Origin of the sequence: Runella limosa DSM 17973, from assembly GCF_000482465.1 — a bacterium.
In the GTDB taxonomy this organism is placed as follows: Bacteria; Bacteroidota; Bacteroidia; order Cytophagales; family Spirosomataceae; genus Runella; species Runella limosa.
This window is the reverse complement of record NZ_KI519430.1, coordinates 21,448-79,118: the sequence shown is the minus strand read 5'-3', so window position 1 is coordinate 79,118 and position 57,671 is coordinate 21,448. Positions and strand designations below refer to the sequence as shown.

Sequence of the window (57,671 nt, the reverse complement as noted above, 5' to 3'; positions counted from 1 at the left end):
TGCGTCTCTGACGCCCATTTTAGAACACCTCCTCAATGAGTTCTCGATTCAAAACCGCCGCTGCCATCGAACCCTTAGCGACAGCATTGGCCACCGACCGAAAAGGGGAAGTGTTGTCGCCAGCGGCCAATATACCAGGCTGACTGGTTTGCTGCATTTCATTGACTTGAATATACCCTTGTGGGGTTATTTCGCAGCCAAGTTGGGCAGGGAGGGCAGTGTGTTGAACAAACGAGGGACGATAATAGACGGCCTGTACGGGTAGTTTTTCTTGGTTTTTGAGTAAAATATGCTCAATCTGTCCATTTTGGTGCACAAACTCGCCGATTTCACTTTCAATCATTTGAATGCCATTTTTTGCCAATTTCAAACCTTGTTCTTTACTCAATGTTGACGGGCCGTTTGTACAGAGTGTCAAATTTTTAGTCCAATTAGAAATCATTTTTACGTATTCAAAACCCTCGTCACCGTTCCCAATGACGGCCGTTGGGGTATTTTTTACCTCAAATCCGTGACAATAGGGGCAATGAATGACCGAAATACCCCAGCAGGCAGAAAGTCCATTGAATGCCAATAAGTTATCCTTGATGCCTGTGGCGAATAAGAGTTTTTTAGCCGCGTAGCTTTCTCCACTTTGAAGAACGATTTCGAACCCATTTTCAATTTTATGGGCTTGAACGGCAGTGCCTATTTTCCAGTCGATGGTAGAATAGGCAAGTACCTGTTCACGTGCCTTCTCTAAAATACGGAGGGGAGGTTCTCCATCTTGCGTCAGAAAGTTATGAGAATGAGGTGTTTGGCGATTGCAGGGTAATTGATTGTCAATGATAAGCACGTTTCGTAGCGCACGGCCAAGGCCCATCGCAGCCGAGAGACCCGCAAAACTACCACCGATGATGATGACGTCGTGTGTTTGGGATGACATAATATGTGGGATAAGCAGGGAAAGTTATATTTGCAACAATGATGCAAATATAGTGTTTTTTTATTGCCTTCCGACTACTGCGGTGGTTCCAACGCTAATTAAGAAAAAGAGATTGTTTGTTTAATGATTTTACCGCATCATACAGGCGATGCTGGCAATGGGCACAAGCTGCTTAAAAGAAAAGTTTGTACCATAAACGGTACGTACTCCATAACTCAGCATGACATTTTTGCTAAATCGCCAATCTCCGCCATAGGCAATTGTAACGGCCTTAAAACGAAAGAGATTAGCGTCGTCTCGGTTGAGGGCTTCGACAAAAAAATTAAACTTAGGACTTCCGTAGCGGAGGCTAATGCCTCCAAAAAATTCCCGTGTACTGGGGCGAAGCGGGGTGCTGACGGTGGTATAACGGAAGACCCCCGTGAGGAGCCATTTGCGACCTAATCCGACACAGCCATTGACCCAAACCGATAGGCCATCGCGTTGTAAGTTGAGGCTATCTAGCTGGTCTTTGAAGTAATTGTAAGAGCGCCCGACCGCAATGTCCAAAAAACTGGCATTCCAGTGCTCTTTCAAATAAGTGTTGGCTAATGCTGTAATCACTTCTTTTTGTCCCTTTTCTAGCGCTATTAGTTGAGCTTCGATTCCTTGTAATTGTTGTAAAAATAAAGTTCTATTTTCGAGATACAGGCTTAGATTGGGCGTTTTGCGCAGACTATCTTCCAAATCTCGGCGCATGTCCAGCAGTGATTTTTGTTGTTGCTCAAATCGCTGTGTAGCGTTTTTAAACAAATCAGGCTCATCTAAAGCATCGTGGCTGCGAAAGAGCGTGATTTTAGTAGCTACAGCCAGACGGCGTGTGAGGTTTTCGTCCTCGATTGTTCCTGCCGAAATATCAAGGGTTGACAGGGTTTTCATCAATTTTGAAGCAGCTTGGTATTTCTGGAGCTTGGGGCGGTTGTAGAGCAATTCCCAAACGGGCTGCGCCTGAATGGCGATGTTGGGTTTGAGCCGCCACGATGCAAAAGACCAGTCCACCTTAAAATCGCGGATGTTGCCAGGCTTGGTTACCTGAGCAGGCGTAACGCCCAGCAAATCAAAAGCCGCCGACGCAGGAATCGTAAATTCCAGAGGTTTGTCGGCGTTGAGTGTCGGAATATCGGTTTGGGCAGGGGCATTGAGACTGACCATAACCCAAATGAGATAAAACAAAGAGCGATTCTTCATTTATGCTGACAAACTTTAAGCGATGAGATAGAAAATATATCAGCATTTGAATATGTGCCAGAAAGTACGGCTGCCATGGCATACGTTTTGGCATATAGTTGAATTTTGTAGTCCCCACCATTAGGGCTTGGCGTAAAACTGCCCTGTAGTCGGTCATTTTCCCCACTAGCTCTAAATGGATTGTACCAAATAACGGGGGCAAGAGCCCAGCCGATATCATGTTCTATTCGTAAGTCAACAGTTGGGCCGCTCACTACTATCCCGACGCTGGCGTCGCAATAGCCTCCTCCCAAAAATGCAAAGGCGATTCCTGATATTTGATAGCTACATTCTGCGTTGATGTCTATATTACTGCCATTGGGAGAGATGCTGGCAAACTCGCCGATAGCACTAAACTCTTCTCTACCCGAAGCCACAAGAGCTACTGTTTGAGCAAATGTTACGCATTCTTTGGAGATATTATCGAGCAAATCGCCTAATCGTTCAGAACCCAACTCAATGGCTTGTTGGTTCATGGTTGTATTCCTGACTTTCAAAGGACATTTAAACTCCTTACAAGGGTTGCTTGGAGGAGGGAAAAGTGTCCGAGAAGCTGTAGCATTGGCGACGCCCAAAAATTCGGTGAAGCGTAGTTGGTTAGAAGCCAGACGAAGAATACCCAGCATTTTACTTTGGTAGTATTTTTCATCAATTTTGGCAGCTATGTACCCTTGCTTTACGAAGGCGTAGTATTTACTGTCGAGTACAGTCAGTTCTTTGGCTCGCTGTTGGTAGTTTTTTAGTGCTGCAATTCTCTTTAAATCAGCCTGATAATCAGCAAAAAGTTTGGCATCAGTTTTTTGCAGTATATCTTCTACTTGCTTGCGTACTGGGGCTAATAAACTCTGTATAGCCTCAATTTGTGCTTTGGTAGGGCTACTTATTTTAGAAGCTTTAGGGCTGTTTTGTGCGATTGTCGCAACCGCCAAAGCAGTAAAAATAATCACAAATAGTAGTTTCATGGGTTTGAAATGATTTAGGTACTTATCCTGTGACGATGGGAGGAATGAGCTCGGCGGGAGCATACGTGAAAGTCATTAATTTCACCAAGGCTAGGGCAAAAGTTGGATGCTCAATACACACTGTGCCGTCGTTAAAACTACCCAGAGCTTTATGAACAAGTAATTGGGCTTGAATAGCAGTAGCATAAATGAGTATCAGGATTACAACCGCCAAGATGAGGGCTGCTGCACCTGCCACAACTGGCCCTGCTGCCGCTACTAGTGCTGCTATGGCGGGGGATGCTGGCGCCAAAGCGCCCAATGCTGTCGCTGCTGCGGGGCTTAGGGCAGCCAATACGGAGAGGGCGGTTGCCCAATCGGAGCCAGTTTGTCCCCAGGCGTTCAGACTTATTAACTTATCGGCACAATCAGCACCAATACACACTTTAATACCGTATGGTATCCCTACATTTTTTCCATCTAAAATGAGGGGGGTATTGAGTTGTGCCAAGCTCCATTGTCCGTCTAGCATACATTTGAAAGGCCCTAGAAAACCACTAATATCTTTGAGTAGCTTGAGGGCATCGCTTACTACTTTTTTATCACTAACGGGAGGTGTAGGGTCGGCAACAGCTCCTTGAATTGTTCCAGATACCAGTGGTTTAAATGGATTTGGCCAGTTGATGTCAGCAAATGGAGCTTGGACACACGAGACATAAGGCATCACAATTTTTTCGACAATTGTTTCAATAACAATCGTTGTAAAACCAATCACCATGTCTGTAAATACCTGCATTGCACAGGCAGCGATGGCACAGGGGATGGCGCCAAAACCCCAAGCCACATCTTTGCAAGGGCCATTGAGCTGTTGGTCATAACATTCGAGGTACTGTTGTTCCGCCGATTTGATGATCGGTATTGTTTCTGTTACCACTCGAGTGGCTGTTTGAACACCTGCATTTATCAAATTTTGAAAGCCCAAACCGCAATTCATGGCATTCGCTCCCATAGCATTGTTGGTTTTGGCCATTAATTGGGACATTTGACTACCCATAGATTTTTTTACTCTTTGGGTCGCCACTGGATATGTAGTAACAAAGGCAGCCCGTAACTCCAAAACTCCGATAAGTTTTTTGCGATCATTTGCTATTTCTTGGGCCATTCTTTCAATGGATTTTTTGCTCCATGGTTCGTTGGATTTCCCAAATTCGATTCTTGTCGGAGTGAGCTTAATGGCGTTACTATCATTGCCAAATTTGGCATAAATACCCCGTCCTGAGGCATCTATTACGCACGAGCCGTTGTTGCTTGCCATATAAATTGGCAAAGTATTTCCTTTGATTTCGGCAATTCTTACTTCCCCAAATGCGCTTACCAACCCTTCGCCTACTGTACTGCGTTTAAACAATAAAATGGGGGGTGTTTTTGTGTCAAGATTGTTGCCCCATCCAGTTTTTGCAAAGGGCAAAGTAGAAAGTAAACCAAACAAGGCCCCATTTCGGAGCATTGTCCGACGGTCCATCGGTTTGGTGAAATAGTCAGGGCTTTGATTTGTGTTAGTTGTCATGATTTTCAAGTAGTTTGCGAAAAGGTTTTTCATTGTTTTGTGTACTGCAAAGCTCTGAAAATCAGAATTATAAGTAAATACCTGTTTTCCCTGATTTTTCATTCAGGGATTTCCCCGAATGTCGATTAAGGGTTTCTGGGTATTTTATTGAACGGTATTGGAAATGTCAAAAATCACCTCCTACTTGTATTTTCAAACCTCCCACTAATGATGAAACAGCTGCTATCAATCAGCCTTCTATTTTTTTTCTTTCTTACAAAAACATTGGCCCAAACTCACGCCGATTCAGTACGTTTTGCAACGTTTGTAACACAAGTGAAAAAATACGCGGTGGACTCACCGAAATTCCATGCCGATTCGAGTTATTATTTTGCGACGCAAGCGTTGAAGTTTGCCCAAACGACGGGTAACAAGTTTTTGATTGCACAGGGCTATTACTACCAAGGAGCAAGTTTGGTTAATGCCCCCTTGAGTATGGCCAACAAAGCAGCTGGGCGCGAAGAATTGCACAAAGCAGCCCGACTGTTCAAAGAATTGAATAAAAAAGAGTGGTATTTGTTGACAGTCAAGGATTTGTATATTTTAGAAGGCCATTTTTTTGATGGAAAATCAGAAAAGTCAGGCCTGTATCAAGCACTTGCCATTGAAGGACGGAGCGACCCTGATTTCCAATATCCTGATAATTTGCGGGAAAATGAACCTGACCAACCCATGACCCGCGCTACTATTTTGCGCGTTATTCGGTCAGGTGAGCGTTATATTCAACAACTTAAAGCCCAAAATAAGCCCGAATTGCTCATGTACGCTCACGAGATTTTGGGAAAATATAATGATTACTATGGCGACTACCCCAAAGCTATACAGCATTTTGAATCTGCTTTTCACTTGAGTGAAACCACCCATAATGAATGGTTTAGCCCTATTATTTTGAATGGCCTGTTGCCCACATTGCTCAATGCAAAAAAATACAGTGATTCTGAAAAATGGTCAAAAAAAGGGTTGGAGTTACTCCAAAATCTCAAAATTCCTGAATTGCGTCGTCGATTTTTGGATTTTATGTATCAAGCACTCAAAGGCCAAGGGCGATGGAATGAGGCCGTGAACTACAAAGAAAAAAGCTACGTACTCTACGATAGTCTCCAAGACGAGGCCATCCTGAAAAATGGCGTGTATATGCAAGAAAAACTGGGTGCTGAACGCAAGCAGTTCATCGCCGAGCAGCAAGCGCATTTGCAGCAGCAGCGCCTCAATTATGCCCTTTTTGGGGCGGGGGTGTTGCTATTGGTCATTGTGGGGTTGCTTTGGTACAATAACACACTGCGCCAAACCAAACGCCAGCTTGAAGCTAAAAACGCGGAGATTTCGGCGGCTTTGTTGCGCGGACAAACCCAAGAACGTAAGCGAGTTGCGTCTGATTTGCACGACAATCTAGTCGCCAAAATTGCGGGACTTCGTTGGCGGTTTCAGATGATAGAGAAACAGGAACTTGGCAGTCGAAATCTAAAACTGTATGAGGATGTGGGGCGCGGTTTGGAGGAAACTTTAGCTGATGTACGGATGATTTCGCATAACCTACAGCCTGCCCAATTGGAAGAAAAAGGGCTTGTGGCTGCGTTACAAAAAATGATCAATGACACCAACGAGTTGGGGAAAACGCTATTTCATTTGGAAATACCCAATGACTTGCCGCGTTTTACTCCCAACATTGAATTTGAACTTTATACCATTGCGCTTGAACTTACGACCAACGTCCTTCGGCATTCTAAGGCCAAAAAGGCAGGTGTGACCCTGACTCTGCAAAGCGATATGTTGAGCCTAATTGTGCTTGACGATGGAATAGGGATGACGAGTACTTCTACGAACGGAATGGGGATGCAGAACGTACGCAGCCGCGTAGAAAGGCTCAGGGGTACCATGTACATAGTGAGTACAAATGGGATGCAGGTTGAGATAATTATACCAAACCACGCTTTACGGCGTACATAGCCACTCCGACTGAGTTTTTAACACCAAGTTTGTTGATGATATTCCGACGGTGGGTTTCAACCGTTTTTTCACTGATGAACAATTTCTCCGCAATTTCGAGGGAAGTGGCCTCGGAGGCAATAAGACGAATAATGTCTAACTCACGGGAGGTCAGCAAGGGCTCGACCGAAGTGGGTGTTTGGAGCAACTTGAGCAGATTATCTTGGTCAAAATACTTTCCTCCACTCACTACAATCTCAATGGCTTCCTTGATTTCACTGATTCCTGCATTTTTGAGCACATATCCTACCACTCCCGCTTGCACTGCCTGTCGAATAGAATCGGTTTCGTCAGACATCGTTAGCATCAATACTTTCACATTCGGATAATGTTGTTGAATGTGTCGGGCCATTTGAAGCCCATCTAAATCGGGCATTCGCAAATCTGTAATGACCAAATCGGCATGGTTTTTTTCTAAAACTTGAAGCACTTCTTGCCCATTTCGACAACACCCAATAACGTCAAAATGAGGGATGTCATTCGCTAGTAGTTGGAGCGTTTCAAGGATGAACTGATGGTCATCGGCCAAAATAACTTTGATGCTAGAAGGGGCTTTGCTAAGGGTCATAGAGTTCTCCAAAGGAATCTATCCAAATGTACTAAAATTTGATAAATACCCAGCAAAGATTCTTTACTTCCAAAAACCATAATATCGCCCCATCCAGTACGCAAAAAGGTAGTAAGAACCACTGTCTTCGGTTTTGCCACCATCGCCCGAGTCAAATTCTTTTGGGTTGGTGTTCCAGCGTGAGATACTGCTTTCGGGGGTGGGGATAGGCTTGGTGGATTGAAGACGGCGGAAACGGCTCAACAATGGGTCTCTGGGCAAATCCCAACGATGACTGTTTTCCATTCGCCAATTAATCAAGTCGAGTGGAAACTGTTGAATTTCTTCCAAAGCGACGGCTACATCACAATCTTTACGCAGCATCACACTGGCCATCACGTTCCAGATAGGCATGTGGTCAGAGCTAACGGCTTTCCAGCTTCGTTCGAGGCTTTTGAGGTAAATGTCACGGTTAGGGTCGGCTTTGGTATAATTGAGCAAACCATAATAAGGAAAAAAGTTGAGGATGTCGTCCGAATGACTGGTTTCAAACGGCCCAAAAACCTTGGCTTGAAGGGCATTCTTGGCATAACCGTGTTGGTTTACCAAATACTGGTAGTGTTTTTCGTACTTTTCATCACCCGTAAAGTGGTAAGCGGTTTTGAGAAAAGACAAAATTTGTAATGAATTTAGTCCCCGTTCGTACATCCAATTGGGCGAATGATTTAGCGAATCGGGATGCCAAATGCCCCAACGGGTTGGCTTCCCGTCGAAGTCAATTAAGTGATAATTATGGTCAACTATATGGTCAACGGTGCGTTTGATGAGCTGTTTCACTCGCTCTTTTTGTTCATCGTTGGCTACCAAATCATAAAATAGGGGAAGCGCAAAAATATGCCCCGTAATTTCGTCCGAACTGGTGTCGTCCAACCATTGCCATTGACCGTCGGGCGAAGGATGCCAGAGTTTTGGGTGTGGCGACCGTGACTGCGTGATGGGGTCGGTAGCTAAGGCATACGAACGAGCAGGATAACCCGAAATGCCCGAGACTTTTTCGAGCCTTTCTAAGGCTTCAAATGTCCGAATAGCCTTGTTTTTGGCAGCTGTGTCGCCCGTAGAAGCATAATGAAAACACTCGGCGACCAAATAACAGGCCGTCCACAAGCCGTCGTTGTCTTCGTTATTTAAATAACTTGTTGCTATATCGCCCGCTTCCTTTAACCTAGCGTGATTGACCAAACCGCGCCGATTGTGCCGAAGTTCAATGACTTTTTCTATGTAAGCCGCTTTTGCTTCCAATGTCATCGCTTGTTGCTGAATCTGGGCAATTCCTTGCGGCGTTGCTACCCAAATCGTCAGAGAATCAACGACTAAAATGTCATTCACTTGGTTGTCGGGAAGCCAGCGTTTGCCGAGGTAGTATTGCCAGCGACTATCTTTTTTTATCAACCCTTTTTGTGTGCCCATCCAAAGCCCGTTTGCGAAAGGCGTGAGTACCATAACAGGCCCATAAGGAAGCCCGTCGGTGGCTCTTAGCACCCAATGATTCCCGTCGTTGGCAATACACCCCACCGACCAAGGACTACTGTAAACCATGTCTTGATCGCTGTTATAATGGGTCAGGGCAAAATACATTTCTTTGTTACCCACCGCCATGAGGCTTTCGTCGAGGTTAAACCATCGCCCATTGGTACGTCGCCAAAGCCCACGGTTGGTCGCGACGTAAAGTTGTCCTTGGGCGTCTTTGGCGATGCTATTCACGCGTCTTTCTTTGAGGTTGGGCGAAGGCGTCCACTGTCCATTCCAGCCCATTAGACCGTTGTTGGTGCCCACCCAAAGTTGCTTAGGTGTTTCCCAAAATAGGGTCAAGATGGTATCTGTTGCCGAAAGCGGCGGTTGGATGATTTGTTTCTCTTTTTTTTCGGAATAAATGCCCCGAGCAGTCGCTAACCACACATTTCCATCGCCATCTAATGAAGCATTGGTCAATTCGATGGGTTGCTTTTGGCCTGTCCATTTTCCTGATTTGAACCGAAAAATACCCGTCGAAGTAACGCAGATTCGTTGGTCTTTCGACTGAAAAAGCTTCAGCGTATTTTTCCCAGCCTCAGCAGGAAGCGCAATGTCGGTTTTTATGTCTTGGTAGTAGGAAGCTGAGGGTTGGGCATAAGCTGTGTAAAAGTTAAAACAAACAAATAGCAGTGCAGGAGTATTTTTGAATGGCATAGGAGCAAAAGTTTAATAATAGTAGGGGCGGTGGTTATTTAGCATACGGTTTCTACACAGGGATGGACTATTGAAAAGTGTGATTCACTGGTTGGTTTCAAATAAAAAGCGCCGACGCAACTGCATCGGCGCTTTGTTGGCTATTCCCATCTTTCCTCAAATTGAAACTTTCAACTTTTGTTATCAAAAAACACCGACCCAAACTGAGTTGGCATTTATAACGATAATCTGCAAGAAGTCATAAGATTGTATTAGTTCGCAGGTGTCTTAGCCATTTTATCTGTTTCAGGTGTTAGGCGTAATTGCCCTTTTTTACCTTCGTATTTTTTGTATCTCTTTTTTTGTCCTTGCTTACGGCGTCCCCACCAGATATAAAATCCTGTAATGGGTAAACTGGCCGTAATCAAGCTGGCAAAGAAGACCAACAGTTGCCCTGTCAAGCCTAAAATCTTACCTACATGAATGTCGTAATACATACTACGTACTTTTTCACCGTTATTCATTTGGGGGAAATGTTCTTCCAAAATAGGTTTTCCAGTGCGTTGGTCGTAGTAATACGATGAGCCATTGTGATAGACGTTTTTGGAAGGATAAATATAGGCTGTAATGGTCCCTGCCTTGGTATCGGGGATATAAATACTAATAGCCCCATAGGGTTTGGCATAGGAAGCAACTGTCTGATGAAATACTTGGTCTTCAACAGTTGCCAAGGCTGTTTTTGTGGAGTCAGAAGGAGATTTGGGTTCTGGCCAATCTTTATAAGGAGCACCCAATGTGGCTGTGTAATAAATGCCTTTGTTGATCCACTCAAACCCCCAGGCCAAGCCTGTAATGGCTACAAAAATGATGACAAAAGAAGAATAAAAACCCAAAACGTTGTGTAAATCATAGTTTTTTCGCTTCCATTGCAGTCCTTCTTTCCACTTAAACCAAAAGCGTTGTTTGGCAGCGGCTTTGTTTTTAGGCCACCACAGTACCATTCCTGTAATGAGCAAAATAACAAAAAACAGCGTCGTGAAATCCACGATATGGCCACCGATTTCGCCCATCATCAAGTTGACGTGCAGTTCAATAATAATGTCAAAAAACGAATGCCCCGACTCCACGTGTAGCATCTCGCCCGTGTAGGGATTCATGTAGGCATGGAGATGATACTCTTCGCCATTTTTTGTTCCCCACGAACTCAAAATAGCCGCTCGGTCTTTCCCTGAATAATCAACTCCTTTAATAGGAAAACCGTTGAAATGTGGTGTTACCAGTGATTTTAGTTGCGAAGGCGGTAAATAAGGTTTTGATTGCGGTTGTACTTGCCGATAGTCGTACAATACATCAGAAATTTCTGATTCAAAGGTCCAAATAGCCCCTGTGATGGCCACAATAAACACCACTAAGCCCGAAGCCAAACCGAGCCAGAGGTGAATGATGCCGAATGTTTTTTTGAGTGTCATCTTGTGAGCGTTTTAAAATTCTATTTCGTCAATTTGCCCCATGCGAGGGTTTACGATACTGCTGAAAATACTGCCGAAAGTGTAAGTAAAACCAAACTCTGCCCAGAAGTAACTTTTGGTAGGCAACTGTTGCCCTCCCAAAATATAAACGTTGCCGTTGAGGGGTTCTTTGAGCAATGAAATTTGATCATTTACCAACTCAAATTGCCCTTCTACATTGAATGACAAGCCTTTGGCGATTCGGATAGCGATAAGGGACGTGAAGGTTAGTCGGTTTTGTTTGAGATAATCCAAAAATGAACTACTCTGAATAGACCCTCGAAGGCTTCCCCAATTGCGAGTTATATCGGTAATAACCGTCAGGCGTTGGTAAGGCTTACGTTCTTGATTTTTATTAAAAATGGTTGTGCCGTAATACGTAAAATTATGCAAACCAGCCTGATAGACTATTCTTAACTGTTTTTGGGCATTGGCGGTGTAAGGAAAAATATTGTATTCCAACACAGGAGCTATGCGATAGCTACTCAACAGGTTTTTGTATTCATCTTGTTGGTATTGGCCTGTTACGCCCACCGACCAATGATTATTGAGACTACGCACATAGAGCGGTATGAAATTCAGGCTATTGATGTGCATCGCCAATTTCTCGTCGTCGAGCGTAATCGAATTGCGTTTGGAAGAATACCGACCGTTGAGAATAAATTTACTTTTGTCGGTAACTCGTCGAATGGCAATTTCTGCATTGAGCCTTAAAAACAAAGAGTTAGATTGCCCCTCGGTGTAGCCGTTGATGCCGGGCGTAAAATTCCAGTAGTTCCATTTATCAGTCAACGATTTTTGGGTTTCCTGCGCAGTTCCTTCCACTCGTTGTGCCTTAAAAACCCCTTGCCAAAGCGTATGGTGAAAAATGTGCAGCAAACCTAGTTGGATTGTTTCTACTAAATTTGTCCGAGTAAAATCGTCGGTTTGCCCTTGGGGAATATCACAAAAAAGGGTGTCTTTCTTGCCCACCAGCGTTTTCATGCCCGTAAACTCCAAGTTGAGCCTTACGCCCCCTGTTGAGTTGGGTTTTTCGGTAATCAAGATTTGGACATCGGCATTGGCAGCATCCCACACAAACGAACAGTTGGTAATGGTCTGAACCAGATAGTCGCGGTAACAACGGGTATTTTGCGTGGCACAGTTGGCAAACACAGCAGGTTTTGTCTGGGAAAATGTATTCCCAGACAAAAGCATCAGCCAAAAAACAAAGAAATTACGCATAGTTTGATTCAATCATAAGAGCACTAATACACAAATAATCAATCGTCTATGAGTTTTTGTGCATTAGCATTTAAAAATAAATCAAAATCTAATGTTGGTTTGAATCCTGAAATTCAGCGGTGCACCCGGTGAATACAACCACTCTTTGGCATCGGGGCTGTAATAGCCGTTGCTGGCGTATTTTTTGTTGGTAAGATTATACACATTTACGCCTACCGAAAACTTCTGGAGGGTGTACGAAACCGTGGCATCGTAAATGGTGTAGCCAGGTAAGTTCATGTTGCCAAACTCACTTCCCCAACCCACATATACCCCGCTACGGCTGCCCATGTGCTGCATACCGCCGCCAAAAGACAACCCTTTCAGCGGCCCCTCGGCGATTCGGTATTTTAGCCAAGCGTTCGCCGTGTGGTCGGGAGTCCCAAAGTTTCTGATACCCACTACGGACGAGTCACGATCTTTGGTTACTTTGGCATCAGTAAAGGCGTAATTGGCATTAACAAACAAGTTTTTGCCGATGTTTCCCATTACATCAATCTCGATGCCTTTGCTCGTAATTTGCCCCGTTTTCAGATAAAAACCTTCGTGAATGGGGTCGCTGGTGCCCACATTATTTTTTTGGATGGAATACGTTGAGGCATTCACCGACAGTTTTTTATCAAAAAACAAAGCTTTTACCCCAAATTCTTTGTTGCTTCCCGTCAAGGGTGGAAGACGACTTTCTCCAAAAACCGCCCCTCGTTGCGGCAGGAAACTCTTGTCATAGATGGCATAAAGCGAAAAGTTATCAGAAAACAAATATGTAAGTCCCAAGCGAGGGGTAAAGGCATTATCGGCGATTTCGTAATCAGGGTCATCGGCACTGTTGTAGTCTTGTCCCGTCACCAAATAGGTGTATCTTCCTGCCAACGTCAGCACTACTTTTTTGGCAATTTTTATGTGGTCTTGCACGTACAGTGCTTGCCATTTATTGGAAGAAACCCACGAGCCTTTGTTGGCAGAAGGGATAAACTGCAAACTGTCTTTTGGTAAATAATAGGTCGGATTGACAATGGCAAGCTTGAATTTATTTTCTCCCCAAGTCCCTCCGTACGTGCTGCCTTCTCCCCCGTTTCCATAGTCAAGCCCTACCAATACTTTATGTTCAATTTGATTTCCTGTATTAAATGAGCCATCCACAAATAGCTGCATATTATACAGTTTTCCCCACCAATCGCTCATCGAATTGTCACGGTAAATGGTGTCTTTTGTAGCCGATATGCCGTTTACATACAGTGCATTACCGTCCCAATCGGTGGTCATATAAGCCGCTTGGGCGTTGAGTTTCCAATGGTCGTTGATTTTATGTTGAAAAAACGCTCGGGTATAAACATCTTTACCCAGAAAGTTACCGATATTGGGGTCATTCATGGCCATGTCAATGGGCAACTTAAAGAACTCTCCGTTGATGGTAATTTGGTTGAAACTGTTGTGTGCCGTAATGGCTTTCACATGATTATGCTCAATGGTTAGACTCGAATTGGGCGTAAATTCGTATTTCAAGGCTGCCGCTGCAAAAAAGCGGTTAAAATTACTGAGTTTGTAAAATTGGGCGTTTTGCTGCATTCCCGTATTAAGACGATAGGTGAGTTTGCCGTTTCGTTGCACTTCACCGCCTAAATCAATTGCTGCCCTCATCATGTTGAAACTGCCCATTCCCAAGCTAATCTCGTTGATGCGCTCGTGCGTGGGTTGCTTGGTAACGGTATTGACCAAACCACCCGGTTCGGCATTTGCCAGCATAAAGCCCGCAGGGCCTTTCACAAACTCAACTCGCTCAATCATCGCCGCATCCTCTTGGGCATTCCACCAGATGGGGCCGCCAACTCCGTTACGATAAGTACTATATGTCGCATTGGTTCCTCTAATCAAAAGACTGGCATCCAAGTCGTCGCCGTAGGTTTTGGTAATGCCACTGACAGTCCGAATCACGTCGTTTTTATTGAGCATCCCCATGTCCACGATGGTTTGGCGGGTGGTCACGGATATGTTTTGAGGGACTTCAATTAATTTGGCATTGAGTCTAAGCGATTCCGAAGTCTTTTCAGCTACGTATTTTTCGGCTTTTTGCCCCGTTACCATTACTTCTTGCAGTTGTTGGCTATCTTCGGTCAAAACAAAATTGATCTCTAAGTCTTTTCCTGATAGTACCGTGATTGTCTGCGATTTAGTGGCAAGTCCCACAAAACTTGCCTGCAACGTGTAGTTGCCTGCCTTTACTTTTTCTATAACATACGCCCCATTTTGGTCAGAAATAGCTCCTTTTAGGGTTCCTTTCAACGTGATGGTTACGTATTCGGCAGGTTTGCCGTCGGCAGTAGTCAAATGTCCTTTTATTTGGGCTTGTTGGGCAAATAGCCAATAGCTTATGCTGACTAAAAAAATGGTAAAAGTTGATTTCATTGTGAGTTGTTTAAGTGGGTAAATAAATTGGTGGGGAAGCTGTTACGGCTTCTCCACCTCTACAATATATGTAGCACAGCGCCAGACCGATTTGTAGGGCTTGCCATCTTGCTCTCCGCTTTCTTTTTCAGTCTTACTAGCTTCGATGTAGTAAGTGCCAGGCCAAAGAGGGGTAAATTCTGCCTGCCCATCGGCCTTTGTCTGAACTGTACGGTTCCAGCCACTCGGTGAATGAACCGCAATCTGGAGCTTGTCCGACGGCTTGGTTTTAAACACGCCTGCCAGGGCAATGGGTTGACCTACTTTATACTTGTTATTGGCTTGACTGACAGTTACATTCAGTTCGTTTGGACTGGCTATGGTTGTTGATTTGGCTTGGCCAACGGTTACAGCAGCGGTTGCGTTGAATTGGTATTTGGTGGTACCGCCCAACTCCTTCGCTGCATGACCCACCGCCAGGGTATAAACACCCTCTTGCTGAGGAGTAAAGTCGGCAGTGTAGTGATTTTCAGCGGGTGTTACAGCCAGTTTTGTTTTTTGTCCATCGGGGCTAATGAGCCAGAGTTCAAACGCTTTCACATCCGAATACCAATCATTTATTTTTTCGGGTGCCTCATCTGGTTCGGCGTAGGTAATGCGGACGGCTTGTTTTTTGCCTTTTTTGCCAACTGGGCTGGTTTGAATCCATAAAGCATGGCCCCAAGCATTGAGCATAAGGCAAGTAAGTAACAAAGAAGTTAGGAGTCGTTTCATTGATAATATTGGATAAAAAGTGAAAAATCAGACAAAAAGCATCAAGCATTGTTGGGTTGGGTTACCTTTTCTGAGGCTTTTTCAGGGGAAGAAAGCGCGCGTTTTCGCTGCTCAGTTTTCCATAAGATGAGCCCGCTTATGAGCGATAGGCAAAGAAAAAGGACATCAATAAATAAAATATCGAAAGCGTTGCGTTGGTAGGTATTCCAAAACCAATTGCCACGTACGACGCCGTCCAGTAGAGGAAGCAGGAAGCAGCTAATTGTCGATAGGAGTAGTGACTGGCGATTGACGAGGGCAAGGTTTCGCAACACAAGGAAATAAACACTTAGCACCAACCAAGGATAAAAGTACCAATGGTAAATATCTGATTGACTGGGTTTTTGCAAAAACAACAGCGTAATCATGCTGAAAGCCGTCACGGGCAACATGCTTAAACTCGACGAAATATAAACGTTCGCAGTCCAAAAATTGAAGTTTCGCTTGCGTGCAGGAATGCTTTTGTTGTCGCGGGCTACTAACCAAATCATTACCCCTGAGTTGATAACAATACAACCAAGAATGCCCAGCACAAAATAAATGACTCGTAATGGGCGGCCACCAAAGTCGCCAAAATGCAAATGGTAAATAAGCCCTCTGACCGTATGAACGTACGAAGGCGCTGCCAGCGGGGCATGTTCTGAGATGATTTTCTGGTCACGTACCCGATAAATGAGCTCTCCCACACCATTGAGTTGTGCGTCGGTATGGGGCTTGGCTTGTAACACTACGTGCATATTTTCATCCCCATAGTTGCGGATGGCGACCAAACTGAGGTCGCTTTTTTGCCATTTTTGTTCGGTTTGGTTGACCAATTGATTGAGGTCGAATCGGTTGGTAAGTGGCTTGTTGGCGTAGGCAAAATCTTGCTTCACTCCGTAACCTAAATCTTTATAAATTTTTTCATCGTTACCTTTGTAAAACAACTTGGTGTAAGGAACGATGAGGAACGAGTTAAAAATCAGTATCACGCCAGTTACGGCAAATACCAACTGATACGGAAAACCAATGACCCCCAAAACGGTATGAAGGTCGGTCCAGACAATTTTTCGTTTGTTCCAAGGTCGAAAGGTAAAGAAGTTGGTTATCAGTTTGTTCCAGTGCAGCAGTAGCCCTGTGATAAGGGCAAAAATAAAAATGAAGGAGACAATTCCCGCCAGTAAATAACCAAAAGGAACGCCAATTCGGAAGGGAAGTAGTTGGTTTACTTGGGCCAAAAAATGCAAACGGTACAAAAACTCACCGATGGTGTACGATGAAGAATAATCGGCTTCTCGCTGTTTGCTGAAGTCAAACGTAAAAAATGCCGAGTCGTCATCGCCACCACGGCCTCTTCCTCTGCCTCGTTTTTGTTCGGGCTTCTTTTTGGGCTTTTTTTGCTGTTTGACGATGGGGTCGTGCGAGGCCGACATGGCTACATATACCCCCGCTTGGTGACGTTGTAAGGTAAAATCAACATCACGGCCTTTGAGGTTATGGTGCTTGGAAAGGGAATCGAGAATGTAGTTGAAATTCTTCTTTATTTCCCCTTTTGGGCTGAGGTAAGACTCATTTTTTTGCCACGCTGCTAAGTCATTTTTAAAGAAGGAGAACGAACCAGCAAAAAACATGACATACAAGATAGCACAGATGATGATGCCACTGATGGTATGGGTGTTGAAATAAATATTATATTTCCTATTGTCCATGATACTCGTCAGTTTAGATAAAGTAAATTCCTGAAAATAAGCCTGTTAAAAGCGCATAAATCGCCCATGTTTTCCAAGCTTTGGGTATCAAAAATGCCACGAGAAGGAGGGTTGCCCAAAGTAGGTACCCTGTAATAAAAGAGGTAACTATGATGTACTCTTTCGGAATAGCGCGGGTTAGCGCTGCGTGAAAGCTTAGGGTTACTAAGTAGCCGCCAAGCGAGCCTGCAAGGATTTTAGATAATTTTATCCAAGGCGATTTGGTGAGGTATTTTTTATTGGCTGGCATACCTATAAAATGATTTCAAGAAGGGTACAACAAACATAGATGGCCATCACTTCCCGCAGACGCAGGTAACTAAAAGGTTCGATGATGACTGAAAGACAACCGACGGTCATTAGCCCTACAAAAAAGCCGAATAGACCACTTGCAAGCCCCCATTGGAAGATAAAACCTACGGAGCTGGCCAACAACAAGGATACGCCAATAAGCCGAGTTTGGGATTTATGCTCCAACGCATAGGCCCAAACATCACCCACAGGCTGACGTTTGGCGGCGGTAATTTGCCAAAGATAAAATGCGACAAACTGTATGAAGAGCAAGGAACTGGTCATGGGTGAAAAGATTGAATAGAGTGGGGGGATTGGTAACTGGGAAGAGCCAGAAATGGATTAACAATCCCAGCTCTTCCAGTAGTAAGAAACCTTATTTTAAATACTGCACAGCCGTGACTGCTCCACCTTCTATTTTCAATCCACGAGTGGCAGTTTGAGTGCTGGCATCAATTTTATAGATGTAGCTCGTACCGTCGGTTAAATTAACTCCGATGTAGCCCGTTTTACCGTCTTTAGGAGAGTAGTTGTTGGTCGTTAGGTTGCTAATACTTGCCACGTCGGGCATACCTGTCACTGCTTTGTAAGTTTTGTCCACTACATTCACAATTCCCACGCGTTTTCCTGCGGGGAAGCCTGAAGTTTTTTCGGCTTTTGCCGTTGCATTTACGATGTAGGTATTGTTACCAATGTAAATCCAAGACGTAATACTCATTCCACCACTGGCAGCCTCTACGTCAAAGAAATAGCTCTGGTCAAACTCCGTAGTGCCTGACTTGATTTTTAATACAGCCGCAGGTTTGGTCGAAGAAAGTTTGCCTGCGGTGGTGGCTGCGGCAGGAGAAAATCCATAGATGTCTCCATTTTCCTGAATGGAGAGGCCATCTTGGAAATACTTGCCAATAAAACTGGCCCGCTTGTCGGTGATTACCTTCTCCAGTTTCATGTCTGCGTAATTGAAAATGGCAATCGAAGCTTGGTCTGGATACGCCGTATTAAAACTGCGGTCGTTGATTGTCTGGTACGGAGCAAAGACTTTCGTGCCTACTTGTTTGATCCAAGTGAAGTGCGCAAGTTCGCCCAACTGGGTCAGGTCGAGGGTGTTTACGGTGCCTTCTGCGGTGATAGTCAGGCTGTTTGTGTTTACTTTGTACCAGCTTGAGGTAGGCGCCGTTAGGCTTCTTGAGATTTTAAAAAGCAATAAATCGTCATTTACTGGAGCAAATGCCTGCACGGTTTCGGTTTGGAAATTGGTGAGTTTGGTAAGCTTGCTATCCTGAATATTATAGGCCGTAACCGCTCCAGGATTTCCTTGGCCATAAAGCATACTAAAAAATTTGCCGTTATGAGTTACGTAATAACGATACGTTCCATCTTGCTCTACGCCGTTTCCTGCGGTAGAGATGGTACCAGTTTCTAAATTTTGGGCTGTCAGTAGATAATCTGCTACGCCAGTAGAAGCAGCAGGACTCACAGTCAGGATATAATTACCTGGGGTTTCGGGAACAGATTCTGTTTTAGTACATGAGGCAAGAAGCCCTGTGGTAACAAATAGAGCGAAAGTCGATCTAAGTTTCATAATAATAGTGATTTGAAAAAAATTATGATTTGAAAGAATTAAAGAAATAGCGTAGGTTCATGTAGAAGCCGCGCCCAGGTTTTTGAAGACTAAAATTGTCATACAGGCGCTTGTCGGTGATGTTTCGTACCTCCACCCCGATGTTGTATCGGCCATTTTTGAGGCTATAAACCGCGTTCAAGTCGTGACTGAGCTGTTGGGGAATGCTGAGTTTGTCACCCCCACGACTGGGCCAGTACAACCAAAAAGCATGGACATAAAGGAGGTTATAGCCGATGTTAAGTACACTTCCTTTTTGGCCAATATCTCGCAGTGTCACCGACGCATCCGCATTGCCAAAAAAGTAGGGAATGTTGGGCATTTGGTCTTTGTACACGGGGCTTACAATCAGGTTGCCGTTGCTGTCAAACACGTACTGTTGGCGGTTTTCCAACTGCTGATACGTAAGCGTTGCTCCAGCCGATAAGAATTTTTTGTACGAGTACCGAAGCTCGCCTTCCCCGCCCATGGTAAAGACACCTTCGAGGTTATCGAGTACCAAAGCTGATTGATTTTGGTTGAATCGAGAATAAATGTAGTTATCAGAATACCGATAAATAGCGTTGGCATTTACCAAGAAACGGTGGTCTTCTTGTGCCGTAAAACTATACCCAAACCCTACATTTATATTTCGACTTTGTTCTGGTTTAAGTGAGAGATTGCCCTGCACTAATTCCACATCACCAAACAGCTCGTTGGCTTCGGGTAGGCGGTTGGCTTGTTCATACGATGCCTTTAACTGCAATTTAGGCGTTAAGAAATAGCTAGTAGCCAAGCCATAGCCAAGTTTGTTGAAGGTAGCCTGACCTGGTGTTTTTTGCAGCAAGTATTTTCCAAAAACAGAGGCACTCCAGCGATCTTTGACATCGTAAGTATAGCCTACACCCAGTACATTTTTGTTGAGACGTGGGCGTACTTGTCCTTGGGTAAAGCTCTCGTTGAAAGCATCGGTGCCTTTTCGATAAAAAGTGCTGAAGGCGTTGCTCAAGGCAATTGCTTGGTGTTCAGATATTTTGTAGTTAACTGTGGCAGACACCAACCCATTGTTGTTGCCGTATTTCGACAGGCTTCTACCTCTTCCTTCGCCATTGGGGTTGGGTTTTGAGTTTCCGTACCAGTCAAATCGCGCTGAGAGGGTATCAATGTTTTGTTCTTTTCCAAGGTTGTAATTGGCATTGATGGCTACATCGAGCCCCTTGATTAGGTCAGTTTTGCGATATTTCAACGTCGGCATCACAATGTTGCCGCGTCGGTGCCAGCCACCAAAAACCGCTACCATTCGGGCTCCCGTCTGTAATTCTTTGTAGTTTTTTCCGAGGGTAAGTCCCAAGAGCAGTTGGTCGGCATATTTTTTCCCTACCACACCCACGCTGGCAATCACCGTTTCGTTGTGGTAATTGTCGTGAAATCGTCTGACGACGGCGTTGGCTTTGTAGGCACCTGTATAAATATCGGCAGCATCCACCGTTACTTTATAGTCGTTGTCCGAATAGTTTTGAAACGCATTTAGCCGTACTGTAAAACCATTTTTAGCCGTAAAAGCGGCATTTACGACACTGCGATGCGTATTGAATGAGCCGAAGGAATAGGAGGCATCCACGTAATTTCGGAATCGGTTGCCCGTAACGATGTTAATGGCTCCTCCTAGCGCATCAGACCCCAACCAAATCGGAACTACCCCTTTATACACCTCAAGCCGTTCGGCGATATTGATTGGAATGTTGTTGATTTGAAACGAAGAACCGAAGTTATCCATAGGAACCCCATCAATGAAATAACGGATGCGGTTGCCTGAAAAACCGTTGAGAGAAAGACTAAAATTGGAGCCTACACCGCCTGACTCGCGAACCCGAACGCCCGAAACCCTGTCTAAGGCACTGCTGAGGTCAAGGGTAGAGTTATAAAGCTGTTTGGCGTCAACAGCCGTGACGTTGAAAGATTGCCGATTTACTTCCTGCACTTCCGTACGCCCGACCACCGTAACGGTGTTAAGTTCAATCGTGTTGTCGTCCAGAACCACATCGAGCATACTCTCTTTCCCTTCTTTGACCTCTATTTTCTTTTCCGCCGTCTTAAAACCTACACCACTGTAAATGAGGGTGTAATTCCCTGATTTTACATTTGAAAACAGATATTCTCCGCGCTGATTGGAAGTTGTTACCTTGGCGAGCCCAGTGAGCTTAATGGTAATGGAAGGAATCGGAGAACCACCAGAATCTTTGATTACTCCTCGGATAAGCCCTGTTCGCTGGGCTTGGGAAACGAAAGTTATAGCAGTTAGATAGGCCAGTAAAAGTTTTTTAATATCCATTGAAAATGGTATGTTTTGTAGTTAAATTAATTTAAACTAAATCTAAATAAATGTTCAAAAAAATACCTTCGCTCGACTATTCTTAGGAATTGTTTATTTAGTTTGACAAAATTGGCCGCAACGCTAGGTTGAACGCATTAAAACAAAAGCCACTCTTTATTGCTCCCAAGGAGCAAAATCTTCGTAGAGAGAATGAATCAGGTCAGAACCAAAGCCCTATCGGGTTGATTTCATTGCAAAGCTATTTATTTATTTGGACTTTGTCTAAATAAAAATAAATTTAATCAAAAAAAAATTAGAGATAGACTGTCGTTTATCTCTAATAGGCATATTGTTGTACTATTCCAAGTTTTGTTGGTTCACTTATAGACGTCGAAGCTATTTCAGTTTTATCACTTTCGGGGATAGTAGCGTAGGTTTAACGTATTGAGGTATTTTGGCTGTCAATAGTGGGTTGTTATTCGTTACTTTTTGAAGAAAAACTTGCTAGGGCCAATTTCGGCCTTTACCGAATCAATGAGGGTGCCGTTGGCTTTGTAGCGGAAAACGTAACCTGCTTGTTTGTAAGAAGGAACTAACCCTGCGTACAAATCGCCCGTTTGTGGGTCAACGGCCAAGCCACCACTAAATAGGCGATTGATAAAAGGGGTTTTGGCTTCAATGGCGGTACTTGTCGTACTGAAACTGTAGGTTTCACCTTTTTGAGCGTAGCCATCTGCGGCATCATAAAACGAGAATGTATAGTAAATTGTCGCTTTGTCGGCACTCAGAACAAACGAACTTGGCGATTTTGAGGCGTTAGAAGCAGTGATTTTAAGCTTACTTTCTACGGTTTTTGAGCTGGTATTGATTTTTTGAAGCTCGCCGCCCGCATATACCCAAAGTTTGCTGCTTGCGTCCATGCCAATGATGCTTGGATTGCGGCCTACTTCAATCGTTTGTTTTACAGCATCAGCTGTTACGTCAATGACGGTTAGGACGGTTTTGTTTGAACCTGTATTACCAACATACACTTCATTGCCGACCAATGCCAACGATTCGGCACCGTTTTGGACGGCGATTTTTTTCACAATCTTGTTCGTTGTCAAATCCAAAACCGCGATGTAGCCTGGGTTTTTGTAAAAATTAGAAAAATCGCCCGTGGCATCCCACGCACTGACGTACGCTTTTGTTTCGGAAACTTTGATAACAGTGCGCGGATTTTCAATTTCGGCAGAAGGAATCGTCGCTACAGTTTTAAAGGTGCGGGCGTTTACGATTTCGATGGCATCTTTGCCCGCCGTCGAATTATCGACCAAAATAATGCCTTTGTCATTTACTTCGGCGTAGCCACTCAAGCCCCCCGAAATAGAACGCATGTTTTCTTTTTGAAAAATATCAGTAACTGTAGTTTGACCAGTGCGTTGAATCAAGCTAAGTGTTCCGTTATTGTCCGAGAAGTTTCCACTGTTGACAACAATCACCCCTGTGTCGTAGGGTTGTAAAGGTTCGGTTTCGTTTTTTTCACAAGAAGCAAGAAGACTTACCGTCAAGAGCGCAACTAAAATGGAGTTGATTTTCATGAATTTATTTTTTTTGATTGAAAATGAAAATGACATTGAACGATACCGAGCGCATTGGCATCGCGTTTTTTTTGAGATTGGGGTATAGCGTGTTGGTAAGATTATTTCCCTGCAACTGAAAATGAAGCCGATGTTGCTTGAGCTTGTACTGGTAAGTTGCCCAAGCGTTCATCAAGTAATAACCTGGGAAAGGCCGCCCCGAATGGTCAAAGGTGATATAACGTGCGGAGTTATAGAGTTGCTGAACAGTAAACGACCAAGCACCTGAGGTGACACCCAACGTGCCGCTGAGACTGTGCCGAGGTACGTAAATCAACTGTTTGCCCAAAATGTCTTGGGTATATGGGCCATAAGCTTTTTGCTGGGAAGAATGCGTCAAGGCATATTGAAACTGTGCCGTTGCTTCCCAAGCAGCGGTGATGACCCGATGGCTGGTTTCGATTTCAATGCCTTTGGCGAGGACTTGTTGTAAATTTTCGACTTTATAATTTTTATCAGGATTCCAATACGTCCAATTGTCAATCAAATTGTGAAAAGCATTGATGCTGTATTGCTGATGGAAGTGTTCAGAGGTACGCCGTTTCCAAACGACACCGACTTCTTTGTTAAATCCAACTTCGGGCTGGAGTGCTGGGTTTCCGAGGTTGACCCAATAACGTTCGTTGAGGGTCGGAACTCGGTAACTGTAGGCGATATTGGTGGTAAGGTTGAGGCGGTCGGTGGGGGAGCTAAAAACGCGGTAATCAATACCAAGCGACGGCGTAAAGGGTGGATTGTAGCCGCTCACCAGCGCCTGACGAAGGTTGAGCGAACTAGAAAACCGCAGACTGTGCTGGTACCTGAGCAATAGATAAAAGTCGGCACGGTTTTCGGTTTTTAGTGCTTTCCCATACCCATCCACTTGGGCCGCATAGTGGGTAACTTCCGAACCAACTTTGAGGTTTGTTCCTCTTTCACAGCTTTTAATCCACGAAAAATCATGCTCGACCCGAAATAAATATCGGTCAATGTCGGTATGACTAGGGTTCGTATTATCAGCCCTTCCGTAGTCCAGTACATCGTTGATATAAGCGGCCCTCAGTAGGGTTTTACCAACATTGTACGACAACACATACCGCTGCGCTTTGGTTTGGGTAATCTCTCTCAGGCTCAGGTTGTTGGGTTGAATAGTGAGGTTGTTGTCGGTAACCCAGGCGTTTAGACTGAACAAATTTCCGTTGGAATGAAGGGCGTAAATATCCTGAACAAACCCTTTTTGGAGCGTTTGCATGGGTTCAACGGGGTACTGAGCTCCCTTTCTATTTTGAATGGGGTCATTGCCAAAGTCGTTGCGAATGTCTGCTCCGTAGAAAAGTGTTTTTCCTGATATTTTCCAATTTTTAGCTACTGGATAATAAAACCGAACACCTGCTTGTCCTGCATAATTTTTAGAGCTTTCGGCACTTACACCCGCGATGGCTTGAAGCCCTGTTTGGTTAAACTTAGGAACTGAGCGAAGTAAAATACTTCCACCAACGGCGTCGGTACCTACGCAACTCGCTGCCGAACCGTATTGAATCGTCATCTCGTCAAAACCGCTCATCGGAAGGGTTGAAAAATCTGACTGACCCAAAGAAGGGAAATTGATATTTACCCCATTCCATAAGACGGCCGTGTGACTGGATGAGGTACCTCGAAACGAAATCGTGGCAAGCTGACCCGCTCCGTAGCTTTTGAAGGCGATGGGTGACTGAAATTGGAGGAAATTGGCGAGGGTTGTAAAGCGATTTTGCGCAAGTTGCGTGGAGTCAATGTCTTTGACTTTTTGTCCAATCATAAATCGCTCGGGTTTTACCCCCGTGACCGTTACCTCACAGAGTGTTTGCTCTTTTTGGGAATAACAGTTGGGACTGAATCCTGCCAAAGCAATACCAAGCACAGAGACGAGTACAGTAGAAGTACGTCTGACCATTTTTTGAAAATAAGTATGAAAAAAAGCACTCAACTGTTCTCATCCTCCGTAAGAACACAATTAAGGATAATCAATGGCAGGTCTCCTGGCTTGTTTCTTGTTTTCAGACCTTCCCGCCCAAAAGGGCAGTGGCAAAGTAGAGTGAAAACAAACGAACGAAACTTACAGTTGCGGGGACAGCGTCGGCATTGCACCGACTTCCCTATTAAGCTTGGGTCAAAAAGGGTATTTTTGACTAGCACCATAAACTGGGGGCAAAAGTAGTAAAAAAAAGGGATTCCTAAAATCCCTTTTTACGTCAGCGGCTACGAAGCATCTCGCAACGAACACCCTCTTGGGTCAGGGCTTGGATAATTTCATCGGGTTGTAAGTCGTCCGTTTTTATGGTCAGGATATGGTTTATCTCCACTAAATCAACGCTAAAGTGGCAATATTTCCCCCGAAGGCACTCCAAACCACAGGCCGCTTTCAAGAGCCGAAAGGGACAGTCGATGTTGGTGCGGAAGTGCAACGTTTTCATGGCAGTGTTAATTATTGGGAAGGGTGGCAATCATTTTTTCCAGTTGGAGTTTGGCATACGCAAAGTCCAATAACTCACCTAGATAATAAAGGTCGTTGAGTGAGACCGTGACACAACTTTGCTCACTTAGTTGGAGAAAAGGAATGTTGCGCAACTTGGGGTCGATGCCCATCGCTAAATGATGAGCATAGCAGCCATGGGTATCTTGAACGAGTTTGTAAAATTCGTTGATACTGCGGCTGAAGACCAAAATGCCAAAGCCAATAGTGATTTGTTTGCAGTGGATACACTGAAGCACATAGCCCAGTTTGTCGTCTAAGTGAAGCGTTTTAAATTCACACATGCTTGTAAGTGAGTTATATTTTAAATATTAATTTAGACTAATTATAAATAAATAAACAAAAAAATAGCCTTAATTATTGCCCGAATAACCTGAATTTATCAATATTTCATTGGCATCTGATAAAAGTAGGGCTTCGGTGATCATGTCGATGAGTTCATTTATTTCGGCATCCGTAAAAACCAAATAGTAATTACTCATGGGAGTTTGAACAATGATTTCTTTGCCGTGGGAGGTGTAAAATGGTTTGATACCGATTTTGTCACGTAAAATTTCGGAGAAACTACGTAGTTCCGCTTTAGAAAAGATAAAGAGGGAGTTATTGAAGCTGACGTTGAAACGTTGGCAACAATCGCAAAAACCAACATAGCCGTTGGTGCGTTCAGATAAGGTTTGTGTTTGATGATTCATGGTTGTTGTTGGTTTAAAGTTGGCTGGTTGCTCACAACCAGCCAACCAATGGTTTAAATAGCTTCTACTTTTGCTGATTTTATGGCTGTTCTTTCTTTCTTTTTTCTTCGTCCCCACCAAATCATAAAGCCCGTAACGGGCAAACTGGTGGCTACGACAGAAAGTAAAAACGCCAGTACTTTTCCCGCAAAACCCAAGATGCCTCCCGTGTGAATATCGTAGGTCATTCGGATGAGTTTATCGGCGACATTGGCGTCTTTTAATCGGCCATAGACGTGGTCAACTGAGATTTCTTTTAGGGTATATTGGTCAAAATAGCGGTAGTCAATGCTCCAAAAGACGCCATCTTTTTTATTTACATTGGCTCCAATCGACGCTGAATCCGACTCAACAGCGTGAACTTCGAGCGAAACGGCGTCGGGATGCTCGACTTTCATTTTTTCCCAAATCAAATCCGTGACGGGTTTGTTGAAGTTGGTTGGGATGGGTTTTTGAGAAACGGGCTCGGTGAACAATAGATTTTTTTCGCCACCCGTGGCATTATAGATAAGGTAAGTAAACCATTGGATACCAAAAAATATACCCGTCACTGCGATAATGAGTAGCAAAAATGAGCTATAAAACCCTAAAATATTGTGCAAATCATAGTTTTTGCGTTTCCATTGCGTCGCGTCTTTCCAACGGAACCAGAAGCGTTGTTTGGCCGCTGCTTTGTTTTTTGGCCACCAGAGTACGATGCCTGTAATGAGCAAAAACACAAAAATGAGGGTAGCGTAAGATGTAATGGGTTGCCCAATTTCGGGAGGAAGCCACAGGTAATAGTGCCCATCTAATACCCAATGGAAGAAAGTTTCTTCCATGTTTTGAACATGAATCACTTCGGCCGTATAAGGATTGTGGTAAACAATATAGTAGTGTTCATTGGGGGCAAAATCAAAAAAAATAGCTTCGACACTTCGGCCTTTGGCTGGGTAATTGATGGCATGTAAATGGCCTTTGGGTAAAGTTTTACGGGCCACTGCCTCAAAAGTAGAAGGAGGAAGAATAGCTTTGTTTTCCACTTTTGAAAAGCGAAAGTCTTGAAGCGCATCCTGAATTTCTTGCTGAAAGGCGTACAAGCAGCCCGTAAGGCTCACCACAAACACTACAAGCCCCGACAATAGCCCGAGCCAGAGGTGAATGAAGCCAATGATTTTTTTGAAGTTCATTTGTCGATAATTTACGTCATAATAAAATAGTGTTCCACCTCCCTTTGCGGGTGGAACACTGAAAAACCTAAAACTTATAGTTGATGCTCAAACGCGCATTGCGTAGGGCTTCTACTTGTGAGTAATAGCTTGAACTCCAAGGGTAATAGGCACCTCCCGTGATGAGGTACTTATTGAAAATGTTGTTTACGTTTAAAGCAATCCCAAACTTGTTCAATTGGTACGAAATAGCACCATCAAAGCGCGTATAGTTGGGCATAGATGGATCAACGTCGGGGTTGTAAATTCCGTACCAGTTGGTACGTCCGCTGGTATTCTGAACGCCGAATGAAAGTCCTAATCCAGCTGCTTTTCCTGATTGTACTCGGTAACTCAGCCACGCGTTGGCAATGTGCTTGTCGGTGCCAGGTACTTGCTTGTTGACTTGTTTGTTATCAGTGTCTTTGGTGATTTTGGCGTCAGTAAGGGCATAATTCATCGTAATGTCTAAGCCCGATACAATTTGCCCACGGAGGTCAAGCTCAATTCCTTGCGTTTGGGTTTGGCCCAATTGAATCGAGAAAAACTGATGATTAGGATCTGCCGTTAACACGTTGTTTTTGGTGATTCGATAGACACTTGCTGAGGCATTCCAGCGGCCATCGAGCCATTCTTTTTTGATTCCCACTTCTTTGTTGTTGCCAACGATAGGATCAAATTTTTCCCTTCAAACGTACCTCCCGCTTGTGGAATAAACGATTCATCATACACCGCATATACGCTCGTGCTTTTGTTGATAGAATAACTAAGTCCAAAACGTGGCGTAAACTTGCCCGATTTTACCGTGCCAGAATAGGGGTCAATGTCGTTGGTTGAGGTGTAGCGGCCTGCCAACGTAACGCGAAGTTTGTCGTTGGCCAAACGAATTTCATCTTGGGCGTATAGGGCAGTATAAACATTGTTGTAATGAACACCACGCTCACGGATGCCCAAACTACGGTCGTAAACGGCGTAATTTTTGGCGGGGATTTGTCCATAAACAGGCTTATAAACGTTCAAATCTCCCACAATTCCTCCTTGGCTCCAATCGTGGTAAAAGTCTTTATTACCCATGTCAATTCCTGCCAATATGCGGTGTTTAATGCCTCCCGTTTGTACATCACCGTTGACAAAAAACTGCCCTACTTTGGTTTGCCCCAAAATATCCCAAATACTGGAAGTTCGCTTTAAAGTGTCGCCACTAAATCCTGATGCCCAGAGGCTTTCACCTACTTGGTCATAATGTAAATACGCTACCTGACCCGTAAACTTCCAGTTGGCATTGATGCTGTGCGAAAGGGTGATAAAAATCGACTGGTCTTTGATGTTTGTGGTTCTCATGTTAGGCTCTAGCATCGTAAAATCATGCGGCAAGTCGCTGATTCCTTTGGGAGAAAAAGCGTATGCCGAACCAATTGGAGACATACCGACTCCCTGAAGCGTATATTCGGCCGTGAGAGAGGTGGTAGGGTTGATTTGAAACTTAATGACGGGAGCAATTGACACACGGTTGTTGAATTCGTAATTGCGGTGTGTGCCTTTCATTTGTCCCATCAAATTGAGACGGTACAGAACTTTCCCATCTTTACTGAGTTTCCCATCAAAATCCATTGAACTACGGTACGTTCCAAAACTTCCGACAGTCATGGTAGCTTCGGCTTTGGTCATACCCGTTGGCTTTTTGGTCACTACATTGTAAAAACCGCTTGGTTCGCCGCTGGCCAACATAAACCCTGCTGGGCCTTTGACAATCTCAATGCGCTCTACCATGCTCATGTCTTCGGTAAGTGGCCCCCAAACTTCAGTGACGTTCATTCCGTTTCGGAAAGCGGCAATTCTTGACCCGCGCATCGAGATACGCGCGTAGGTTTCCCAGTGTTCGGAGCGGGCGGCACCGCTGACATTACGCGTCACACCCTCCGACATATCAAAAATTTGTTGGTCTTTCAACGTTTGGGCTGTCACTACCTGAATATTTTGCGGAAGTTCCAACAAAGGCGTTTTAAGTCGCAGTGAGATGGATGGATAATCGGAAACGTATTTGCTTGGATTGGCCGTAACCAGCACTTCCTGAAGCTGTTGGCTGTTGGCGGTTAGTTCCAAGTTTTCTTCCAGTACTTGTCCTGCGGCAAGGGTGATTTTTTTGGTAAGGGGAGTTAAGCCAACAAAACTTGCTTGCAGGGTATAATTGCCAGGTTTGATGTTGGTCAACTCATACTTACCTTCATCATCAGCGACAACACCTTTAGAAGTGCCTTTCAAAATGACGTTCACAAACTCGGCAGCCTTGCCGTCGGTAGTAGTCACGCGGCCTTTGATGGTGGCGTTTTGTGACCAAGCAATGGTGCTTATCAATAAAAAAGCAAGAACTAATCTTGAGGTAAAATGTAATTTGGAGGAAAGAGAAATTTTCATTTTAAGTGGTTAATTAATTAAAATTCAACAAAGAAGTCAGACGATAGTCAGACTGGTTAGGTGCTGTGAGCGGGTTATAAAGCCAAGGTGAATAGTCAGTGGGGGATTTTTTGGGTCTGACTATCGTCTGACCCAAAAAATATCGTCAGACCCGAAAGCCTATTTTTTCTTCACTAATGTGTATTCGATGACAGGTTTGCCGCGCTCTCCGCCATCACTGGCCAAGCCCATGCTGATGAAGCGTAATTTGTAATAATTGCCTGCGGGGTCTTTCACGACGTAAAAACGGTCTTTGCGAATGCCAGCCGTAGTGCCAGGCGCCGTAGAGCGCCATTTGCTTCCGATAGCGTCGCGGGTTTTGAGGAAGGTCTGACCTGTAAGGTTGCTTTCAGCAAATGCTTCGTAAGTCACGGCAGAGGTAAGAACTTCGGCAGCTTCGGCTCCTGCGGCGTAGTTGAGTGAAATGAAATCTTGGAACCAGTACGGCGTAGCAGGAACAGTTCCCGCATTGGAAGTGCTGTAGCCCCACTGAATGTCCCAGCTGGCTTTACGAGGCTCGGCGCTTACCAATTTAGCCGTTTCGAGCGATAAGAAAGAGAAGTTGTAATCACCGTTTTTGGGTACGTCAATCGTCTGAATGGTGGTTTCTCCAATGCGGGCAAACTGTACTTTATAGCCTTCTCCATTGCGGTTTACTTTTACTTTGTACCACTGATTTTTGGCTTTACTTCCTTCAAAACTCACCAAATACACTTTGTTTTGGGATTCAGTAGCTGATACTTCGGCAAAGGATGTTTTGGTTAAATCACCGTCCCAATAATCACACAAGGCCAACGAACCTTCGGCACCTGGCGCAAAATTCAAGTCTAATACAGAAGCCGTGTCGGCTAAGGTAACGGCCGTAATGTCGGTTTTGGTCGTGGCAGCGGCAGAGGTTTGATAGCTGTGGTTGAGAATGACACGAAACTGTCCACCTTGGTAAAAGCCTAAATTCCAGCTTTTTCGGGCGGAAAGGGTGGCGGAGTTGGCACTCAAGTCCGTATAAACGTTATTGAAATAGTTTGATTCTGTCGTTTTTCCTGACAACGTCAGCTGGCTGCCCGTGGAGGTAATGGCCGCAAAGCTCAGTTTAAGTTCGGTGTTTAGTCCCATCAAAACGGGTGTACCTACCGACGTGATTTTGAGGGTCAAGCTTTCGTCACCGTTTAAAAATACGTTGGCTTTCTTTTTTACTTTGATCGTAATGCCCAACTGCCCCGCAGGAATCGTTGCTGAAATGACGTTATTACTCGCCGCAGGTTCGGTCGTAAATTCTTTGTCGTAAGTCAACAACGTAGGCGTAAGTTGAATACTTACAGGAACGGCCGCATCGGCAGCGCGGCTGAGGGCAATCTGAATACTGGCTTCTTCGCCGTCAAGCCCTTGGGTGGTGGTGGCAAATGACGCGAGGTTGTCGGGTAATTCTACTTTTTGTTCACAAGCAGTAAAAGCCCAAATGCTGGTGGTAACGAATAAGGTGCAGAGTATTTTTTTCATTGAATTGAAAGTTTAAGTGGCAAGCCACTGAGATTGGTTAATTTGAGCGGAATCATGTTAGAAGCAAATAAGAGTCTCCCAAAACTCCAGCCTAAAGGCGTGGGGTTAGTGTATGATTGAATCAAGGAACAGACAAAAGATATACTCGAACTCATTTTGACAATTGGGCGGTTAGTCCCACAAAAAATGACCTACCATACGCCATGGGAACTGCGCCCCCTGAGTTATGCCCTGAGCCTGCATTGACGGCAGAATTGGCCAAGCGAGTGACGTTGAAGAGATTTTTTATCCCTCCTACAAGCGTATAGTTTTTGAAAAAGACTTTGTTTAACGTAACATCGGCCATGTGAAAAGCAGCTGTTTCGGCAAGATTAGCGATGGTGCCATTCTCGGTAGTAACTGCCTGATAGGTGGGTAGTTTTCCCGTGTATTTGTAATAAAAACTTAGGCTGGTGGCTATTTTTGGAACCGTATAGCGGAGGTTGGTATTGACCTCGCTGGACCAAACAAAAGCTGGAGACGAAATCGATTCGGAAACGCTGTTGTAACGACCAATGTGTGAGAAGCCAAGACTACCTTGCAAGTTTTTCCAGAAAAGCGTGTTGTTGAACGTGAACCCTGTAGTTTTGAAGGTGTCAATGTTCAAATAAGTCGAAATTGTCGGGTCACTAGGGGCAGCGCCAATCGAAATCAGGTTGTTGAAATGATTGTAAAAACCTCCCAAGGTGCTGTTGAGTCGTAGCGTTGGTTTTTCAAGAATTTGGTACGACAAGAAAGCATTGAAATTATCAGAGTGTTCGGCTTTTAGGTTGGTATTGCCCCTGATGGAGTGACTTGCGTCAGAAAAAGTAAAGTATAATTCGCGCAAAGCGGGTGAACGAAAGCCTCGGGCGTATGCCAACCGTAGGTCAAGTCCATCGGCCAAAATAAATTTGGTATTGATGGATGGAATGATGGGCGGGGCATCATACACCGAATTTTTGAGGAACCGAAGCCCTGGACGAACGTTGATTCTTTGGCCAAATTTGAACTCCGATGACACAAAATAAGCAAACTCATTGATGTGTGGCGTGCCTTGGATGCGTTCTCCTGTACTGGAATTGAGGTTCATCTCAAACCCATGTTGGAGCGAAACTTGATTCGAAAATCGATGTTGTGCCGTGAGGCGCGCAAACGTAGTTTTGAACGTTGACTTGTCTTGGGAGCCATTCAAGTTAAGCGTTCTACGTTCGCGAACTAGATCATAGTCAGTGGTTTCGGTTTGGCGACTGTAATCCGTAAACGAAACGGCAGCGGTCAGCCCTGTTTTATCACTGACTCGGTACTCGCCTTGCGCCTGATGAAACCAGCGGTAGGTGACATAAAATTGGTCAGTAGCCGATAGGTTTTTGGTTTGGGTATTGATGTAAGTATCGCCCAGACTTTTGAGGGTTTCGGATGTACCATTGAAACGATACCAAACATTTATTTTCTGGGTTCGGTACGCGATTCCCGCCGTTGAAAGGTACTGCTCTTTGGGCAACCATTCTTTTTTGCGACCTGTATTAGCTCCTTGCCATCCTCCAAAGAAGTTGCGTGAAAAATTGCCCGACAGCTGCCAGCCTTTCTTTTGCCAAGCCACGCCCAAAAATTCATTGTGCGTGCCCTCGCCAGCAAAGGGTTGGTAATCGCGCCCCGTTGTTTCTTCTTGCACGCGGGCGGTTAGGGTCAAATTGGCCTTTTCTTCGCCTTTTTTGGTGATGATGTTAATAACCCCAGCCAAGGCGTCGGAACCATAAGTCACTGACATGGGGCCTTCGACAATCTCAATGCGGTCGATGATATTGATGTCAATTTGTCCCAAACTCTCGCGGGTAGAACCACGGTCAATCATCGGGACGCCGTCCAGCAATATTTTTACATTTTGCCCCGACATTCCCATCAGTTGTACATCGGTCGTTCCTAAAGTCAGGTCGTTAGAAAAACGCATTCCGAGTTCAGTATTCAGTACGGTTTGGACGTTGGTTGCTCCACGCAGGCGAATTTGTTCGTTAGAAATAGTACGGATTTGATAGACCGAATTTCGCACTGACTGCGGGCCAAACTGACCAGTGACCACAACCGCATCCAGTTGATTGGCCGAAGGAGTCAACGTAATTTCGCCCAAAAAGACGGAGTTGTTTTCGACCGTAATTTCTTTTTGAACTGTAGCAAATCCCACAAAGCGAATACTAATCGTATGTTTTCCTTGGGGTAGCGCAAGTTCAAATTGCCCTTTGGCATCCGTCACCGTTCCCCAAGAAGTAGCAGGAACGACCACGGTGGCACCCGCAATATTGCCCGAGGCGTCTTTTACTGTCCCCGTTACTTTTGCTTTGGGAATTTGACAAAATGCTGACGCATTGATCCACCAAAAAAGCCCAACCAATAGGTATTTCATGGAATTTCTCATTTGAATGAAAGTAACACGACGAAAAGAAGGATAGGGGCAAAACCAGCGGCAATGAGCCATTTTCCACGCCCACCGAGCCCATGTTTACCTTTCAGGATAAAAAGCCCTGTCAACGTTATCAAAATGAGCAAAACCGCAAAGACATCGGAAGCCCATTTCCAGCCGTGGAGGCTATTGCGGTGAATGGCGTTGACTTCGTAAAAAAGCGGGCGCTTGGAAATGTGCTCGTACAGTCCTTTTCGGGTTGTGAAGTTGAGGTGCAACGAGGCATCTTTGTAATAAATTTTGAGCTGGTCTTTGGTGGGAGAGTCCACAAATTTGTGGCGACTTTCCCCCACCATTTTAGCAAACTCAGCAATTTCTTTTTCACCAATTTTGCCCATCTGGTAGTTGGCAGGAAGAACCAACTCACGTTTTGTTAAAATAAAATCAGGATTCCAATCATCGACGTGATTCAGCGCAATGCCCGACAAACAATAGACAATAATCAAAGCCGAAAAAAAATAGCCTAAATCACGGTGCGTGGCAATGTTGAGCCTCCGAAGCGCTTTTTTTGACCAATCCATTGTCACTTAGCTTTTTTTGATTTTACCCACAAACTCATTGGCGACGGCAATAACCCAATGCTGAATGTCAGGGTCGGGGAGGATGGCATCGGGCTTGTAAGAAACCTTTTTTTCACTGTTAGCCACTTTTTCGATGCCACCTCCGATGATTTTAAGCTGAAAGTCTTCGTCGTGCGCAACCAACACAGGAATGACGACGGCTTTCTCTTTTTTCTTTAAGACTTCATTGACTGCCTTGGTAGTTTCGGCAGGGTTGTAGTGAGCAATGTGCCCGCACCAGCCGTGGCTATGTTCGCTGATGCCAATTTCTTGTTTTACGTGCGTGGCAACTTGGTTAAACAACTCTGTCCATTCCTTGTCGTAGGTTTCGTCGCCGTAGCCGATCAATACAAGTCCTTCGTGGGGAGCGTCTTTTGAAAGTTCTTTTGCCCTCCGCAATACGTTTCTTTTTAATACGTCGGTAAAGTCTAAGTTGGGAGTGATATGGATGGCTAATTTGGGAACGTAGCGCTCAATTTTCTCCAGTTTCAGGGCTTCCATCGACGCTTTATCTTCTTTTTGCCCCATAATGGTCGGCAGGTCTTCAAAAGTGTGCGGGCTCACAGTCAAGAAAATTGGAACCACGACTACATCGGTAAATCCCTCTTTATCAAACTCTTTGAGACGCGTCGCAATCGACGGCTCGGTGTATTCCATGAAAGCGGTTTTAATGCCTTTAACATCGCCAGATGCCAATACAGAATCGGTTACATTTTTTTCTAAACGTACCAATTCATTGCGCCAAGTCTCCGAACGAGAGCCGTGATTGACCAACAACACTCCAATTTTCTTTGCAGAAGTAGCGGTTTCGTTTGATTCTTTATCGCTGGTTGAACAGGCTTGAAGAAAGAGTACCAGTGCCGCAATGACACCCAATGTCCATGTGAGAGGAAATGATTTCATTTTAATTTAAACTAATTATAAATAGTGGCGCAAAAAAATTAATTCACATTCTTGGTAATTCGGTTTTTGCAAAGCTCTTCAGTACAATGGCCGTAAAGCACCAAAGAGTGATAAGCGATGTCGGTAGAAAACCAATCGCTGACGGTTTTTTCGATCGTATGAATCCGTGGGTCACAAAACTCTTTGACAAAACCACAATCCAAACAAAGAATATGGTCGTGTTGACCGCTTCCGACAGTACGTTCGTAGTGGGAGGCGGCTTGTCCGCCAAACTGATGTTTTTTGATGAGCCCAGCTTCCACAAATAATTCTAAGGTATTATAAACGGTTGCCATGCTCAGATGAAACCCCTTTTGAATGAGGGTTTCGCGTAACTCACTGGCATCAAAGTGATGGTGATCGTTTGTTGCATAAATTTCCTCTAAAATGGTGTAACGCTCTTGGGTACGGCGATACCCTTTTACTTCTAAAAATTGATTTAGACGGAGCGTAACTGCTTCAATGTGAGGATTCTTATTCATCTTATGCAAGGCTTACTTTGAGTTTACGACGGCAGTAATTTTATTTAGATTAATTCTAATTTTTTGCAAACATACGTATTTGTTTAGAATAAATCCAAATTAAAATCAAAGAATTGAATACTGATTTTTGTCAGTATGTTTTAAAATTAGCGAAGACCATCCAGAAACGCTTGGTACTCGTCGGGCGTATCGAGGTCGATGCTGCCAGCCTCAAACTGGAGAATATGCGCTTCGTCTAGGTGTTTCATCAGCACAGGCTTGGCACCTTTGTCGCCTTTAAGGTCTAAAAGCTCCTCAAAAAGGGTACGGTCAAATAACGCAGGCACGCCCAATTCTTCGCCATAACGGCAGGCAATGAGGCGAGGTTTTTTGGTTGTATAAATTTCGACCATTCGTTCTAGCAGCGAAACCGAAAGGTAAGGCTGGTCGCAAACAAGAATGATGACGGCTTCGACTTCTTTGTAGGTCATATAAACCCCTGCGAGTCCTATTTTTACCGAAGACGACATGCCTTCGTGCCACATAGGGTTGTCGATGATGGTGAGGGGCAAGTCAACAATTTCGGGGGCAATTTGCGGTTTATTAGCACCAATGACCATCACCACGGGGTAGCAGTCGGTAGCGAGGGCAATTTCGGCTGTGCGATGGATTAGGCTTTTGCCCTCAATTTGGAGTAACTGTTTTGGAGAACCCATCCGTTTTGATTCTCCTGCGGCGAGGATGATAATACCTATTTTATTCAAGGGAAGTGTAAGTTAGTTCAAAAGTTCGTTCCATTCGTAGCCTACTTCAGTCAAAAAAAGCCCGCAAGCAGGTGCCTGAGCGGCGGCATTTTTACGGTTTTTGGAAATAATAATTTGCTCAAATTTTTCAATACTCATTCGGCCACGTCCTACTTCAAGCAGTGTTCCTACAATGGCGCGCACCATGCCACGCAAAAAACGATTGGCTTTGATGTGAAAAGTGATGCCCAAGGCGGTCGGTTCCCAGTAGGCAAAGGCAATCTGGCAAATGAATGTCTTTACGTCGGTGTGTATTTTGCTAAAGCACTCAAAATCTTCGTATTGTAAAAGAAGTTTTGCCGCTTCGTTCATTTTTTGTACATCCAAAATAGGCCGATAGGTGTGTGCCAAATCTACCAAAAATGGATTGCGCTGATAGATGATTCGGTACTGATAGCAACGGTGCGTCGCCGCAAACCTCGAATGAACATCGTCTTTGACCAAGGTGAGGTTTTTAACCGCAATGGAGTTAGGCAAGACACTGTTGAGGCCGTGGATAAGTCGGTCGGGGGCGGGGAGGGGCTCGGGCACGTCAAAGTGGGCAAATTGTTGTTCGGCATGAACGCCCGCATCAGTGCGGCTGCTGCCAATAATTTCGAGTGGCTGCCGCAAAATAACCCCAAAAGCTCGTTCGAGTTCTTCCTGAATGGTGGGCGCGTTGGGTTGCTTTTGCCACCCGTGAAAGTCCGTCCCTCGGTAATTAAGTTCCAAAAAATAACGCATGGCGCAAAGATAAAGCGATTTCGGTTATAGAAAGGAGCTATTGACAAAACGAATGTTTGTTTAAACTTTCGGAAAGTTGGCGTAACTTTGCAAACTTCACAATAAATGAAGCTTGATTAGTGTTTAATTAATGAACCAAAAGAAGTTCAAATGAAGTATAGCTATTTCGTCGTCGCTGCGTTGATTCTTGGTATTACAGCCTGTACTACATCGAAACCTACCCCTCCACCGCCACCACCGTCCGAACCTACGATTCTGACCATTGGCGGAAAAAAAATTACAACCGATGAGTTTTTTCAGTCATTTACCAAAAACCAGTTTTCGGACGATACCACCAAGCCCACGGGCATTAGCGAATACCTACAGCTTTACACAAACCTTAAATTAAAAGTATTGGGCGCTCAAAGCGCAGGGCTTGATACAGCGGCCAGTTTTCGGGAAGAAATGGCTTCTTATCGCCAGCAACTTGCGCAGCCGTACTTGATGGACAAGGCGTTGGTGGATAATTTGGTGGCAGAGGCGTATGAACGTATGAAGCAAGAAGTTCGTATCTCGCACATTATGCTTCCTGTTTCGCCTGATGCTTTGCCTGCGGATACGCTGTCTGTGTATCGTGCCATCAGCGAACTTCGTGGACGCATCATTCAGAAAGAAATTGATTTTGAAAGTGCCGCCAAACAATATTCCAAAGACCCCATTTCAAGTCCAAAGGGGGGAGATTTAGAAAGTTATTTTCCTGTTTTTAAAACAATTTATCCGTTTGAAACAGCGGCTTTTACGCTGCCAGTTGGGCAAATTTCTAATCCTGTGCGTTCGCGGGCGGGTTATCACCTGATTAAAGTACTTGAACGCCGTCCTGCGCGGGGAAAAGTACAAGTGGCGCATATTTTGGTGAGCGTTAGTTCTAGCGCAACAGAAGCGGGAAAAATCGCAGCTAAAGCCAAGGCAGAAAAAGCGGCTGCCTTGCTTCAACAAGAAGCCTGGGAAATTGTGTGTCGTGATTATTCGGACGATGCCACTACCAAAAATGAAGGAGGCGTACTGCGCGAGTTTGGGCCAAGTGAAATGGTGCCTGAGTTTGAGAATACGGCATTTTCTTTGAAAAACGTGGGTGATATTTCGGCGCCGTTTCAATCAAATTATGGTTGGCATATTGTCAAATTGCTTTCCAAAAAGCCCATTGAATCATTTTCGGAAGCGGCTCCTCAAATTCGCCAAAAAGTAACCACCGATTCAAGAAGCGAAGTTATCCAACAAGCACTTATCAAAAAGTTAAGAGCTTCTTATAAAATAACGGAAGCTGAACCTATTCGTGAGGCTGCCCTTGCCAAATTTGATTCGTCTATCTTAAACGGTCAGTGGAAGTTTATCGAACCTCTCAGCGCAACGCTCGATAAAAAAGAGCTGTTTCGCATTGATAATGAGTCGTTTTTGGTAAATCAGTTTTTGGAATATGTTCGCGATTTTCAGCGACCTGCTGCGCCAAATTCGTCGCCGCTGGTGGTTGGACAACGTTACTATCGTACGTATTTGGAGAAAAAGCTGATTGAAGTCGAAGAGAAAAATTTGGACAAAAAATACCCTGAATTTAAAGCACTTGTGACGGAAATGAACGATGGTTTGTTGTTTTCTCAAACCATGGAGGCCAACGTTTGGCAGCCGTCATTGTCGGATACCCTCGGGCAGCGGAAACTTTGGGAGCAAAATAAACAGAAATACCAGTACCCCGAGCGCGCCCTGGCGACTATTTTGGTGTCGGATAGCGATTCACTCCTGAAACGCGCGCAAGAATCGCTGAAGTCTGCGCCTTATCAGCTGCGTAGGAAGGGGACAGACCTTATTTTTGATTCAAAATCGACGATATTGACCGAAAAACACCGCGAAGCGTTGGTTGATGTGGCAATGACATTGATGAACAACGAAAACTATGTGGTAGAGGTATCGTCGTTTGCAGGATCAGAAGAAGCCGACTCTGTGTCGGCGGCTCGCCTGAAAAATGCCATCAAGGCTTTGTCAGGTGATGGCGTATCGTTGACGCGAATTATTGAAAAAGACAATGGCAAGTATAAGCCTGTAGCTGCCGATACGCGCAACCGCCGCATTAGTTTTCAATATTTTAGCAGTTCTAAAAAAGACCTCGAAAAAGCGTTAAATGCCCAGAAGACAGGAGTAATTAGCATCACAGATGGTGCTTTTGCGAAAGGGGCCAATGCGTACTTAAATGCGGGTCGTTGGGAAGCTGGAATGCAACAAGTAAACGTAAATGGGAAAAAAGCCGTTATTAACATTGAAAAAATTGAACCCGCTCGTATCAAAACCTTTAACGAAGCGCGGGGAGCAGTGATAAATGATTTCCAAAAACAACTCGAAACAAATTGGCTTAATCAATTGCGCCAAAAATTTGGCGTACAAGTAAACGAAGAAGAATTGCGTAAACTGTCAAAATAAGCAGTCCATTTAGTATTATATGAAAAATACCCTCATTCAACGATTCAGTAGCCTTACCCTCGTATTGGTGTTTATTAGTTGCCTTTCGGGCTGGTCACAAGGGAAAAGTGTCAGTGTCAATAAAGTAATCGGAAAAGTAGATAACTACTACATCCTTCGCTCTGACCTTGAAAACCTTATTTTACAATACCAACAACAAAACCAACCTGCGCCCAATCAATGCCAAGCATTGGAAAGTTTGATTATCCGTAAAATGCTCCTCGCCAAAGCTGAAATTGACTCGGTTGAGGTGGAAGATAAGCAAATTGATAACCAAATTTCGGCACGGATGGAATACATGGCCAAACGCTTTGGTTCAGAAAAGAACATTGTGGAGGCTTATGGCAAAAGCATTGAGACGCTAAAAGCAGAGCTTCGCAGTGAAATCAAAGAAGAAATGCTTTCGGACAAAATGCAAAGCAAAATTACGGAAGCAATCAAAGTAACGCCGAGCGAGATTCGCAAGTTTTTTAATGCGATTCCAAAAGACAGTTTGCCGTTTATTCCTGCGGAGGTAGAAATTGGACAAATTGTGCGTTTTGCAAAAGTGACCAAGGCGCAAAAAGACGAACTTCGTAACAAGTTGTTGGATTTTAAGCAACGCGTTGAAAAAGGAGAAGATTTTTCTGGCTTGGCGTCGGCTTATTCAGAAGACATTGGTTCGGCACAACAAGGCGGAGATTTAGGATTTGCCAAGCGCGGGATGATGGTGCCAGAGTTTGAAGGAGCAGCGTTGAAACTCAAACCGAACGAAATCTCAGAACCGATAGAGTCAGAATTTGGCTTGCACTTGATTCAATTGCTCGAAATCCGTGGGGCAGAATACCACGCGCGTCACATTTTGTTGCGCCCTGATTATAACCGCATGGATTTGAGTGATCCACAGCGTGTTTTGGATAGCTTAAACCAAGTGATTAAAGCAGACACAACGGTTAAATTTGAAAGATTGGCCAAAGATTGGTCGGAAGACAAAAATACTGCCGACGCGGGAGGGCTCATCAAAGATGCACAATCGGGCGCGTCGCGCTTGCCATTGGATGCTTCGATGGATTATAACTTGTACATGATGTTGGATACCATGAAAGTTGGCACGATAAGTGCGCCATTGAACTACCGTACGGACGATGGTAAAACGGCCATGCGTATCGTCTATTATAAGAGTAAATCGGAGCCACACACGGCGAGTTTGAAGTTAGACTTTGAAAAACTTAACAACATTGTTTTGGCAAACAAAAAAACAAAGGCGGTGGATGAGTGGTTTAAAAAAGCAGTAGCTGACGTATTTATCAAAGTTGAACCTGAGTACCAAGGATGTCGAATATTCGGCATCAATCCCGACGACAATTGAAAAAATTAAATCCCCCATCTATTAACTCATAAACCCTTTAGATGAAATGAAGTTTAGTTCTGACGTTGCAGCTGCCGAAGCTTTGAAAGAATCCTATGAAAAACTCCGCACCGAGATTGGAAAAGTGATTGTAGGTCAAGATGAAACAGTACGTTTACTTTTGACGGCCATTTTTTGCCAAGGGCATTGTCTGCTTGTGGGGGTACCAGGGTTAGCAAAAACCCTGTTGATTCAGACAATTTCAAACGCACTTGATTTAAGTTTTAACCGTATTCAGTTTACGCCCGACTTGATGCCTTCTGATATTCTTGGATCAGAAACTTTGGACAACGAGCGTAACTTTCGTTTTGTGCGCGGACCCGTTTTTGCCAACATCATTTTGGCCGACGAAATTAACCGTACACCGCCCAAAACACAATCGGCGCTTTTGGAAGCGATGCAAGAATATTCGGTGACGGTTTCGGGTCAAAAACACGCATTGGGCCGCCCGTTCTTTGTGTTGGCTACGCAAAACCCCATCGAGCAAGAAGGAACGTATCCACTACCTGAAGCTCAATTGGACCGTTTTATGTTTATGGTAACGTTGGATTATCCTTCGTTCCAAGAAGAATTAAACATCGTAAAAGCAACCACTGCCGACAGCAGACCCACGGTAAACAAAGTAATCTCAGGGGCTGAAATTGAAGCATTCCAACACTTAGTTAGACGCGTACCTGTGGCAGATAACGTGGTGGAATACGCCGTAAAATTGGTTCACAAAACCCGCCCCAACGGAGAGTTTGCAAGTGCAGATACCAAGAGCTATTTGGAATGGGGAGCGGGCCCACGTGCGTCGCAAAACCTCATTTTGGCGGCAAAATGTAATGCCCTTATCAATGGTAAGTATTCACCTGACATTGAAGATGTGAAAGCAGTTGCGGCACCTATTTTACGCCACCGTATCGTTCGTAACTTTAGAGCCGAAGCCGAAGGCATTTCATCCAATGAAATCATTAAACGATTGGTCTAAATTTTATTAATAAATAGTCGTCATTTTGGCCGTCTATTCCCCATTTAGAGGAGAATAGACGGCTTTTTGTTTTCATGCCCTTGTGCTGTTCAGAAACTTATCGGGTAGGTTTATGACAAAAACTCGATTAATTAGTACGACAAATGATTTTCGTTCGTACCTTGCAACCCCAAAATCAACCTCCAATTAACCGTTATGCCTCCAAAAATTCGCAAAGAGGACGCGCTTTACTACCACTCGAAGGGCCGCCCTGGCAAAATTCAAGTTGTGCCAACGAAAGAGACCAACAACCAACTCGACTTGTCTTTGGCATATTCTCCTGGCGTTGCCGAACCCTGTATGGAGATTCACCGCAACGTCGAGGATGTCTATAAGTACACCGCCAAAGGTAACTTGGTAGCAGTTATTAGTAACGGAACCGCCGTGTTAGGCTTGGGTAATATTGGCCCAGAAGCTGGCAAACCCGTAATGGAAGGGAAGGGCCTTCTGTTTAAAATATATGCCGACATCGACGTGTTTGACATCGAACTTAACACCGAAAACGTGGACGAGTTTGTACGGACTGTCAAAATTATGGAGCCAACTTTCGGGGGGGTAAACCTTGAGGACATTAAGGCACCAGAGTGTTTTGAGATTGAACGTCGTCTCAAAGCCGAACTGAATATTCCTGTCATGCACGACGACCAACACGGTACGGCCATCATCAGTGCGGCTGCCTTGTTGAACGGCCTTGAAATCGTGGGCAAAAAAGTCGAAGATATTCGCATCGTTGTTTCGGGGGCGGGTGCTTCGGCAAGTTCGTGTACTAAATTGTACATGTCTTTGGGCGTTCGTCGCGAAAATGTCGATATGTTTGATAGCAAAGGGCATATCAATACCGCCCGTACGGACCTTGACGACCTTAAAAAAGAATTTGCTTCAGAGCGCCGTTTTGCTTCCCTTGCAGAAGCGATGATAGGAGCTGATTTGTTTTTAGGTTTGTCAAAAGCCAACGTTGTGTCGCAAGACATGGTACGTTCGATGGCCAAAGATCCGATGGTATTTGCGATGGCTAACCCTGATCCTGAAATTCCGTATCCTGATGCGGTAGAAGCCCGCGAGGACGTGATTATGGCCACAGGCCGCTCGGATTATCCCAACCAAGTAAATAACGTACTCGGATTTCCGTACATTTTCCGTGGCGCATTGGACGTACGCGCCAGCGAAATTAATGAAGAAATGAAGTTGGCCGCAGTACGCGCGTTGGCAGAATTGACTAAAAAGCCCGTACCAGACATTGTCAACCTAGCTTATAATACGACCAACTTGACGTTTGGGCGGGAGTACATCATTCCAAAACCCGTTGACCCGCGCTTACTAACCACCGTAGCGCCAGCAGTGGCCAAAGCAGCGATGGATAGCGGCGTTGCCAAAAGTCCGATTGCCGATTGGGATGCGTACGTTCAGCAGTTGGAAAAACGCCTTGGTCAAGATAATCAGATTTCACGCGTAATTATCAGTAAAGCCCGTAAAGCACCAAAACGCGTGGTATTTGCGGATGCTGAAAATGTGCAAGTACTCAAAGCGGCCCAACAAGTACGCGACGAGGGAATTGCGTTTCCTATTTTGCTTGGAAAAGAGGAGCGTATTCGTGCCATCATTGAAGCCAATAAGCTTGACATGGCCGATGTACCTGTAATTGACCCATATAGCTCCGAACAAGCGGAAAATATTGACCGCTATGCTGAAGCGTATTTCAAAAAACGCCAACGCAAAGGAGTCAATCTCATTGAAGCGCGGAAAATGATGTACTATCGTAGTTCGTTTGGGGCAATGATGGTGGAAATGGGCGAAGCTGATGCACTCATTTCTGGTTTGACCCGCAACTATCCCGACACGATTCGCCCTTCGCTCCAAATCATTGGAAAAGAACCAGGTGTGACAAAAGTAGCAGGGATGTACATTCTTCTGACGCGTCGTGGGCCATTGTTTTTGGCTGATACGACGGTGAATTTCAATCCGACGGTAGATGATGTCGTCGAAATTACGGAACTCACGGCACGGGCTGTTGAACGTTTTAATATCAAACCACGCATTGCGTTGCTCACTTATTCTAACTTTGGAAGCGCCAAAGGAGAAGATGCTGAAAAAATGAGCGCAGCCGTGGCAAAACTCCACGCCAAACACCCAGACATGATTGTGGACGGTGAAATGCAAGCGCACTTGCCTTTTGATACGGAACTATTGCGTACCAACCATCCTTTCTCAAAATTGGTGGACGACGGAGCAAATACGCTTATCTTCCCGAACCTTTCGGCGAGTAACATTGCCTATAACCTCCTCAAGGAAGTAGGTGAATACGAGGCGATTGGGCCGTTGTTGTTGGGCATGGGCAAACCCGTTTATGTCTTGCAGTTGGGTAGTTCGGTTCGTGAAATTGTCAACATGGTAGCCATCGCAGTAGTGGAGGCGCAGATGAAGGCGTAGGTTTTAAAGTGACGGCGGTTACTAATAACCGCCGTCAAGGTTTCTCAAAACCTTGTTCCCAGACTTTTTAGCGTTTTCTGTTTGAAACCCCAAACCCCAAACCTGATTTTTATCATAGTTTGAATAAGCAGCGGTAGCTAGATTTGGCTTCAACCCAAATGAAATAGTATGGCTGCACTACATGATTTTATTGATACCGACAAAACCTACCAATTGGTTGTTGAAAGGTTCGGTGATTCTTTGCCGCAAGACAAAGAACAAAAAGCAGGAAGCAAAGTAATCGACATGAACCCTGAGCTTATCGAGCTCATCTTAGATTTATATAATAACGAAGAAGACTTCCCTTTTGAAAAAATGCAGAAGTTCTCAATTGGAGAAATTCTGGCCTATTTACAAGCGACTCACCGTTATTATCTTACCAAAAAACTTCCCGAAATTGAGCAGTCGTTGGTGCATATTTTTAGCAAATATGGGCAAAGCCATCAGCTCTTGGCGAGTTTGGCGTATTTTTTCAATGACTACAAGACCCATTTGATTGAGCACATTCGGATGGAGGAGAAAGAGCTGTTTCCTTATATTCAGAAACTCATTGAGGTTTCAAAACAACCCGCCGAACTTCGGACTTCAGCCGAAAAATCGAACTTTAGTATTCAACAATTTATTGATTCTCACTCGCCCATCGAAGATGAATTACAGGAAGTAAGTCAGTTGATTCGGCGTTATTCGGGCGAAGAATCAGTGCCTTTGCCGTATAAAATTTTCTTGAACCAAGTGGAGCTGTTTGAATTGGAACTTCGTAAACATGCCATCATCGAAGACCATGTTTTGGTGCCAATGGCGCTGGAGTTAGAGCAGCAATTGAATTGAGCCAACTTTTCGGAATACTTCCTCTTTTTAAATGTTTTACCTAAAAGACAAATAGTAGTTAAAGTATTTGATCAAAAGTTTTTGAGGAATTCAAAGCCGCCTCGGTAGAGGCGCAACATTTGTAGTATTTGATTAAAAGTTTTTGAGGAATTCAAAGTAGCCTCGGTAGAGGCGCAACATTTGTAGTATTTGATCAAAAGTTTTTGAGGAATCCAAAGCCGCCTCGGTAGAGGCGAAACATTTGTAGTATTTGATTAAAAGTTTTTGAGGAATTCAAAGCCGCCTCGGTAGAGGCGCAACATTTGTAGTAGTAGTAGGGATTTTTTAATTTTTGCTTCGAAGAAGCATAACAACGCAAGAAGTTATGCTTCTCCGAAGCAAAAGGATTCGAACTTGATTGACGGCTCTCTACTACAAAGGTTACGCTTCTCCGAAGCAGTATAAACTAATAATACCCTAAAACACATACAACTACTTAAATTGTACAATTTCCCATCGGAACAAACCTGACAAACTCTAAGAATGCTATATTTTTTAGGTAATCGGAGAAATAAAAAAAGGTTAATGTGCTGATTGTTAAGATTTTAGTGTATTAGTCATTTCACTCAAACCAATTATTTTGAAACTATCTCTACTATTATTGTTTTGAGTGTGTGATATTAATTTTTAACCGATAAGCCTTTTGGGGCGTTTCTTATAAAGGTAGATTCTTTTATTGTTACTAACTTGTAAAGTTTTTAAATGAATTAATTAATATAAAATATAAATAAATTTTATTGATTAATTATTTGTGTTACTTTTGAAAAATAATTAATATTTTAAAATAGCTTTGTTTTTATGAATTTTGGCGAAAAAGTAAAGTATCTTCGTGAGTATCTAAATCTCAAGCGCCCTGCTTTTGCTAAAATGATTGATGTCTCTCTCGATACCGTTCAACGGGTGGAGCACCAAAATCCAGAACACAAAAATGAGTATTTACTGTCCGAAATCGTACGTGTCTTCCCTGATGTTGAATCCTTTTTCGCAGGTCAATCCGCAGAGCTTCCCGACAACTTGCTCCGTTCTGTCGCCCTTAATAGGCCACTATCCCCCTCGCTCGCTGATGGAGAAAGGTTAAGAGTCTTTCTTTCTCGAAAAGGGATAATGCAAAAAGAACTTGCCGAAAAACTGGGACTCTCGGCTGCTCAGGTTAATCACTACCTAAAGACTGAAAATTTAAGAAGTGACATAAAACGCAAAATTGCAGATGCACTCAACTTTCCAGAAATATTAATTTTTCCTCAATCAATAGTTAATTCTTCTTCTAGTTCTACTGATATAATTGCTTTACCCATCTTTTCTGCTATTGATCGCAGCAGTCTAACTTACCAGACATTAATTGATACTTTAGAGAATTTTAGTTCAGGATTTTCGAAACCTTATCTTATGGACAAGGAAGCAATAGGAACAAATGAATTAAAGAAGGCATTTATTATCGAAGCCACGCACCTCGATAGTATGCAACCAATTCTTCCTGCTTCAGCTCTTGCTCTTGCTGTTTTGTTGCATCCAGACCAATACGACACACTTACCAATGATTTTGTTCTGATTTCGTTCAATATAAAAAATATCATGATTCGGAAAATTGCGGCCAATAACCTTCGGACTGCTAATTCGCTCCAACTTTCAACTCTAGATGGGGGCACTATCACTGTCCGTCGCTCTGATATAAATTTTATATGTGTTTTGAAGAAAGCGATTATAGATTTATAACATTTAAGTAGGTGATTGAAATTATATTGCATTATTTTCCGTTTGGCCGAAAATCTAGGGCTTTGGCGGATTGTCCTCGCTTTTTGTGTTTCCTCCCGAGAGGAGAATAATGCAAAATTCCCTCTCAAGAGGAGCACAACTTTAGCCGCGGCGCGTGAGAAATACTATAAACTATATTATGAGCAAGTACTTATTGGGCAATACTGTTTTAAAAACTTTGGTTTCGGAATTACTCAACTTCTTTTTCAATCGCAATAAAATGCGTCAAAAAACCGTCGGTATTGTGGATGGGAAGAATGCGGATTTCACACCAATACGTTTCTCCGTTTTTGCGATAGTTGAGAAGTTTTGTTTCCACTTGTGCGTTGGCCGATAGCTTTTCGCGAACCGACTGGAGTGATTTTTTGCTTGTTTCTTCCCCTTGTAAAAAAGTAGGTTTTCTTCCAATTACTTCTGCGCACGCATAGCCTGTCAACTTCTCGAAATGCTGACTCGTCCAAATAATTTCTTTGGATAAGTTGGTGATTACCAAGGTGTAATTTCGTACAAGCAGCGATTTGGTGTCAAGCGTCCAATCCCACTGAAATTGTGCAGCTAATTGCTGTACGCATTTGATGTCCTCTGTAGTTTGGATTCGTTTTTGTAAACTTGGGTGCGCAATGTCCCAACAGAAAAGGGGCGCATTTCTTTCAGCGGAATTTTTGGAAGGAGGAGTAGTAAACATAATTTATACAATTTGTTTTACTACCAAATGTGAACGCCAAATGTTTCAGCCTTCAACAATTTGGTAGTAAATTTTGTCGAATTAGGGCATTGCACCTTTCATTTTTAAACCGTTTCTAGCACAGATAGACGTACTTGCGCAGCTGCCTGAACCATGTTTTTTAGGGCTAATTCCGTTTCAGGCCAACGTCGCGTTTTTAAACCACAGTCGGGATTGACCCAAAGGTGGTCAGCGGGGAGAACGGCCAATGCTTTTTCTAACAACTGCACCATTTCATCGACGCTTGGCACGCGGGGGCTGTGGATGTCATAAACGCCAGGGCCAATGTCGTTGGGATAGTTGAAGGTATGAAATGCGTCCAGCAACTCCATTTGTGAGCGGGAAGTTTCAATCGTAATAACGTCCGCATCCATTTCTGCAATGGATGCTATGATGTCATTAAACTCTGAATAACACATGTGCGTATGGATTTGGGTCTGGTCAGCCACTGCTGATGACGCCACTCGAAAGGCTTTCACGGAATTGTCCAGATACGCTTGTCGGTCGCTTTTTCTTAACGGAAGCCCTTCACGCAGCGCAGCTTCGTCGATTTGGATGATTCGGATACCCGCTTTTTCCAAATCCAATACTTCATCACGAATCGCCAAAGCGAGTTGGAACATAGTCTCGCTTCGGGCTTGGTCGTCCCGCACAAACGACCATTGTAAAATTGTAATTGGCCCCGTCAACATCCCTTTCACGGGTTTTGAGGTCAGCGATTGGGCATAGGTAGCCCATCGTACGGTCATGGGTTGTGGGCGTTCGATGTCGCCATAGATAATTGGCGGTTTCACGCAACGCGAACCGTAGCTTTGCACCCAACCATTCTGCGTAAAAGCATACCCTTCCAACAGTTCGCCGAAATACTCCACCATGTCGTTTCGCTCAAATTCGCCGTGTACCAGTACATCTAAACCTATTTCTTCTTGCCATTTTATGGCATCTTTTGTGTGGTTTTCGATGATTTCCTCGTAGTGTTGCGGCGAAATCTCGCCGTTTTTATAGCGAGCACGAAGCTGACGAATGGCGTCTGTTTGTGGAAACGAACCAATCGTCGTTGTGGGGAACGCGGGCAGTTGTAGCAATGCTTTTTGAAGGGGTTGACGGGTTGAGAAGGGGCTTTTACGGTGGGTATCGTCCTCGTTGATTGCATCAACGCGTTGTTTTACGTGCAGTTTGTGAATCAATTGAGACGTACGCCGACTTTCAATCGCGGCTTTATTTTTCGCCCATTTTTCGTCGCCTCCTTGGGTAGCAATAAGGTGTAAATCGTTGATTTCTTGAAGCTTTTGTTTGGCAAAAGCCATCCATTGCTTTACCTCCGAGGGAAGTCTGGTTTCGTCTTTCTCCAACTCTAAATCGCAGGGGGTGTGCAACAACGAGCAAGAGGGTGCAATCATCACCCTTGCTTCTCCTAACTTATCAATGGCTTTTTGGATGAAAGTGAGAGAACGGGTATAGTCGTTTTTCCAAACGTTGCGGCCGTCAACTATACCAAGTGACAACGACATCGGTTCGCGAATGGCTGTTAATAGGTTGTCAAATTGACTGGAGAAACGTACCAAATCAACGTGTAGCGTACAAACTGGCAGCAGAGAAGCTACCAACAAGTTGTCGCGCAAGCCGTCAAAATACGTGGCCAGCATGATTTTGAGTTGGGGAAAACGGGTACGAATCGTTCCATAGGCCGTTCGGAGGGCGTCTTTTTCTTTGTAGGTCAAATCAAGGGCAAGGCAGGGCTCATCGAATTGAATCCACACGGCTCCTTGTTGGGTCAACCGCTCAATGATGTCGTAATAGACTGAAAGTAAGCGAGGCAAAAGGTCTAAGCGGTGAAAATCGGCTTCTTTTTCTTTGCCCAAAAGCAAGTAAGAAACAGGGCCTAAAAGCACGGGTTTGGTCAAAACTCCTGCCGATTTGGCTTCGTCAAACTCATTGAAAACTTTGTCCGAAGAAAGGCTAAAAGTTTGATTTTTGGTAAACTCAGGCACTAAATAATGGTAGTTGGTATCGTACCATTTGGTCATTTCAAGCGCTTTAATGTCAAGCCCATCTTTTTGATAACCCCGAGCCATGGCAAAATAGACGTCGAGGGAATTGTTTTGAGGATTGGCATTTAAGATTTCTTGGTAGCGAGCAGGAATCGCGCCTACTGTTAGGCTGAGGTCAAGCACATGGTCGTACAAAGAAAAATCGTTGGAAGGAATGAGGTCAATGCCTGCTTGTTGTTGAAGCTGCCAGTTGTGGAGGCGGATTTGACGGCCTGTTTCTAACAGTTCGTTTTGTGAGATTTTGCCCGCCCAGTAGGCTTCACAGGCTTTTTTTAGCTCGCGGCGACTGCCAATGCGAGGATACCCAAGGTTGTTTTTGAGCATTAGAGTAAAAGGAGTTGAATGAAACAAAAAAGTTGAAAAACTTATTTGCTCTTTCCTTACCCACTGCCTGACGTCGGCTTCGACTCGTGAAAGCCTCCGTCAATTCGTTTTTGGCAAGTGTCTCGACTCATCGCTTTGGGCGATTTACGGTTGCACGTCAGTTCGTGAGTTACACACGATTCCTTTTTAATTCAGCAAAAACAAACTCCGCTGAAACCAAAAACGGCAATTGATTGAAAGAACTTCTGCAAAGGTATAGGGAGAATAAAATGAAAACATATAAAGTTTATTTTTATGTAAAAAATAACAAAAAATGGTTAAATATACGTTAATAAATAGATTATAAGTTTAATATAATAAAAATAACAGATAAAATATCTTTGTAAAAATATAGTATTTGTTGCTCAAAAATTACTGTGCCTCAACAGCCCATTTTGAAGAAATGATGGTATGTAAGAATGAATGATGTACTTTTACAGTTAAAACCATTTCCTTTCATTACTACCTATGTCAACATCCCCCAAACCAGTGCGCGTCCTTGTCGTTGGATGCGGTAACATGGGCGCCTCTCACGCCACAGCCTATCATAATTTTGAAGGTTTCGAAATTTGTGGTATTGTCTCAACAGGAAAAAGTAAAGAAGTTCTAAACGAAAAACTAGGGGGCGGCTACGCGTTGTATTCCGATTATGCAGAAGCGCTTCAAGCGACTCAACCCGACGCGGTTTGTATCTCAACCTACCCCGACACGCACGAAGCGTTTGCCATTATGGCCTTTGAGCACGGCTGTCACGTATTTATTGAAAAACCCGTCGCCGATACCGTTGAAGGAGCAAAACGCGTGGTAGAAGCAGCCGTGAAAGCCAATAAAAAATTGGTGGTAGGGTATATTTTACGTCATCATCCGTCGTGGGAAAAGTTTGTAGAATTGGCGCAAACGCTTGGTAAGCCGTTGGTAATGAGGATGAATCTCAACCAGCAAAGCCACGGCTATATGTGGGACGTACACCGCAATTTGATGAAAAGCCTTAGCCCAATCGTGGACTGCGGCGTGCATTACATCGACGTTATGTGCCAAATGACCCGTTCAAAACCAGTGTGGGTATCGGCCATTGGCGCTCGTTTGACCGAAGATATTCCTGCGGGAAATTACAATTACGGACAACTCCAAATTCGTTTTGAAGATGGTTCAGTAGGCTGGTACGAAGCAGGCTGGGGCCCGATGATGAGCGAAACGGCATTTTTTGTAAAAGACGTTGTAGGCCCTAAAGGTTGCGTGTCGATTGTGGCAAAAGATGCAGGTGGAGCGGGTAAATCGGACAACGTGGACGCACACACCAAAACGGAGTCGTTGCGCTATCACCATGCCGATATTGACGAAAACAACGCATTTACAAAACCTGATGAATGGATTAACCTAACCGACGAGCCAGACCACCAAGAGCTTTGCAACCGCGAACAAGCCTATTTCTTAAAAGCGATTACCGAAGATGTGGACTTGACTGACCACATGGCCGATGCTGTAAACAGCCTTCAAATTGCTTTTGCGTGCGACGAATCAGTTCGTACGGGCGAAGTCGTTCGTTTGTAATAAGTTACTTTAGCAAATATTGTTTCTTTTTTTCTGTTTCAAAGTCCAGCACAAATCCCTGATTAACAGGTGTTATGTTGGACTTTGTTGCGTTTTGCATGGTGGGTTTCCCCGCGTCAATAAAACTAAAAAGAGGGTTGGGATTGACCCCCGTTTGTGACTGGGCATTCGTATTCTGAACGCTCATTTTTTCGTTTGTTCGCACTCGGCAATGTCCGCCGTGTTTTGAATGAATCACTGCTTTGGTGAGTTTGCCCTGTGCCCACTCCATGTCTATTTCAAACCCTCCGCGTGCTTTGAGTCCTTTTACTTTGCCTGTGTGCCACGCTTGGGGCAAGGCAGGCAGTAAATGAATTTCGCCCGCGTGGCTTTGCACGAGCATTTCGGCAATACCCGCCGTTGCTCCAAAATTTCCATCAATCTGAAACGGCGGATGCGCACAAAAGAGGTTGGGGTAAGTGCCTCCACCTTGCATGTGCGTTGTGTAAGTTTTTATCAGTTGAAAGAGGTTAGAAAGGAGTTTTAGGGCGTGGTCGCCGTCGTTGAGCCTTGCCCAAACATTCACTTTCCAGCCCATCGACCAGCCTGTGGCCAGATCGCCACGGCGTTCCATCACTCGCTTCACGGCGGCGGCGAGTTCGGGCGTAGTTTGGAGGTTGATCTGATTGCTAGGATGGATGGCATACAGGTGCGAAAAGTGGCGATGTTGGACATCCCCGTCTTCAAAATCCTCTTGCCACTCTTGCAGTTGCCCATATTTCCCGATTTGGTAAGGCAGTAATTTTGATAAATTTTTCTGCACACTTTGGGTAAAGGCGTCATTGATACCTAAAGTTTGGCACGCTTCCACGTATCGCGCCATAGATTCGCGCACAATGGCCATGTCCATGGTAGGGCCAGGGCTAAAGGTCGCTTGTTTTTTATCTTCATAAATAAAGTTTTGCTCGGGCGAGTGTCCCACGGGCGTTACCAAAAAGCCATTTTCGTTTTTTACTAACCAGCCTTGGTAAAATTGAACCGCCCCTTTGAGCAACGGAAATACTTCATTTTTCAAAAATGCCCTGTCGCCGTTAAATAAGTATTTTTCCCAAAAATGACTTGTAAGCCAGCCTGCCGCCATCGGCCAAAAAGAGCAATTGCAGTTGTCAATCGGTTCGCTGTGGCGCCATATATCCATGTTGTGGTGCGCCACCCAGCCTTCGTTGCCGTACATATTTCGGGCAGTTTCTTGGCCATTAATAGCCAGTTCTTTGATGGCTTTCAAAAAAGGTTCTTGACATTCCGACAGGTTTGTCAATTCGGCAGGCCAATAGTTCATTTGGGCATTGATGTTGATGGTATAACCGCCATTCCAGGGCGGCACCATGAGGTCGTTCCAAATACCTTGTAAATTGAGCGGCTGCCCGCCTGGGCGCGAGCCTGCAATCATCAAATAACGGCCGTATTGAAAGTAAAGTGCTGAAAATGAAGGGTCTTTGCCATTTGAAAAAAGAGAAACCCGTTGGTCGGTGGTCAATTGAGATTGTTCGGTTTCGGCAGCCAGTTGAATATCAACGCGGTCGAAGAGGGTTTTGTAATCGGTCAAGTGGGTTTTACACAAGTCCTGAAAACTTTTGTTTTCAACGGCTTTCAAGTATTGATTTACCTTTTTTTTAGGGTCAACGCCCTCGTAAGCAGGGCTTTTGTCAAAACCGTTATAACTCGTTGCGGCGGTCAAAATCACAATGACTTCAGTAGCATCGGTGACTTTTATTTTGTCCTTTTCAGCCTTCACAACGCCGCCTTGATTCCGAATTTTTACGCGGGTTTCAAATGACATTCCCAATCCCTCTATTTTGTCATTGTACAGCATATTTTCAACCTCGGGTTTACGCTGGCCATTTTTTTCGTAGAGTTCGGGGTATTTATGCTGGTCACCGAGTTTTTCTACCAACTCAAAACTACGCCTTAGTCCAAATCCTGGCACTTGGGCTTGCATGGACAAGGTATTGCTTTGGGCCAAATAAGTCGCCGTAGGGGTATGTGGGGTTGAGAAATGAAAGGTTGCGTTTATTTTTCCACCTCCCTCTGCGGTCATTTTTAGGACAATGATGTGGTCGGGATAGCTCGCAAAATACGTTCTTTTGTAAGTCGTATTCCCCACTTTGTACTGCGTGGTAGCAGTAGCCGAAGATATGTCCAAACTGCGTTTATAATCAGCAATGGCCGCATTTTGGTGATTGACTTCTACCCACAAATCGCCCATTGGTTGGTACAATTGGTGGTTTCTGCCCAGCCACTCTTTGGCAATGAGCGCTTGGGCTTCTTGGTACTTTTTGGCTTGCAACAAATCGCTCACTTGTTTGAAATCTTTCCGAACGTTGATGTTCTTAAAACTACCTTTTGGGTCTCCCGTATATAAAGTGCCTTCGTTGAGTTGGAGGTGTTCTTTCAAGGGGTCTCCAAAAACCATCGCTCCCATGAAACCATTGCCCAGAGGCAGGGCTTCTGACCATTCGGAGGCGGGTTTGTCGTACCATAATGTGTGCGAAGTAGTTTGAGCAATAGCCCTCCAAGACAAAATGAGAAATACGCTTGCAATAAATTTCATTTGATGAGTTTTAGCTTTTAATCCAATTTCAATAGATACCCCGCCAAATCCGACAAGTCTTTTTCTTTTAGTCCTAAAGAAGAAGGTTCGGGCATCAAGCTATTTTTTAACTGCTGCCGCGAGGCAATTTGTGAGGCTTTGAGGTTATGGGTTTGTCCTGCTACATCTTTCAAAATCACCGTAGCACCATCCCCCACCACAAAACCATAGTAGGTGTTTTTGTCTTTCGTTTGGATAATCCAAGGTTCGTAGCCAAAAGCCATGCTGGCACTTGGATTAATGATGGCGTCTAGTAGCCCTTCTTTGTCAAACTTCTTCCCGATCAAGGTCAAATTAGGGCCAATTTCTTTGCCGTCTTGCTGAAAACGGTGACAAGAATTGCAGTGGGTTTGGAAAATTTGTTTACCCTTGGCAAGGTCGGTGGGGAAACTTGCGGCCAAGCTGACCGAAAGTCCTTTTCCACTCGGACGCGAAAAATAATCGCCTGCCATCATCCGAATACTGCGGTCGGGGTTGTTGAAAATGGTTTGGGCAATAAGCGGACGTAATTCTTTCGGAATTTTGTTTTCGCTGGCAGCCGCGAGCAGCAGTTGTCCCCCAAATACATCTCCAGCAAGCGTTTTGGCCGCTTCTTCGCGTTTCGCGATGGGTGCATTGGCGTCCGTCATGACGTCTTTCCAAGCCAACATTTGTTTTTGGGCGGGACTGAGCTGCGTTGCGGTTGCCTCTTGCCAATCAAGCAAAGATTGCCAATCGTTGGTTTTACGGAAATTGACCCAATAAAAAGCCTGTTCGGCGACATCTTTTAATTTACTTTTTGTTAAATCAAGCATGGCAAGCGCGGCCGATTTGTCTTTTATAAACGCAATGGCCGTAATGGCTCTTTTGCGCTCGTCGGCAGCGAGGGTGGGAGAGGACGCTCGCGTTTTTAAATCAGTCAATGCTGCCTTTGGATGAAGTCGCCAAGCCATCCAAGCCTGTTGGGGAGTCCAATTAACGGCATTTTGAGGCCATTGAGGACGGACTTTCTGGAAATAATTCTCTTCTTTTCCGTCCAAAGCCGTTCCTAAAGCTTCTAAATAATAACGGTCATTTCCATCAAAAGCAGCTTCGAGCGGAGAAACCAAACTTGCCATAGCAGCGTAAGGTACATCCCGCAACGAAATAGCGATTTCGCGGTGTAGTGGGAGGGAATTTACTTTGAGCACTTTTTGACACAAAGCCACTTGTTGTTCTATTTCTTGTGGCGAACTTGCGGGTGAAATATCGTGCTTCAACGCTCGAAATGCCGCAGTTTGAAGCCGAGTGTCAGTACTTTGAAGCAGAAGTTGTTCTACCTCGGTTTTTCCAGTTGCTCCCAATTGAGCCAACAACCACACAGCGCGTGCTTGGACAAACGGATTGGGGTCCGTCAATAAGGTTTTGACGGTAGGAATTACTTTTTCGCCTTGGGCTTGTAGTGCCACAAAACCTAGGTTTCTGACATTGATAGCGGGGTTTTTAAGGGCTTCGATTTGTCCTTTGACCGAGCTGAGGTCGATGGTAGGTGTACTTAGCTTTTTGCCTTTGGGCGTGATTCTGTAAATTCTTCCGTACCCTTTTTTGTCGTGCATTTGGTGTCCGCCAACTACAGGGTCGTACCAATCGGCGACGTAAATAGCGCCGTCGGGGCCTGTCGCTGCATCGCTGGGGCGGAACCACTTACGTTTGTCTTTGCCCGTTTCGTGCCAAATATAATGCTCTTCGACTTTGGGAAAGCTACTGATAAAATCGACCCGTTTGGAAAAATCAAAACCTGCTCCTTTGGCTTTGGGCCAGTACGCCCATACAACGTTACGCCCTGCCTCGCAGCTGAGAACAGTACCTCGGTATTTTTCACCCAAGGCATCGCCTTCATAGACGAGCATTCCCGTGGGAGAGCCTGCACCCGTATTGTCACCTGCCAAAAGTACGCCTGGGTCTTCTTGGTGCCAATGGGTCGTGAACATATCTTGGTCGGGTCGGCGGTCGGCTTGCCAAGTCCGCGTTCCGTCGGCGCTAAAGTAGCCCGCGTTCGATCCTTCCATTACCCAGCTGGTGCGGCAGGTGACCACTTGGTCGTCGTTGTCGTTTTGCCAATAATCGCCGTAGCTGTCGATGGCTATTTCGTAACTGTTTCTAAAATTATGCGCCATCACTTTCAGGCCTGTTCCGTCGGCGTTCATCCTTAGGGACAGGCCACCTACCCAAATACGGCCATCGTCACTTCTTTGATTGCCCTGATTTTCTTTGTTATAGGGCGTTCCTCCTGTATAAATACTCCCTGACCGCAGCGTCCAACCACTTTTGTCTTTGACGTGGTGAGGCCCCGCGTTGCCCGTGTTAAAATGCCACCTTCCGTCGGGGCCTGCCGTGAGTGAATGCAGCGAATGGTCGTGGTCGAGGCCGCCAAAACCTGTCAAAAAAATCTCTTTTTTGTCGGGTTTATCATCACCATTTTCGTCGGTGTAAATAATAATATTCGGAGCACAGCTTACCACCACTTTGTTGCCAATGACCCCAATGCCCAGCGGCGCTACTAAGTCTTTATCTTGGACAAACACCTTCGATTTGTCAGCCTTCCCATCTCCGTCGGTATCTTCCAAAATCATGACTCGGTCGCCTTCGTTGAAGGTAAGCTTTTGGTCAGGTTTATTGTTAAAATTGCGGTAGTTGACGGCTTCGGTAAGCCAAACCCTCCCTTTGGCGTCGATGTCCATGTTGGTAGGATTATACAGCATGGGCGCTTCAGCCCAAAGCGTGGCCTCTAGGTCGTCGGGAACAAAGACAAGATTAGAATCAGCAGCGGTTTCTGCGCGGTATTCATTTTGGAGCGTGTCCGTTCCTGTGAAAGAAAAAACCGAAACAAAACCCAATAATAGTATGAGTTTTATTGCTGTATTTTGCATTGTTGGTTGGGGTTTGGCTTTAGTAGAAATGTTTCAAATCGTATGATTTCTAAAGCAGAATCGTGGCCTAAAATACTTAAAACTTATTATAAAGAGTGGTACCGTGTTGTGCTGTCAGATTCTCAAATCTGGCAGAAGAGGTTTCACAAAACCTCGTTTTCAAGGGTTTTGAGAAACCC

Annotated in this window: 42 protein-coding genes and 2 riboswitches; of the genes, 8 read left to right on the top strand and 34 right to left on the bottom strand. The window is 44.6% G+C overall.

Going from position 1 to position 57,671, the window contains the following annotated elements; all coding sequences use genetic code 11:
- Positions 1 to 19 precede the first annotated feature (19 nt).
- The 4 genes from K339_RS0130035 to K339_RS0130020 all read right to left on the bottom strand — a co-directional run bounded on the left by K339_RS0130035 (position 20) and on the right by K339_RS0130020 (position 4,699).
- A complete protein-coding gene (locus K339_RS0130035; RefSeq protein WP_028526904.1) occupies positions 20 to 925 on the bottom strand; it encodes an NAD(P)/FAD-dependent oxidoreductase in 906 nt (301 codons plus the stop codon).
- A 129-nt stretch (positions 926 to 1,054) separates the two neighbouring features.
- Positions 1,055 to 2,152: a hypothetical protein gene (locus K339_RS0130030; protein WP_028526903.1), complete on the bottom strand. Its 1,098-nt coding sequence runs from the start codon at positions 2,150 to 2,152 to the stop codon at positions 1,055 to 1,057.
- Entirely contained in the window at positions 2,149 to 3,153 is a 1,005-nt protein-coding gene (locus tag K339_RS0130025) for a hypothetical protein (protein ID WP_028526902.1), read from the bottom strand. Before K339_RS0130025 ends, K339_RS0130030 begins: the two co-directional genes overlap by 4 nt.
- Positions 3,154 to 3,175: 22 nt before the next feature.
- On the bottom strand, positions 3,176 to 4,699 hold the full coding sequence (locus K339_RS0130020; RefSeq protein WP_157607806.1) for a hypothetical protein: 1,524 nt from the start codon (positions 4,697 to 4,699) through the stop codon (positions 3,176 to 3,178).
- A 207-nt stretch (positions 4,700 to 4,906) separates the two neighbouring features.
- On the opposite strand from K339_RS0130020, the gene K339_RS0130015 reads away from it, so the two are divergent.
- Positions 4,907 to 6,685 carry a sensor histidine kinase gene (locus K339_RS0130015; protein WP_084332362.1) on the top strand — a complete coding sequence of 593 codons (1,779 nt, stop codon included), beginning with the start codon at positions 4,907 to 4,909 and terminating at the stop codon, positions 6,683 to 6,685.
- Here the strand turns inward: K339_RS0130015 and K339_RS0130010 are convergent.
- The 26 genes from K339_RS0130010 to truA form a co-directional block, all read right to left on the bottom strand.
- Entirely contained in the window at positions 6,654 to 7,292 is a 639-nt protein-coding gene (locus K339_RS0130010) for a response regulator (protein WP_037302291.1), read from the bottom strand. The two genes, K339_RS0130015 and K339_RS0130010, sit on opposite strands and share 32 nt — an antisense overlap.
- A gap of 63 nt (positions 7,293 to 7,355) precedes the next feature.
- The gene (locus K339_RS0130005; protein WP_028526898.1) at positions 7,356 to 9,497 is read right to left on the bottom strand and encodes a ligand-binding sensor domain-containing protein; all 2,142 of its coding nucleotides are present in this window, start codon (positions 9,495 to 9,497) and stop codon (positions 7,356 to 7,358) included.
- Positions 9,498 to 9,748: 251 nt separating this feature from the next.
- Positions 9,749 to 10,945 carry a PepSY-associated TM helix domain-containing protein gene (locus tag K339_RS35335; RefSeq protein ID WP_051398364.1) on the bottom strand — a complete coding sequence of 399 codons (1,197 nt, stop codon included), beginning with the start codon at positions 10,943 to 10,945 and terminating at the stop codon, positions 9,749 to 9,751.
- Positions 10,946 to 10,957: 12 nt separating this feature from the next.
- Complete coding sequence (locus K339_RS0129995; RefSeq protein WP_028526897.1) at positions 10,958 to 12,208, bottom strand: hypothetical protein; 1,251 nt, start codon at positions 12,206 to 12,208, stop codon at positions 10,958 to 10,960.
- Positions 12,209 to 12,289: 81 nt separating this feature from the next.
- On the bottom strand, positions 12,290 to 14,650 hold the full coding sequence (locus K339_RS0129990; RefSeq protein WP_028526896.1) for a TonB-dependent siderophore receptor: 2,361 nt from the start codon (positions 14,648 to 14,650) through the stop codon (positions 12,290 to 12,292).
- A 42-nt stretch (positions 14,651 to 14,692) separates the two neighbouring features.
- Positions 14,693 to 15,403 carry a DUF4198 domain-containing protein gene (locus K339_RS0129985; RefSeq protein WP_037302290.1) on the bottom strand — a complete coding sequence of 237 codons (711 nt, stop codon included), beginning with the start codon at positions 15,401 to 15,403 and terminating at the stop codon, positions 14,693 to 14,695.
- Between the two features lie 41 nt (positions 15,404 to 15,444).
- Positions 15,445 to 17,130: a PepSY-associated TM helix domain-containing protein gene (locus K339_RS0129980; RefSeq protein WP_028526894.1), complete on the bottom strand. Its 1,686-nt coding sequence runs from the start codon at positions 17,128 to 17,130 to the stop codon at positions 15,445 to 15,447.
- Positions 17,131 to 17,143: 13 nt separating this feature from the next.
- Positions 17,144 to 17,419 (bottom strand): hypothetical protein, encoded by a 276-nt coding sequence (locus tag K339_RS0129975; RefSeq protein ID WP_028526893.1) that lies wholly within the window; start codon positions 17,417 to 17,419, stop codon positions 17,144 to 17,146.
- A gap of 2 nt (positions 17,420 to 17,421) precedes the next feature.
- Entirely contained in the window at positions 17,422 to 17,745 is a 324-nt protein-coding gene (locus tag K339_RS0129970; RefSeq protein ID WP_028526892.1) for a hypothetical protein, read from the bottom strand.
- A gap of 91 nt (positions 17,746 to 17,836) precedes the next feature.
- A complete protein-coding gene (locus K339_RS0129965; protein ID WP_028526891.1) occupies positions 17,837 to 19,042 on the bottom strand; it encodes a DUF4374 domain-containing protein in 1,206 nt (401 codons plus the stop codon).
- Between the two features lie 22 nt (positions 19,043 to 19,064).
- Entirely contained in the window at positions 19,065 to 21,392 is a 2,328-nt protein-coding gene (locus K339_RS0129960; RefSeq protein WP_028526890.1) for a TonB-dependent receptor, read from the bottom strand.
- Positions 21,393 to 21,856: 464 nt separating this feature from the next.
- The gene (locus tag K339_RS0129955) at positions 21,857 to 22,954 is read right to left on the bottom strand and encodes a DUF5074 domain-containing protein (protein WP_028526889.1); all 1,098 of its coding nucleotides are present in this window, start codon (positions 22,952 to 22,954) and stop codon (positions 21,857 to 21,859) included.
- Between the two features lie 4 nt (positions 22,955 to 22,958).
- The gene (locus K339_RS0129950) at positions 22,959 to 24,905 is read right to left on the bottom strand and encodes a TonB-dependent receptor plug domain-containing protein (RefSeq protein ID WP_037302288.1); all 1,947 of its coding nucleotides are present in this window, start codon (positions 24,903 to 24,905) and stop codon (positions 22,959 to 22,961) included.
- 58 nt (positions 24,906 to 24,963) lie between these two features.
- Positions 24,964 to 25,166, bottom strand: a riboswitch (cobalamin riboswitch).
- 37 nt (positions 25,167 to 25,203) lie between these two features.
- A complete protein-coding gene (locus K339_RS37365; RefSeq protein ID WP_157607804.1) occupies positions 25,204 to 25,425 on the bottom strand; it encodes a hypothetical protein in 222 nt (73 codons plus the stop codon).
- Between the two features lie 7 nt (positions 25,426 to 25,432).
- Positions 25,433 to 25,768 carry a hypothetical protein gene (locus K339_RS0129945; protein WP_028526887.1) on the bottom strand — a complete coding sequence of 112 codons (336 nt, stop codon included), beginning with the start codon at positions 25,766 to 25,768 and terminating at the stop codon, positions 25,433 to 25,435.
- A 69-nt stretch (positions 25,769 to 25,837) separates the two neighbouring features.
- The gene (locus K339_RS0129940; RefSeq protein ID WP_028526886.1) at positions 25,838 to 26,176 is read right to left on the bottom strand and encodes a DUF6686 family protein; all 339 of its coding nucleotides are present in this window, start codon (positions 26,174 to 26,176) and stop codon (positions 25,838 to 25,840) included.
- Between the two features lie 53 nt (positions 26,177 to 26,229).
- Entirely contained in the window at positions 26,230 to 27,384 is a 1,155-nt protein-coding gene (locus K339_RS0129935) for a PepSY-associated TM helix domain-containing protein (protein ID WP_028526885.1), read from the bottom strand.
- Between the two features lie 67 nt (positions 27,385 to 27,451).
- Positions 27,452 to 28,051 (bottom strand): TonB-dependent siderophore receptor, encoded by a 600-nt coding sequence (locus tag K339_RS38065; RefSeq protein WP_262506093.1) that lies wholly within the window; start codon positions 28,049 to 28,051, stop codon positions 27,452 to 27,454.
- Positions 27,970 to 29,817 carry a TonB-dependent receptor domain-containing protein gene (locus K339_RS35330; RefSeq protein ID WP_262506092.1) on the bottom strand — a complete coding sequence of 616 codons (1,848 nt, stop codon included), beginning with the start codon at positions 29,815 to 29,817 and terminating at the stop codon, positions 27,970 to 27,972. The genes K339_RS38065 and K339_RS35330 overlap by 82 nt, the downstream gene beginning before the upstream one ends.
- 159 nt (positions 29,818 to 29,976) lie before the next feature.
- Positions 29,977 to 31,353, bottom strand: coding sequence for an HmuY family protein (locus K339_RS0129925; RefSeq protein ID WP_028526884.1), 1,377 nt, complete (start codon positions 31,351 to 31,353; stop codon positions 29,977 to 29,979).
- Positions 31,354 to 31,504: 151 nt separating this feature from the next.
- The gene (locus K339_RS0129920) at positions 31,505 to 33,772 is read right to left on the bottom strand and encodes a TonB-dependent receptor (protein WP_028526883.1); all 2,268 of its coding nucleotides are present in this window, start codon (positions 33,770 to 33,772) and stop codon (positions 31,505 to 31,507) included.
- 8 nt (positions 33,773 to 33,780) lie between these two features.
- On the bottom strand, positions 33,781 to 34,350 hold the full coding sequence (locus K339_RS0129915; RefSeq protein WP_028526882.1) for a PepSY-associated TM helix domain-containing protein: 570 nt from the start codon (positions 34,348 to 34,350) through the stop codon (positions 33,781 to 33,783).
- Between the two features lie 6 nt (positions 34,351 to 34,356).
- The gene (locus K339_RS0129910) at positions 34,357 to 35,292 is read right to left on the bottom strand and encodes a sirohydrochlorin chelatase (protein ID WP_028526881.1); all 936 of its coding nucleotides are present in this window, start codon (positions 35,290 to 35,292) and stop codon (positions 34,357 to 34,359) included.
- A gap of 38 nt (positions 35,293 to 35,330) precedes the next feature.
- Positions 35,331 to 35,813, bottom strand: coding sequence for a Fur family transcriptional regulator (locus tag K339_RS0129905; RefSeq protein WP_028526880.1), 483 nt, complete (start codon positions 35,811 to 35,813; stop codon positions 35,331 to 35,333).
- 146 nt (positions 35,814 to 35,959) lie between these two features.
- A complete protein-coding gene (locus K339_RS0129900) occupies positions 35,960 to 36,556 on the bottom strand; it encodes a nucleotidyltransferase family protein (RefSeq protein ID WP_028526879.1) in 597 nt (198 codons plus the stop codon).
- Between the two features lie 12 nt (positions 36,557 to 36,568).
- Positions 36,569 to 37,318, bottom strand: a complete 750-nt coding sequence (gene truA, locus K339_RS0129895; protein ID WP_028526878.1) for a tRNA pseudouridine(38-40) synthase TruA — start codon at positions 37,316 to 37,318, stop codon at positions 36,569 to 36,571.
- Positions 37,319 to 37,468: 150 nt separating this feature from the next.
- Between truA and K339_RS0129890 the strand changes: the two genes are divergently transcribed.
- From K339_RS0129890 to K339_RS0129865, 6 genes are all read left to right on the top strand, one after another.
- Positions 37,469 to 39,766 (top strand): peptidylprolyl isomerase, encoded by a 2,298-nt coding sequence (locus K339_RS0129890; RefSeq protein WP_028526877.1) that lies wholly within the window; start codon positions 37,469 to 37,471, stop codon positions 39,764 to 39,766.
- A gap of 19 nt (positions 39,767 to 39,785) precedes the next feature.
- Entirely contained in the window at positions 39,786 to 41,153 is a 1,368-nt protein-coding gene (locus K339_RS0129885) for a peptidylprolyl isomerase (RefSeq protein ID WP_028526876.1), read from the top strand.
- A gap of 46 nt (positions 41,154 to 41,199) precedes the next feature.
- On the top strand, positions 41,200 to 42,162 hold the full coding sequence (locus tag K339_RS0129880; protein ID WP_028526875.1) for an AAA family ATPase: 963 nt from the start codon (positions 41,200 to 41,202) through the stop codon (positions 42,160 to 42,162).
- Positions 42,163 to 42,357: 195 nt separating this feature from the next.
- Complete coding sequence (locus tag K339_RS0129875; protein WP_028526874.1) at positions 42,358 to 44,628, top strand: NADP-dependent malic enzyme; 2,271 nt, start codon at positions 42,358 to 42,360, stop codon at positions 44,626 to 44,628.
- Between the two features lie 168 nt (positions 44,629 to 44,796).
- Positions 44,797 to 45,495, top strand: coding sequence for a hemerythrin domain-containing protein (locus tag K339_RS0129870; RefSeq protein WP_028526873.1), 699 nt, complete (start codon positions 44,797 to 44,799; stop codon positions 45,493 to 45,495).
- 837 nt (positions 45,496 to 46,332) lie between these two features.
- Positions 46,333 to 47,247, top strand: a complete 915-nt coding sequence (locus K339_RS0129865) for a helix-turn-helix domain-containing protein (RefSeq protein WP_028526872.1) — start codon at positions 46,333 to 46,335, stop codon at positions 47,245 to 47,247.
- 229 nt (positions 47,248 to 47,476) lie between these two features.
- Here K339_RS0129865 and K339_RS36380 read toward each other — a convergent pair whose 3' ends face one another.
- Both K339_RS36380 and metE read right to left on the bottom strand, forming a co-directional pair.
- Entirely contained in the window at positions 47,477 to 47,971 is a 495-nt protein-coding gene (locus tag K339_RS36380) for a PAS domain-containing protein (RefSeq protein WP_051398363.1), read from the bottom strand.
- 104 nt (positions 47,972 to 48,075) lie between these two features.
- The gene (gene metE / locus K339_RS0129855) at positions 48,076 to 50,385 is read right to left on the bottom strand and encodes a 5-methyltetrahydropteroyltriglutamate--homocysteine S-methyltransferase (RefSeq protein ID WP_028526871.1); all 2,310 of its coding nucleotides are present in this window, start codon (positions 50,383 to 50,385) and stop codon (positions 48,076 to 48,078) included.
- 95 nt (positions 50,386 to 50,480) lie between these two features.
- A riboswitch (cobalamin riboswitch) is annotated at positions 50,481 to 50,621 on the bottom strand.
- Between the two features lie 271 nt (positions 50,622 to 50,892).
- Between metE and K339_RS0129850 the strand changes: the two genes are divergently transcribed.
- Positions 50,893 to 51,975 (top strand): Gfo/Idh/MocA family protein, encoded by a 1,083-nt coding sequence (locus tag K339_RS0129850; protein ID WP_084332361.1) that lies wholly within the window; start codon positions 50,893 to 50,895, stop codon positions 51,973 to 51,975.
- 4 nt (positions 51,976 to 51,979) lie between these two features.
- Here the strand turns inward: K339_RS0129850 and K339_RS0129845 are convergent, their stop codons facing one another.
- Positions 51,980 to 54,565, bottom strand: a complete 2,586-nt coding sequence (locus K339_RS0129845) for a glycoside hydrolase family 95 protein (protein WP_037302283.1) — start codon at positions 54,563 to 54,565, stop codon at positions 51,980 to 51,982.
- A gap of 17 nt (positions 54,566 to 54,582) precedes the next feature.
- Complete coding sequence (locus K339_RS0129840; protein ID WP_028526868.1) at positions 54,583 to 57,492, bottom strand: PVC-type heme-binding CxxCH protein; 2,910 nt, start codon at positions 57,490 to 57,492, stop codon at positions 54,583 to 54,585.
- Between the last annotated feature and the right edge of the window lie 179 nt (positions 57,493 to 57,671).

Coding starts and splice junctions, on each gene's coding strand:
- K339_RS0130035 (WP_028526904.1), bottom strand. CDS start 925: ATGTCATCCCAAACACACGACGTCATCATCATCGGTGGTAGTTTTGCG.
- K339_RS0130030 (WP_028526903.1), bottom strand. CDS start 2,152: ATGAAGAATCGCTCTTTGTTTTATCTCATTTGGGTTATGGTCAGTCTC.
- K339_RS0130025 (WP_028526902.1), bottom strand. CDS start 3,153: ATGAAACTACTATTTGTGATTATTTTTACTGCTTTGGCGGTTGCGACA.
- K339_RS0130020 (WP_157607806.1), bottom strand. CDS start 4,699: ATGACAACTAACACAAATCAAAGCCCTGACTATTTCACCAAACCGATG.
- K339_RS0130015 (WP_084332362.1), top strand. CDS start 4,907: ATGATGAAACAGCTGCTATCAATCAGCCTTCTATTTTTTTTCTTTCTT.
- K339_RS0130010 (WP_037302291.1), bottom strand. CDS start 7,292: ATGACCCTTAGCAAAGCCCCTTCTAGCATCAAAGTTATTTTGGCCGAT.
- K339_RS0130005 (WP_028526898.1), bottom strand. CDS start 9,497: ATGCCATTCAAAAATACTCCTGCACTGCTATTTGTTTGTTTTAACTTT.
- K339_RS35335 (WP_051398364.1), bottom strand. CDS start 10,945: ATGACACTCAAAAAAACATTCGGCATCATTCACCTCTGGCTCGGTTTG.
- K339_RS0129995 (WP_028526897.1), bottom strand. CDS start 12,208: ATGCGTAATTTCTTTGTTTTTTGGCTGATGCTTTTGTCTGGGAATACA.
- K339_RS0129990 (WP_028526896.1), bottom strand. CDS start 14,650: ATGAAATCAACTTTTACCATTTTTTTAGTCAGCATAAGCTATTGGCTA.
- K339_RS0129985 (WP_037302290.1), bottom strand. CDS start 15,403: ATGAAACGACTCCTAACTTCTTTGTTACTTACTTGCCTTATGCTCAAT.
- K339_RS0129980 (WP_028526894.1), bottom strand. CDS start 17,130: ATGGACAATAGGAAATATAATATTTATTTCAACACCCATACCATCAGT.
- K339_RS0129975 (WP_028526893.1), bottom strand. CDS start 17,419: ATGCCAGCCAATAAAAAATACCTCACCAAATCGCCTTGGATAAAATTA.
- K339_RS0129970 (WP_028526892.1), bottom strand. CDS start 17,745: ATGACCAGTTCCTTGCTCTTCATACAGTTTGTCGCATTTTATCTTTGG.
- K339_RS0129965 (WP_028526891.1), bottom strand. CDS start 19,042: ATGAAACTTAGATCGACTTTCGCTCTATTTGTTACCACAGGGCTTCTT.
- K339_RS0129960 (WP_028526890.1), bottom strand. CDS start 21,392: ATGGATATTAAAAAACTTTTACTGGCCTATCTAACTGCTATAACTTTC.
- K339_RS0129955 (WP_028526889.1), bottom strand. CDS start 22,954: ATGAAAATCAACTCCATTTTAGTTGCGCTCTTGACGGTAAGTCTTCTT.
- K339_RS0129950 (WP_037302288.1), bottom strand. CDS start 24,905: ATGGTCAGACGTACTTCTACTGTACTCGTCTCTGTGCTTGGTATTGCT.
- K339_RS37365 (WP_157607804.1), bottom strand. CDS start 25,425: ATGAAAACGTTGCACTTCCGCACCAACATCGACTGTCCCTTTCGGCTC.
- K339_RS0129945 (WP_028526887.1), bottom strand. CDS start 25,768: ATGTGTGAATTTAAAACGCTTCACTTAGACGACAAACTGGGCTATGTG.
- K339_RS0129940 (WP_028526886.1), bottom strand. CDS start 26,176: ATGAATCATCAAACACAAACCTTATCTGAACGCACCAACGGCTATGTT.
- K339_RS0129935 (WP_028526885.1), bottom strand. CDS start 27,384: ATGAACTTCAAAAAAATCATTGGCTTCATTCACCTCTGGCTCGGGCTA.
- K339_RS35330 (WP_262506092.1), bottom strand. CDS start 29,817: ATGAAAATTTCTCTTTCCTCCAAATTACATTTTACCTCAAGATTAGTT.
- K339_RS0129925 (WP_028526884.1), bottom strand. CDS start 31,353: ATGAAAAAAATACTCTGCACCTTATTCGTTACCACCAGCATTTGGGCT.
- K339_RS0129920 (WP_028526883.1), bottom strand. CDS start 33,772: ATGAAATACCTATTGGTTGGGCTTTTTTGGTGGATCAATGCGTCAGCA.
- K339_RS0129915 (WP_028526882.1), bottom strand. CDS start 34,350: ATGGATTGGTCAAAAAAAGCGCTTCGGAGGCTCAACATTGCCACGCAC.
- K339_RS0129910 (WP_028526881.1), bottom strand. CDS start 35,292: ATGAAATCATTTCCTCTCACATGGACATTGGGTGTCATTGCGGCACTG.
- K339_RS0129905 (WP_028526880.1), bottom strand. CDS start 35,813: ATGAATAAGAATCCTCACATTGAAGCAGTTACGCTCCGTCTAAATCAA.
- truA (WP_028526878.1), bottom strand. CDS start 37,318: ATGCGTTATTTTTTGGAACTTAATTACCGAGGGACGGACTTTCACGGG.
- K339_RS0129890 (WP_028526877.1), top strand. CDS start 37,469: ATGAAGTATAGCTATTTCGTCGTCGCTGCGTTGATTCTTGGTATTACA.
- K339_RS0129885 (WP_028526876.1), top strand. CDS start 39,786: ATGAAAAATACCCTCATTCAACGATTCAGTAGCCTTACCCTCGTATTG.
- K339_RS0129880 (WP_028526875.1), top strand. CDS start 41,200: ATGAAGTTTAGTTCTGACGTTGCAGCTGCCGAAGCTTTGAAAGAATCC.
- K339_RS0129875 (WP_028526874.1), top strand. CDS start 42,358: ATGCCTCCAAAAATTCGCAAAGAGGACGCGCTTTACTACCACTCGAAG.
- K339_RS0129870 (WP_028526873.1), top strand. CDS start 44,797: ATGGCTGCACTACATGATTTTATTGATACCGACAAAACCTACCAATTG.
- K339_RS0129865 (WP_028526872.1), top strand. CDS start 46,333: ATGAATTTTGGCGAAAAAGTAAAGTATCTTCGTGAGTATCTAAATCTC.
- K339_RS36380 (WP_051398363.1), bottom strand. CDS start 47,971: ATGTTTACTACTCCTCCTTCCAAAAATTCCGCTGAAAGAAATGCGCCC.
- metE (WP_028526871.1), bottom strand. CDS start 50,385: ATGCTCAAAAACAACCTTGGGTATCCTCGCATTGGCAGTCGCCGCGAG.
- K339_RS0129850 (WP_084332361.1), top strand. CDS start 50,893: ATGTCAACATCCCCCAAACCAGTGCGCGTCCTTGTCGTTGGATGCGGT.
- K339_RS0129845 (WP_037302283.1), bottom strand. CDS start 54,565: ATGAAATTTATTGCAAGCGTATTTCTCATTTTGTCTTGGAGGGCTATT.
- K339_RS0129840 (WP_028526868.1), bottom strand. CDS start 57,492: ATGCAAAATACAGCAATAAAACTCATACTATTATTGGGTTTTGTTTCG.